46 protein-coding genes (2 of these 46 cut by a window edge) are annotated in these 57671 nt (G+C 64.4%); 26 read left to right on the forward strand and 20 right to left on the reverse strand.

Going from position 1 to position 57671, the window contains the following annotated elements:
* Positions 1–125: the 3' end of a DNA polymerase III subunit alpha gene (gene dnaE, locus RI444_RS07900; RefSeq protein WP_062096138.1), read on the forward strand. Its footprint begins 3433 nt before the window's first position; 125 of the gene's 3558 nt are visible here — the last part of the coding sequence; its start codon lies off the left edge, out of view; the stop codon is at positions 123–125.
* Positions 126–164: 39 nt separating this feature from the next.
* Here dnaE and RI444_RS07905 read toward each other — a convergent pair whose 3' ends face one another.
* Positions 165–623 carry a flavin reductase family protein gene (locus tag RI444_RS07905; protein WP_207605929.1) on the reverse strand — a complete coding sequence of 153 codons (459 nt, stop codon included), beginning with the start codon at positions 621–623 and terminating at the stop codon, positions 165–167.
* Positions 624–775: 152 nt separating this feature from the next.
* Between RI444_RS07905 and RI444_RS07910 the strand changes: the two genes are divergently transcribed.
* From RI444_RS07910 to nrdR, 3 genes are all read left to right on the forward strand, one after another.
* Positions 776–1324 carry a hypothetical protein gene (locus tag RI444_RS07910; RefSeq protein WP_242703104.1) on the forward strand — a complete coding sequence of 183 codons (549 nt, stop codon included), beginning with the start codon at positions 776–778 and terminating at the stop codon, positions 1322–1324.
* A gap of 5 nt (positions 1325–1329) precedes the next feature.
* The gene (gene hisD / locus RI444_RS07915) at positions 1330–2703 is read left to right on the forward strand and encodes a histidinol dehydrogenase (protein ID WP_207604859.1); all 1374 of its coding nucleotides are present in this window, start codon (positions 1330–1332) and stop codon (positions 2701–2703) included.
* Positions 2704–2865: 162 nt separating this feature from the next.
* Positions 2866–3372, forward strand: a complete 507-nt coding sequence (gene nrdR, locus RI444_RS07920; RefSeq protein WP_031216805.1) for a transcriptional regulator NrdR — start codon at positions 2866–2868, stop codon at positions 3370–3372.
* A gap of 54 nt (positions 3373–3426) precedes the next feature.
* Here the strand turns inward: nrdR and ppgK are convergent, their stop codons facing one another.
* A complete protein-coding gene (gene ppgK, locus RI444_RS07925; RefSeq protein WP_031216804.1) occupies positions 3427–4230 on the reverse strand; it encodes a polyphosphate--glucose phosphotransferase in 804 nt (267 codons plus the stop codon).
* Positions 4231–4302: 72 nt separating this feature from the next.
* Positions 4303–5181, reverse strand: coding sequence for a type I methionyl aminopeptidase (gene map / locus RI444_RS07930; RefSeq protein WP_021473348.1), 879 nt, complete (start codon positions 5179–5181; stop codon positions 4303–4305).
* Positions 5182–5288: 107 nt separating this feature from the next.
* Here map and RI444_RS07935 point away from each other — a divergent pair, with 107 nt between their 5' ends.
* Positions 5289–5453 carry a hypothetical protein gene (locus RI444_RS07935; protein ID WP_021473347.1) on the forward strand — a complete coding sequence of 55 codons (165 nt, stop codon included), beginning with the start codon at positions 5289–5291 and terminating at the stop codon, positions 5451–5453.
* Here RI444_RS07935 and panB read toward each other — a convergent pair.
* Positions 5450–6352, reverse strand: coding sequence for a 3-methyl-2-oxobutanoate hydroxymethyltransferase (gene panB / locus RI444_RS07940; protein WP_179014910.1), 903 nt, complete (start codon positions 6350–6352; stop codon positions 5450–5452). The genes RI444_RS07935 and panB overlap by 4 nt on opposite strands.
* Positions 6353–6538: 186 nt before the next feature.
* On the opposite strand from panB, the gene glnA (RI444_RS07945) reads away from it, so the two are divergent.
* From glnA (RI444_RS07945) to RI444_RS07960, 4 genes are all read left to right on the forward strand, one after another.
* Complete coding sequence (gene glnA / locus RI444_RS07945) at positions 6539–7879, forward strand: type I glutamate--ammonia ligase (RefSeq protein WP_021473345.1); 1341 nt, start codon at positions 6539–6541, stop codon at positions 7877–7879.
* 9 nt (positions 7880–7888) lie between these two features.
* Positions 7889–10900 carry a bifunctional [glutamine synthetase] adenylyltransferase/[glutamine synthetase]-adenylyl-L-tyrosine phosphorylase gene (locus tag RI444_RS07950; RefSeq protein ID WP_207604857.1) on the forward strand — a complete coding sequence of 1004 codons (3012 nt, stop codon included), beginning with the start codon at positions 7889–7891 and terminating at the stop codon, positions 10898–10900.
* Positions 10890–11426, forward strand: coding sequence for a GNAT family N-acetyltransferase (locus tag RI444_RS07955; protein ID WP_062096148.1), 537 nt, complete (start codon positions 10890–10892; stop codon positions 11424–11426). Before RI444_RS07950 ends, RI444_RS07955 begins: the two co-directional genes overlap by 11 nt.
* A 562-nt stretch (positions 11427–11988) precedes the next feature.
* Positions 11989–12342 (forward strand): hypothetical protein, encoded by a 354-nt coding sequence (locus RI444_RS07960; RefSeq protein WP_207604856.1) that lies wholly within the window; start codon positions 11989–11991, stop codon positions 12340–12342.
* A gap of 80 nt (positions 12343–12422) precedes the next feature.
* Here RI444_RS07960 and glnA (RI444_RS07965) read toward each other — a convergent pair whose 3' ends face one another.
* Positions 12423–13847, reverse strand: coding sequence for a type I glutamate--ammonia ligase (gene glnA, locus RI444_RS07965; RefSeq protein WP_021473341.1), 1425 nt, complete (start codon positions 13845–13847; stop codon positions 12423–12425).
* A 312-nt stretch (positions 13848–14159) separates the two neighbouring features.
* On the opposite strand from glnA (RI444_RS07965), the gene RI444_RS07970 reads away from it, so the two are divergent.
* Positions 14160–14597, forward strand: coding sequence for an RDD family protein (locus RI444_RS07970; RefSeq protein ID WP_021473340.1), 438 nt, complete (start codon positions 14160–14162; stop codon positions 14595–14597).
* Positions 14598–14726: 129 nt separating this feature from the next.
* Here RI444_RS07970 and RI444_RS07975 read toward each other — a convergent pair whose 3' ends face one another.
* From RI444_RS07975 to lipB, 3 genes are all read right to left on the reverse strand, one after another.
* Entirely contained in the window at positions 14727–15488 is a 762-nt protein-coding gene (locus RI444_RS07975) for a DUF4191 domain-containing protein (RefSeq protein WP_021473339.1), read from the reverse strand.
* A gap of 138 nt (positions 15489–15626) precedes the next feature.
* Positions 15627–16634 carry a lipoyl synthase gene (gene lipA / locus RI444_RS07980; RefSeq protein ID WP_071416578.1) on the reverse strand — a complete coding sequence of 336 codons (1008 nt, stop codon included), beginning with the start codon at positions 16632–16634 and terminating at the stop codon, positions 15627–15629.
* Positions 16631–17299 (reverse strand): lipoyl(octanoyl) transferase LipB, encoded by a 669-nt coding sequence (gene lipB / locus RI444_RS07985; RefSeq protein ID WP_207604855.1) that lies wholly within the window; start codon positions 17297–17299, stop codon positions 16631–16633. The genes lipA and lipB overlap by 4 nt, the downstream gene beginning before the upstream one ends.
* 246 nt (positions 17300–17545) lie before the next feature.
* Between lipB and RI444_RS07990 the strand changes: the two genes are divergently transcribed.
* Positions 17546–19072 (forward strand): serine/threonine protein kinase, encoded by a 1527-nt coding sequence (locus RI444_RS07990; protein ID WP_242703103.1) that lies wholly within the window; start codon positions 17546–17548, stop codon positions 19070–19072.
* A 44-nt stretch (positions 19073–19116) separates the two neighbouring features.
* Here RI444_RS07990 and RI444_RS07995 read toward each other — a convergent pair whose 3' ends face one another.
* The gene (locus RI444_RS07995) at positions 19117–20019 is read right to left on the reverse strand and encodes a TIGR01777 family oxidoreductase (protein WP_207604853.1); all 903 of its coding nucleotides are present in this window, start codon (positions 20017–20019) and stop codon (positions 19117–19119) included.
* An 85-nt stretch (positions 20020–20104) separates the two neighbouring features.
* Here RI444_RS07995 and RI444_RS08000 point away from each other — a divergent pair, with 85 nt between their 5' ends.
* Positions 20105–23653 carry a S41 family peptidase gene (locus RI444_RS08000; protein WP_207604852.1) on the forward strand — a complete coding sequence of 1183 codons (3549 nt, stop codon included), beginning with the start codon at positions 20105–20107 and terminating at the stop codon, positions 23651–23653.
* A gap of 116 nt (positions 23654–23769) precedes the next feature.
* Here the strand turns inward: RI444_RS08000 and RI444_RS08005 are convergent, their stop codons facing one another.
* From RI444_RS08005 to RI444_RS08025, 5 genes are all read right to left on the reverse strand, one after another.
* Positions 23770–24198, reverse strand: a complete 429-nt coding sequence (locus RI444_RS08005) for an OsmC family protein (protein WP_021473134.1) — start codon at positions 24196–24198, stop codon at positions 23770–23772.
* Positions 24199–24444: 246 nt separating this feature from the next.
* A complete protein-coding gene (locus RI444_RS08010) occupies positions 24445–24798 on the reverse strand; it encodes a hypothetical protein (protein WP_021473133.1) in 354 nt (117 codons plus the stop codon).
* A 151-nt stretch (positions 24799–24949) separates the two neighbouring features.
* On the reverse strand, positions 24950–26719 hold the full coding sequence (sucB, locus tag RI444_RS08015; protein WP_207604851.1) for a 2-oxoglutarate dehydrogenase, E2 component, dihydrolipoamide succinyltransferase: 1770 nt from the start codon (positions 26717–26719) through the stop codon (positions 24950–24952).
* 113 nt (positions 26720–26832) lie between these two features.
* Complete coding sequence (gene lpdA / locus RI444_RS08020) at positions 26833–28215, reverse strand: dihydrolipoyl dehydrogenase (RefSeq protein ID WP_021473131.1); 1383 nt, start codon at positions 28213–28215, stop codon at positions 26833–26835.
* A 294-nt stretch (positions 28216–28509) separates the two neighbouring features.
* Entirely contained in the window at positions 28510–30033 is a 1524-nt protein-coding gene (locus RI444_RS08025) for a leucyl aminopeptidase (protein ID WP_062096164.1), read from the reverse strand.
* A gap of 326 nt (positions 30034–30359) precedes the next feature.
* On the opposite strand from RI444_RS08025, the gene RI444_RS08030 reads away from it, so the two are divergent.
* The 4 genes from RI444_RS08030 (at position 30360) to RI444_RS08045 (ending at position 35663) form a co-directional block, all read left to right on the forward strand.
* Complete coding sequence (locus tag RI444_RS08030) at positions 30360–31298, forward strand: proteasome assembly chaperone family protein (RefSeq protein ID WP_021473129.1); 939 nt, start codon at positions 30360–30362, stop codon at positions 31296–31298.
* Between the two features lie 36 nt (positions 31299–31334).
* Entirely contained in the window at positions 31335–32681 is a 1347-nt protein-coding gene (locus RI444_RS08035; protein WP_069695722.1) for an MFS transporter, read from the forward strand.
* A gap of 84 nt (positions 32682–32765) precedes the next feature.
* Positions 32766–34085: a DUF4192 domain-containing protein gene (locus tag RI444_RS08040; RefSeq protein ID WP_316963883.1), complete on the forward strand. Its 1320-nt coding sequence runs from the start codon at positions 32766–32768 to the stop codon at positions 34083–34085.
* A gap of 267 nt (positions 34086–34352) precedes the next feature.
* Entirely contained in the window at positions 34353–35663 is a 1311-nt protein-coding gene (locus RI444_RS08045) for an RNA polymerase sigma factor (protein WP_021473126.1), read from the forward strand.
* Between the two features lie 329 nt (positions 35664–35992).
* Here RI444_RS08045 and RI444_RS08050 read toward each other — a convergent pair whose 3' ends face one another.
* Complete coding sequence (locus tag RI444_RS08050) at positions 35993–36214, reverse strand: hypothetical protein (RefSeq protein ID WP_021473125.1); 222 nt, start codon at positions 36212–36214, stop codon at positions 35993–35995.
* 254 nt (positions 36215–36468) lie between these two features.
* Here RI444_RS08050 and RI444_RS08055 point away from each other — a divergent pair, with 254 nt between their 5' ends.
* The gene (locus RI444_RS08055) at positions 36469–38577 is read left to right on the forward strand and encodes a type IIA DNA topoisomerase subunit B (RefSeq protein WP_021473124.1); all 2109 of its coding nucleotides are present in this window, start codon (positions 36469–36471) and stop codon (positions 38575–38577) included.
* 18 nt (positions 38578–38595) lie between these two features.
* Here RI444_RS08055 and RI444_RS08060 read toward each other — a convergent pair whose 3' ends face one another.
* Both RI444_RS08060 and RI444_RS08065 read right to left on the reverse strand, forming a co-directional pair.
* Positions 38596–39594, reverse strand: a complete 999-nt coding sequence (locus tag RI444_RS08060) for a M56 family metallopeptidase (protein WP_021473123.1) — start codon at positions 39592–39594, stop codon at positions 38596–38598.
* 11 nt (positions 39595–39605) lie between these two features.
* Positions 39606–39986 (reverse strand): BlaI/MecI/CopY family transcriptional regulator, encoded by a 381-nt coding sequence (locus tag RI444_RS08065; protein WP_069695720.1) that lies wholly within the window; start codon positions 39984–39986, stop codon positions 39606–39608.
* A 274-nt stretch (positions 39987–40260) separates the two neighbouring features.
* Here RI444_RS08065 and RI444_RS08070 point away from each other — a divergent pair, with 274 nt between their 5' ends.
* From RI444_RS08070 to RI444_RS08085, 4 genes are read left to right on the forward strand one after another with little or no spacing between them, the layout of a single operon-like run.
* Entirely contained in the window at positions 40261–41865 is a 1605-nt protein-coding gene (locus tag RI444_RS08070; RefSeq protein WP_207604850.1) for a cytochrome ubiquinol oxidase subunit I, read from the forward strand.
* A gap of 15 nt (positions 41866–41880) precedes the next feature.
* Positions 41881–42957 (forward strand): cytochrome d ubiquinol oxidase subunit II, encoded by a 1077-nt coding sequence (gene cydB / locus RI444_RS08075; RefSeq protein WP_179014777.1) that lies wholly within the window; start codon positions 41881–41883, stop codon positions 42955–42957.
* A 7-nt stretch (positions 42958–42964) separates the two neighbouring features.
* Complete coding sequence (gene cydD / locus RI444_RS08080) at positions 42965–46402, forward strand: thiol reductant ABC exporter subunit CydD (RefSeq protein WP_207604849.1); 3438 nt, start codon at positions 42965–42967, stop codon at positions 46400–46402.
* 9 nt (positions 46403–46411) lie between these two features.
* Entirely contained in the window at positions 46412–47452 is a 1041-nt protein-coding gene (locus tag RI444_RS08085; protein WP_207604848.1) for a GNAT family N-acetyltransferase, read from the forward strand.
* Positions 47453–47456: 4 nt separating this feature from the next.
* Here the strand turns inward: RI444_RS08085 and RI444_RS08090 are convergent, their stop codons facing one another.
* Positions 47457–47975, reverse strand: coding sequence for a DinB family protein (locus RI444_RS08090; RefSeq protein WP_179014780.1), 519 nt, complete (start codon positions 47973–47975; stop codon positions 47457–47459).
* 128 nt (positions 47976–48103) lie between these two features.
* Between RI444_RS08090 and RI444_RS08095 the strand changes: the two genes are divergently transcribed.
* Positions 48104–48487: a VOC family protein gene (locus RI444_RS08095; RefSeq protein WP_021473116.1), complete on the forward strand. Its 384-nt coding sequence runs from the start codon at positions 48104–48106 to the stop codon at positions 48485–48487.
* 59 nt (positions 48488–48546) lie between these two features.
* Here RI444_RS08095 and RI444_RS08100 read toward each other — a convergent pair whose 3' ends face one another.
* Entirely contained in the window at positions 48547–51066 is a 2520-nt protein-coding gene (locus RI444_RS08100) for a DNA topoisomerase (ATP-hydrolyzing) subunit A (RefSeq protein ID WP_062096176.1), read from the reverse strand.
* 54 nt (positions 51067–51120) lie between these two features.
* Here RI444_RS08100 and RI444_RS08105 point away from each other — a divergent pair, with 54 nt between their 5' ends.
* The 4 genes from RI444_RS08105 (at position 51121) to RI444_RS08120 (ending at position 56529) form a co-directional block, all read left to right on the forward strand.
* A complete protein-coding gene (locus RI444_RS08105) occupies positions 51121–53808 on the forward strand; it encodes a bifunctional GNAT family N-acetyltransferase/acetate--CoA ligase family protein (protein WP_207604847.1) in 2688 nt (895 codons plus the stop codon).
* A 90-nt stretch (positions 53809–53898) separates the two neighbouring features.
* Complete coding sequence (locus tag RI444_RS08110; protein WP_021473113.1) at positions 53899–54624, forward strand: DUF5998 family protein; 726 nt, start codon at positions 53899–53901, stop codon at positions 54622–54624.
* On the forward strand, positions 54621–55832 hold the full coding sequence (locus tag RI444_RS08115) for an alkaline phosphatase family protein (RefSeq protein WP_043427171.1): 1212 nt from the start codon (positions 54621–54623) through the stop codon (positions 55830–55832). Before RI444_RS08110 ends, RI444_RS08115 begins: the two co-directional genes overlap by 4 nt.
* Positions 55825–56529: a thymidine kinase gene (locus RI444_RS08120; RefSeq protein ID WP_021473111.1), complete on the forward strand. Its 705-nt coding sequence runs from the start codon at positions 55825–55827 to the stop codon at positions 56527–56529. Before RI444_RS08115 ends, RI444_RS08120 begins: the two co-directional genes overlap by 8 nt.
* A 9-nt stretch (positions 56530–56538) precedes the next feature.
* On the opposite strand, the gene sepH is transcribed toward RI444_RS08120, so the two are convergent.
* Positions 56539–57671, reverse strand: partial view of a septation protein SepH gene (gene sepH, locus RI444_RS08125; RefSeq protein ID WP_207604846.1) — the 3' portion only. Its footprint extends 235 nt past the window's final position; only the last 1133 of its 1368 coding nucleotides appear in the window; its start codon lies off the right edge, out of view; its stop codon occupies positions 56539–56541.

A 57671-nucleotide genomic window follows, 5' to 3' on the forward strand; every position in this document is an offset into this window, starting at 1 on the left:
TCAAACTGATGGGTGACACCAAAGTGGAAGTCATGGGCTTACCGGTGCATATGAGGGTGAACCCCAGCCCGTCGTTGTTCGGGGATCTCAAGGTGTTGCTGGGACCGGCCTGCCTGGACAATTGAGTCCTGCAGCGCCGGACAGCGCTAAAGCCCAGGCCAGTGCTAAATCTCGTAGTCCAGAGGCGCAGGCTTGCTGTAACTGCCGCTGTGGTAGAGCAGGGGAGTGCCGCCTTCGCCTACCTGTCCGTCGACCACTTCCACCACTACTACTGCGTTGTTCTCGAAGGACAGCCGCATCTGGATTTTTCCGACGAGCCAGCCTGTGACGTCCTTCAGAATGGGAACCTCGTAGGGGCCGGGTTCCCAGTGGTCGCCCTCGAAGCGGTCACGGGTACGGGCAAAGCGATCGGCGAGGGCCTGGTTCTCGAGACCCAGCATGTGGACCCCGATGTAGGTGGCGTTTGCCACTGCGGGCCATGAGCTGGAGCTTCGGGCCATGTTGAAAGTGAACCGCGGAGGCTCAGCTGACAGGGAGGCCACCGACGTCGCGGTGAAGCCGAACGGCTTTCCGTTCAAGTTGGCGGTGATGATCGCCACCCCGGCCGCATGGCGCCGGAACATTTCCCTGAAGGTCTGCTCGAAGCCGGGTACTGCATTTGCCACGGTGGTCTGTCTCCTGGGTCAGCGGGGTCTCTCCCTTCAGGGTATGCCTGGCAGCGCCGTCCATCCGCATTTGTGTTGAGCGGGGGTGAACGTTTGTTAATGTGAAGTCCATGACCGAGCCCACTCCGCCCCTCATTGCCGCAACCCGGGACACCGGCCCGTCCACCCCGCCCGTGCGCACGGACCGTTTCCGCAAGGACATCGCATGGGTGGCCGCTCCATTGGCGGCCGGAGTGATTGCCGGTTTCCTGTGGTGGTTGCTGGCCCCGGGAGGAGGAAACGTGCTGTCCGGAAATCCCGAACTGGCCAATCCTTCAAACCCTGACTCGTGGTTGCCGCGGGATCTGACCCTGGCTGCCCTCATGGTGCTGGCCGGTTGCATCATCGGCCTGACGTTGGACGGCAGGCTTGACGGACCGGGAGCCGGGAGGCGGTTCGGATTCGCCTTGGGCGGAGGAGCAGCAGGCGCTTTGGCCGCGTGGGGAGTCGGGCTCCTGACCGGGCTGCTGTGGGGTCCCGCGCCGGAGCCTGGATTGGGGCCGGAATACGGCTTCACGCTGCGATCCTATGCTGCGCTCTTGCTGTGGCCGGCCGCCACGGCCTTCGTGACGTTCGCCCTGGCGCTGTTCGGGGTTCTTTCCCGGAAGCCCGTAAAATAGCTCGGGTGAGCTCTCCTTCTGATTCCAATGCAACTGTCACCGCGTCTTTGGACTTCCGCAGCATCGATTTCCGCGGCCGACGGCTTTCGCTGGCGGAGCTGAAGTCCGCCTTGCCCCGTGCCAAGCATCAGACTATGGCAGACGCAGAACAGAAAGTGCTGGACATCATCGCCGATGTCCGCAGCCGCGGCTTCGGCGCCCTGGCAGACTTGGCAGCAAAGTTCGACGGCGTTGAGCAGTCCCACCCGCGCGTCCCGGCTGAAGAGATCGCCAACGCCTTGCGGCAGCTGGATCCCGGCGTGAGGGCTGCGCTGGAAGAATCCATCACCCGCGCCAAGCAGTTCGCCGAGCGGCAGAAGCCGGCAAATGTCGATGTGCAGCTGGCTGATGGTGCCGTGGTGAGCCAGAACTGGATTCCCGTGGGGCGGGTGGGTCTTTATGTGCCCGGCGGCCTCGCGCCCCTGGCGTCCTCGGTCATCATGAATGTTGTGCCCGCCGTGGCGGCCGGGGTTGATTCAATTGCTTTGGCTTCACCGCCCCAGAAGGATTTCGGGGGACTCCCGCACCCCACCATCCTTGCTGCTGCTGCGCTCCTCGGCATCGACGAGGTCTATGCCATCGGGGGCGCGCAGGCCATCGTGTCCTTCGCCTACGGAGTTCCGGGCGACGGCACCGAACTGCCGATTGAACCGGTGGATGTGGTGACAGGACCGGGCAATATCTTCGTGGCCACGGCCAAACGCCTGGTCAAGGGCGTCGTTGGCATCGACTCCGAAGCCGGCACCACCGAGATCGCGATCCTGGCAGACGCCACTGCCAAGCCCGCCCTGGTAGCTGCCGACCTGATCAGCCAAGCCGAACACGACCCCAAGGCCGCATCGGTCCTGGTGACCGAATCCGCGGAACTGGCCGGCGCCGTCGTGGATGAACTGAACCGGCAGGCCGCGGCCACCAAACACAGCGCCCGGGTCCGTGAGGCCCTTTCAGGCCCGCAGTCCGGTGTTGTCCTGGTGGATGACCTGGAACAGGGGATCGCGGTGTGCAATGCCTATGCGGCTGAGCACCTGGAAATCATGACCGCCGATGCTCCGGCGGTGGCGGGGCGGATCCGGAACGCCGGCGCGATCTTCGTGGGCGATTACAGCCCGGTCAGCCTGGGCGATTACTGCGCAGGATCCAACCACGTTCTTCCCACCAGCGGTACGGCTGCCTTCTCCTCCGGACTGAACGTCACTACCTTCCTCAGGGCAGTCCAAGTGATCAATTATGATCGTGCGGCCCTTGAGCAGGTCAGCGGGCACATCGTGAATCTGGCCGGCGCGGAGGACCTTCCCGGGCACGGGGAGGCGGTGCAAATTCGGTTCTCCGAAGGGGCCTGACCACTACATATACGGGCGGCCACCACTACATATAGTAATTACAAGCTTGTCATTAGCCTGTGGGCAACCGTAAAATGGTGCCGGAAGCGAAACTTCCGGCACCATTTTTTATCCGGCGGCTCTGCCGGAACAGCCAAGCCGGAACCATCAGGGAGGCCCAGCGTGTACTGTCCGTTCTGCCGGAATCCTGATTCGCGCGTCGTTGACAGCCGCATGGCCGATGACGGTTCGTCCATACGTCGTCGGCGCCAGTGCCCCGAGTGCGGCCGTCGCTTCACCACTGTGGAAACCACGAGCCTGTCGGTCATCAAACGCTCAGGGGTAGGGGAGCCGTTCAGCCGCATCAAGGTAATCAACGGCGTCCGCAAGGCTTGCCAGGGGCGCCCTGTGACGGAGGACGACCTCGCCATGCTCGCTCAGGAGGTCGAAGAGAACATCCGCTCCTCGGGTGCAGCCGAAATTGATGCCCACGAGGTCGGACTCGCCATTCTGGGCCCGTTGCGCAACCTCGATGAAGTGGCCTACCTGCGGTTCGCCAGTGTCTACCAGGCGTTCGAGTCGCTGGAAGACTTCGAATCAGCCATCGCGTTGCTGCGCCACGACGGCGGCGCGCACGCCAAGGCCGCAGGCCTCAAGGATGCCAAGAGCGCGGAAAAGAGCCAGCTATAAAAGCTTGATGGCGGCTGCGGAGGGGAAGCCGCAGCCGCCATCTTCATACCCGCACTATTTGGCGAGCTTGTGGTGCAGTGCGACTTCCAGTGCGGCACCCACGATGCCGGCGTCATTCTTCAGCTTTGCCGTGACGATCCTCGTGCGAAGGTCCAGGTGGGGGAAGTATTCGTCCGACCGCTTGGAGATTCCACCGCCGATGATGAACAGTTCGGGCGAGAAGAGGAACTCCACGTGCTGGAGGTAGCGGTTAAGCAGTACTCCGTATTCGTCCCAGCTCAGCCCGTCCCGTTCCCGGGCAACAGCTGAGGCCTTGGTTTCGGCGTCGAAGCCGTCCACCTCAAGGTGGCCCAACTCGGCGTTCGGCACCAACTGGCCGTTGAAGATGAACGCCGATCCGATACCCGTGCCCAACGTGATGACCAGGACCGTCCCGCCGACTCCTTCGCCCGCCCCGTAGCGGGCTTCCGCCAGACCGGCAGCATCGGCGTCATTGATGACCTCCACAGGGCGGCCCAGACGCTCAGTGAGCTGCTTGTCGATGTCGGTGTTGAGCCATGACTTGTCGACGTTAGCCGCGGAATGGACCACACCGTGCTGGATAATGCCGGGGAAGGTCACGCCCACCGGCGAATCCGGGGCGGGAGCATCAGGACGCTTGGAGAGTTCTTCGACGATTTCGGCAACTACCTCGGCGACCGCCTCCGGCGTAGCAGGCTGCGGGGTCGGCACGCGGAACCGGTCGCCGATCAGCTTGCCCTTCTTGAGGTCGACAATGCCGCCTTTGATTCCCGTTCCACCGATGTCGATTCCGATCAGCGGTGCGTGCTTGTAGGTATTCTCATCCTTTTTGGACAATTCAATTCCGATCATGGCAGGGGGGTTGGACATGCCGCAGCCACGAAAGCTGCGTGGACCTTCCGGAAGTTCTCAGGGAAGGGTAAGGATTTCCGCGCCGGTCTCTGTGACCAGCAGGGTGTGCTCGAACTGGGCTGTGCGTTTGCGGTCCTTGGTGACGACTGTCCAGTCGTCGGCCCACATGTCCCATTCGATGGTGCCGAGGGTCAGCATGGGTTCAATGGTGAAGACCATGCCGGGTTCGATCACGGTGTTGTAAGCGGGGGCTGCGTCATAGTGGGGGATGATGAGGCCCGTGTGGAATGCCTCGCCGACTCCATGCCCCGTGAAGTCCCTCACCACGCCGTAGCCGAAACGCTTTGCGTACGACTGGATGGCGCGGCCTATGACGTTGATTTCGCGGCCTGGAGCCACGGCCTTGATGGCCCGGTTGAGCGACTCCTGCGTACGCTCAACCAGGAGACGGGACTCTTCATCCACGTCGCCCACCAGGAAAGTGTAATTGGTGTCCCCATGGACGCCATCGATGTATGCGGTGATGTCTATATTGAGGATGTCGCCATCCTGGACCTCTGTGGAGTCCGGGATCCCATGGCAGATCACCTCATTCAGCGAGGAGCACAATGACTTGGGAAATCCGCGGTACCCCAGCGTTGAGGGATAGGCCTTGTGGTCCAGGAGGAATTCATGCCCTACCCGGTCCAGCTGGTCCGTGGTGACGCCGGGCTTGATGTGTTTCCCCACTTCGACGATAGCCTGCGCCGCGATCCTGGCTGCAACCCTGATTTTTTCGATGGTTTCCGCGGACTTGACCTCGGAGCCCGTGAATTTGGCCGGTGCTTTCTTGCCGACGTACTCGGGACGCGGAATCGACGCCGGTACGGGCAGTTCGGGGCTGACGGTTCCGGGAGTGAGCGTGCCGATGGGTGCGGTCAAAGCGGGAGAAGGCATAGATTGATCATATAAGGCACGCAAGAGGCGCAGGTAACAGAGGCCGGGGTCGTCGGCCAAGCCTGCCAAACGTTACGTGCCACCGGTCCGCAGATGGAGGAGGAAACGTGACGGAGTACTGGTACAACGTCAAGACGCACCAGATCGAAGAGGACGCGATGTCCGACTGGACCCAGTTGATCGGACCGTACAAGACGCGCGAAGAGGCCGAACACGCTTTGGAGAAGGTCCGGGAACGCAACGAAGCCTGGGACGCCCAGGACGACGACTAGAACGAGTGCTCAGGCCCGGGGAATTGCCCGGACCTGACGTCCTCTCCGTAGGCGGCGGCTGCTTCCGTGAGCGTTGACCGCAGGTCCGCGTACTGCTTGACGAATTTGGCCATCTTGCCGCCACGCAGCCCGGCCATGTCCTGCCAGACCAGAACCTGGCCCGTAGTCCTGTTGCCTGCGCCGATGCCCACGGTCGGTACGCGGAGGGCGGCGTCAACAGCGGCCGCGGTCTCGGCAGGGACCATTTCCATCAGCACGCTGAAGGCCCCTGCGTCCTGCAGGGCCACCGCATCATCGATCAGCCGCTGGGCGTCGTCGCCGCGGCCCTGGACGCGGTACCCTCCCAACGCGTGCTCGCTCTGGGGCGTGAATCCGATATGGGCCATCACCGGGATGCCAGCCTGGACCATCGCGCGGACGGTTTCGGCGTAGTAGGCGCTCCCTTCTATCTTGACCGCGTGGGCGAGGCCCTCCTTGAGGAACCGGACGCCTGATGCCACCGCTTGGGCCGGTGAGACCTCGTAGCTACCGAAGGGCAGATCGGCCACTACCAGGGCACGCTTGGCTGAGCGGCTGACGGCCCTGCACAACGGCAACAGTTCATCAACCGTCACGGGCAGGCTCGTTTCGTTGCCGAAGACGTTGTTGGACGCCGAATCGCCCACCAGCAGGACTTCGATTCCGGCCTGGTCAAAGATCTCGGCGCTGTATTGCTCATACGCGGTGAGCATAGCGAAGCGCCGACCTTCTTCCTTGGCCTGCTGCAAGTGGTGGATGCGGACTTTGGCTGCCGGTTTCTTTCCCGTGGGCGGCAGGTGCGCGGCATCGGCAGGCCCCGAACCATAGGGTGCGGGAACTTCGGCGGGCATGCTGGACTCGGGATGGTTGCTTGGGGCCATGTTTAGAGCCTAAGCCGTGCCGACAGCGGCTGCCAGCAGTGTGCCAAGCGTCACCATTTGTAAACGCTGTGTTACGCGGCGCTGCAGCATCGGCATTCGCACTGATTGCTTAGTAGAGTGAAGGCTGAACGCCGCGGCTCCTTCCTGTGGAAGGCGCTGCGTGGATACCGACCGGAAAGAGGCCCCATGGACCGCCAGCAAGAGTTCGTTCTGCGGACAATCGAAGAGCGTGACGTGCGCTTCGTACGCTTGTGGTTCACCGACGTCGTTGGTTCCCTGAAGTCTGTTGCGCTGGCACCTGCCGAGGTTGAAGGTGCCTTCGAAGAAGGCCTGGGGTTCGACGGTTCGGCGATTGAGGGCCTGGCCCGTGTCTTTGAGTCGGACATGCTGCTGCAGCCGGATCCCTCCACGTTCCAGATCCTGCCCTGGCGCGGAGAGACGGAACAGACCTCCCGGATGTTCTGCGACATCCTGACTCCCGACGGTGAACCGTCCGCAGCCGATCCTCGCAACGTCCTCAAGCGCACCCTTGCCAAAGCAGCCGACATGGGCTTCACCTGCTACACGCATCCCGAGATCGAGTTCTATCTCCTCAAGTCCCAGGAACTGGGTGCCAACGGCGCCCCGGTACCCGTTGACGAGGGCGGGTACTTCGACCACGTTCCCGGCGGCGTTGCCCAGGACTTCCGCCGGACCGCCGTGACGATGCTCGAGTCCGTGGGAATTTCCGTGGAATTCAGCCATCACGAGGGCGGCCCGGGCCAAAACGAAATCGACCTCCGTTACGCCGATGCCCTGCAAACCGCGGACAACATCATGACGTTCCGCACCGTGATCAAGGAAGTTGCCCTGCAGCAGGGAACGTACGCGACCTTCATGCCCAAGCCCTTCACGGACCACCCGGGCTCGGGCATGCACACCCACTTCTCGCTCTTCGAGGGCGATACCAACGCGTTCTTCGAAGCGGGCACCGAGTTCCAGCTTTCCAAGACGGCACGGCAATTCATTGCCGGCATCCTGAAGCACGCCCCGGAATTCACGGCAGTGACCAACCAGTTCGTGAACTCCTACAAGCGGCTCTGGGGCGGCGGCGAGGCGCCCAGCTACCTGAGCTGGGGCCACAACAACCGCTCTGCCCTGGTACGTGTTCCGTTGTACAAGCCGGGCAAGGGCCAGTCGGCGCGGATCGAATACCGCGGCATCGACTCCGCCACCAACCCGTACCTCGCCTACGCCGTGCTGCTTGGCGCGGGACTCAAGGGCATCGAGGAGGGCTACGATCTTCCCGCAGCCGCTGAGGACGATGTGTGGTCGTTGACGACGGCCGAACGCAAGGCCATGGGCCACGCTCCGTTGCCGGCCAGCCTGCATGACGCCATCCGCGCGATGGAGGAGTCCGAACTCGTGGCCCAGATCCTGGGCGAGCAGGTCTTCGAGCATTTCCTGCGGAACAAGCGTGCCGAGTGGCAGGACTACCGCCTCCAAGTCACTCCGTACGAGTTGCAGCGCAACCTCGGCATTCTCTAGGGAGGCGCTGTGAGCCTGGCGCGCCGGCTCATCTCGGCCGGCTTCAGTGACCTGGAAAAGGGCGAGCGGTTCCTTTCTGCCCCGGAGCTGGACGGCATCGAGCAGGAAGCACTGTTTGCCGGACTGTCGATGGCGGCGAGTCCGGATACTGCCCTGCAATCGTTGGTCCGCCTGATTGAGAAAAATCCCGGGCTCAAGGAGTTGGCGGCTGCGGATCCGGACACCAGCGAGCCGCTCTACCGGTTGCTGGGTGCCTCCGAAGCGCTTGGAGAATTCCTCCTGCGACGGCCCGAGCACTTGGACGTCTTCCAAGGGAAAGTCAGCCCGGAACCCCTCCAGGCTTCCAGCGAGCAACTGCGCGCAACACTGCTGCGTTCGGTCAAGGCGGAGCCCGGAGCGCATCGCCCCGTTGCAGGGCTGACAGGAGTTCCGGCGTACACGGCGCTGCGTACGGCCTACCGCCGGGGATTGGCTGAGCTGGCTATCAAGGATCTGTGTGCCGCCTCGCCGCAGGACTTCATGCCCATGGCCGGGGCTGAACTGGCGGACCTCGCCGGGGCTGCCGTTGAGGCCGCTTTGGCCGTGTCCCGGGCAGAGGCGGCCGGCCAGTTCGACGCCGCGGAAGTAGCCGACGTCGGGTTGTCAGTTATTGGCATGGGCAAGTGCGGCGCCCGGGAGCTCAACTACATTTCCGACGTCGACGTCATCTACGTGATCGAGTCGCAGGACCTTGACGACGCCCGCGCCTCGACCATCGGCACAGCGCTGGCATCAGGCATTTCCAGGGCGATTTCATCTCCGGCTCCCGAGCCGGGCCTCTGGGAAGTGGATGCGAACCTCCGCCCGGAAGGCAAGTCCGGTCCACTCGTGCGGACGTTGGAGTCACACCTGAGCTATTACGCCCGCTGGGCTGAAAGCTGGGAATTCCAGGCGCTGTTGAAGGCGAGGACCATCGCGGGGGACACGGACCTGGGCCAGCGCTATGAAAAAGCCGTCGAACCGCTGGTGTGGGCTTCGGCCGGCCGGGACGGTTTCGTGGAGTCCGTGCAGGCCATGCGGCGCCGGGTGACCGAGCACATTCCCGCCGCCGAGGAACACCGCCAGATCAAGCTTGGGCGGGGCGGACTCCGGGACGTTGAGTTCACCGTCCAGCTTCTGCAGTTGGTCCACGGCAGGTCCGACGAGTCCTTAAGGTGCCGGGACACGACGTCGGCCATCGCGGCACTCTCTGCCGGCGGCTACATTGGCCGCGCCGACGCCGCAGCGTTCGATAGCGCCTACCGCTACCTGCGCGTGCTCGAGCACCGCATCCAGCTTTTCCAACTCAGGCGCACCCACTTGATGCCGGAAGCCGAGGATGCGCAGCGGTTCCTGGCCAAAGCCGTCCTCGGGCCGTTCTCGCATGGGCGGCCCCACCCCGACCAGTTGATCGCCGCATGGCAGAAGACCAAGCGCTCGGTCCGTGAACTTCATGAGCGCATCTTCTACCGGCCGCTGCTCAACACCGCGGCGAAGCTCAGCACCGAGGACGCAAAACTTAGCCCGGAAGCAGCCGAGGGCAGACTCGCCGCGCTCGGGTATCTCGATCCCAAAGGTGCCATGCGGCACATCGAGGCGCTCACCGCCGGGGTCAGTCGGCGGGCAGCCCTGCAGCGCCAGCTGCTGCCCATCTTGTTGGGGTGGCTTGCCGACGGCGTGGATCCCGATGCCGGCCTGCTTGCGTTCCGCAGGGTCAGCGAAGCGTTGGGCACCACCCACTGGTATCTGGGACTCCTGCGGGATTCGCAGGCCGCCGCGGAGAGGCTGTGCCACGTCCTTGCCAATTCGCGCCTGATCTCGGATTTGCTGGAGGTGTCACCGGAGTCCGTTGCGTGGTTGGGCAGCGACAAGGATCTGGCGCCCGTACCGTTCTCCGCGCAGTGGCAGGAGATCAAGTCCAAGCTGTCCCGCCACCCGGACGCGGGCAGCGCCATGCGGCTGATCCGCCTCATCCGGCGCAGGGAGATCCTTCGCACCGCCATTGCGGACAGTTCGGGATTGCTGGACCAGGATGCCGTCGGGCTGGCGCTGGCAGAGGCGGACCGTGCGGCGGTGCTGGGGGCCCTGCATGTGGCCGAAAACGCCATCGAGGAGGACGGCCCGTTGAAGACCGACGTTCTGGTGGTGGCCATGGGGCGCCAGGGTGGTCGCGAAATCGGCTACGGATCGGACGCGGACGTCATCTACGTGCACCGGGCCCGCCCCGGATTCAGCGACGTCGAGGCACAGGAACAGGCGGCCGCCATCGTCGCAAGAATATCCAGCCTCCTGACGCAGCCGCTCAAGCCGGCAATCATGGCCGAGCGCGTTCTCCAAGTGGATGCCGACCTGCGTCCCGAGGGCAAGAACGGCGCCATGGTGCGCTCCTTGGACTCCTATGCCGAGTACTATCGCCGTTGGTCCTTGATCTGGGAGGCCCAGGCGTTGCTGCGCGCACGCCCCATGGCAGGCTCGGATGAGTTGGCTGCCGACTTCATGAGCTTGATCGATTCCATCCGGTACCCGGAGGAGTTATCGGACGCGGACGTGCGCGAAATCCGGCGTATCAAGGCCCGCGTGGAGTCAGAGCGCCTTCCCCGCGGCGCAGACCCGGCCCGGCACGTAAAGCTTGGCCGTGGCGGGTTGAGCGATGTGGAATGGCTGGTTCAGCTGCTCCAGTTGCAGCACGCCGGGAAGCATCCGGAACTGCGGACCACGTCCACGCTGGAAGCACTCGCCGCCGCTGAACAGCTGGGTTTCATTGACAAGAACGACGCCGGACTGTTGCGTCAGGCATGGCGGCTCGCCAGCCGGATCCGGTCGGCCAACGTCATTGTCACCGGACGCGCCTCCGACCTGCTGCCCTCCTCGCGGCGGGACCTTGAGGCCGTGGCCCGGTGGTGCGGTTACGAGCCCGGAGCGGCGGGCCGGTTCGAGGAGGACTACCTTCGCCTGAGCCGCAGGGCGCGCGGCGTTTTCGAGAAAAAGTTCTATGGCAACTAGCTCTGTATGGCTCATTCCCCTCAAACTCCTGGATGAGGACGCACGGGCCATCCAGTTGGCGGAAGTAGCGGGGCTGCGCATCCTCCCGGAGCAACAGGACTTCGTGGGGGATCCCCTGCGGATGATGCTCGTCGCCCTGGATGAGGGTTCGCGGTTCCCCTATGTCATCGAGTCTGCCGGAAAAGCTGTTGGGGTCCTGACCCTCCAGGCCGGAGCGGCCACTCTTGCCGGGTGGGAAGATGAGGATTCGGCCTGGCTGCTCAGGGGATTCCTCATAGACTCACGGTGCCAGGGCAAGGGGCTTGGCCGCCAAGCGGCGGCAGCGGCCCTGCTGGAGGCGCGCAGACTAACGCTGCGGCACCGTGGCGGGCAAACCGGCGTCGTACTCTCCGTCAACGAACGGAACCCGGCAGCGCAGGCGGCGTATGCCAGGGCCGGCTTTGTTGACTCCGGCCGCTACCTCGGGGGAGCTGCCGGACCGCAGAGGATCATGCACGCAGATTTCCTGAACGAGGGCAGGATATAACCGACGCCGGAAGCGGCTGTTCGGCGGCCCCGTTTTGCCCTATGCTTCATCCCGTGACGGTCAGACGAGACCCGGACGGAGCATGGTACTCCGACGCCCTGTGCTTCCGCTGCGCGCAGGCGGGGCCGCATTGGAAATCACGTCACGCCCTTGCCGGGGAGTATTCCTGCCGGCGTTGTTTTGCTACCTTCGCGGACGTGGAACCGGCGGGCAGCAAACACGCGGTCCTTGGACAGGGACTCGCAGTCCCGGAACCCGTGCAAGTCTTCGAAACCAAGTAGCGGCACCACCGATCCGCTGAAAAAACGAGTACACGCTACTCGTGCCACTGCTGGTGGCCGTTGGGCAGCATTAGGGCTATGACAGCCTACGTGATCGAATCATCAGCCCTGGTGCACCGCTGCCAATGCTGCGGCGAGGAAACGGACAAGGTGTTCTGCAGTGACTGTGCGGCCCCTGAAGAGCCGGGAAAGTCGCCAACCATCAAACACTGAGGTGCGGCAAATTCATAAGTCCCCTTATAGACTCATCGGGTAGATGTTCTCAAGGAAAGGGGAAGTACATGGATTACAACGCAAGCCCTTCAGAGCGGGCCGTGCGGGCGGGCGACCTCGATCGGCGCCACGTCGGTCAATCGGTGAGCTTCCAGCCGAATGACTTCACTGTGGTGTTCGGTACCATTGCCGGCATTGCCCGGACCGAGGCCTTGGTGTACTTGTCCCTGGCAGGGGTGTCCGGCGGCACCCATTTGAAGGATGAGTACGATCTCACGGTCGATCACGAGGTCTACCTGCAACTGGATCCGCTGAGCAGCGCAGAGAAGGGCTTCGCCGAAGCTGCGAAAGCCGTCAAGGAGAAGCTGGACGAGTTCGGCCGGAACATCCGTGACCGGGACCAGAACAGGGAATCCGAGTAGGTTCCGTTCGGATTCTTCCTGAAACAAACACAAAGGCCGCTCCCGGTGATCCGGGAGCGGCCTTCGTGTTTGCGTAGAGACTACACGCCGTAGTAGAGCTCGAACTCGTAGGGGTTCGGGCGCAGGGACAGCGGGCGGATCTCGTTCTCGTACTTGTACTCGATCCAGGTGTCGATCAGGTCCTGGGTGAAGACGCCGCCGGCCTGGAGGAACTCGTTGTCCTCACGGAGGGCTTCGAGTGCTTCTTCCAGGGAACCCGGAGCCTTGGGGATGTCCTTGGCTTCCTCGGCGGGGAGCTCGTAGAGGTCCTTGTCGATCGGAGCCGGGGGTTCGATTCGGTTGCGGATGCCGTCAATACCGGCCATCAGCTGGGCTGCGAACGCCAGGTACGGGTTGGAGGAGGGGTCCGGCGCGCGGAACTCGATGCGCTTGGCCTTCGGGTTGGAACCGGTGATCGGGATACGGATACCGGCGGAGCGGTTGCCCTGCGAGTAGACCATGTTGACCGGAGCTTCGAAGCCCTTGACCAGGCGGCGGTAGGAGTTGACGGTCGGGTTGGTGAAGGCAAGGACAGCCGAAGCGTGCTTCAGCAGGCCGCCGATGTACCAGCGGGCGGTGTCGGAGAGGCCTGCGTAGCCCTTCTCGTCGTAGAACAGCGGCTCGCCGTTGCTCCACAGGGACTGGTGGCAGTGCATGCCCGAACCGTTGTCACCGAAGACCGGCTTCGGCATGAAGGTTACCGACTTGCCCCAGGCATCAGCCGTGTTCTTGATGACGTACTTGAACTTCTGCAGGTCATCGGCAGCAGCAGTCAGCGTGGTGAACTTGTAGTTGATTTCAGCCTGGCCCGCCGAACCTACTTCGTGGTGCGAACGCTCAACTTCGAGGCCTGCCTTGTCCAGCTCAACGCACATGGCGTCACGGAGGTCAGCCTGCTTGTCGGTGGGGGAGACCGGGAAGTAGCCACCCTTGACGGGGGTCTTGTAACCGAGGTTGCCGCCCTCTTCCTTGCGGCCGGTGTTCCAGTGTGCTTCTTCGGAGTCGATCTTGTAGAAGCTGCCCTGCGGTGAGGACTCGTACTGGATGTTGTCGAAAACGAAGAACTCAGCCTCGGGTGCGAAGAACGCGGTGTCGGCGATGCCGGTGGAAGCCAGGTAGGCCTCAGCCTTCTCCGCCACGCCGCGGGGGTCGCGGTGGTAGGGGTCACCCGTGCGGGGGTTGACGATGGAGAAGTTCAAGGCCAGGGTCTTCTCGATGCGGAACGTGTCAACGAAGGCCGAGGTCACGTCCGGGATGAGCTGCATGTCGGATTCGGCGATGCCCTGGAAGCCGCGGATGGAGGAACCGTCGAAGAGCTGACCGTTCACGAAGAAGTCGAGGTCGACGCTCTTGGCCGGCACGTTGAAGTGCTGCTGGACACCGGGGAGGTCGGTGAAGCGGATATCGACGAATTTAACGTCTTCTTCTTTGATGAACTTGAGGACTTCGTCCGCAGTCTTGAACATCTATGCTCCTTATGCATATCAAGTAACAGGCCGGGAAGGCCGCGTGGTGCAGCCCGGGCCGGGGATCTGGAGACGCAGAAACTCCCCTTGCCTCGGTGGCTGGCAACTCCTATCACCTTAGGGAGACGGGATTTCCCGGGAATGTCAGTATTGTTTCCGGGAGGTTACAGAATCATCTGTTGTGTAAACGGTAGTCGGCTTGCGGGTGTCAGGTCCACCAGGTCCGCTGGCTGAACACGGCCAACGGATTCCACAGCGCCGTGCAGGTGCAGGCCGGCACCCCGGCGACGTTCGAACAGTTAAGCTTATGGGGTGGTTGATCGCAAAGACATAGGCTCCTGGCTCAGTGGACCGGACACATCCGGCATCTCCAAATATCCCGGTGAACGATTGGGGCTTCCTGAGTCCGGGCCAGGCTCCATCGCCCGGGCCGGACGGCGCATCCTGGGCATCGTGATCGACTGGACCATAGCGTTGGTCATCAGTAACTTCGCGTTCGGTGGCAACCAATGGGCCACCCTGGCCGTTTTCGCGGCAGAGCAGATACTCCTCATCGGTACCCTCGGATACAGCATTGGCCACAGAGTGGCCGGAATCCATGTTGTACGCCTCGGCGGGAAACCGGCCGGCCCTTTGGCCGCACTGGTCCGCACCGTGCTGCTGTGCCTGGTTATTCCCGCGGTGGTCTTCGATCCGGACCAGCGAGGTCTCCATGACAAAGCCATGAATACCATCCTGATCCGGATGTAGCCAGGCACTGATCCGGATGTAGCCAAACCCTGATCCGGATGTAGCCAAACCCTGCCCAACAAAAAGCCGCCCCGGCGCTTCGCGTGATGTGATCACTCGGAGCCGGGGCGGCTTTTTAGTTTCGGATCTTTAGCGGCCGCGTGCAGCCTTGCGGTCCGGACGGGCCTTGTAGGGATCAATGCCCTTGGGGATCGGAAGGCGGTTGCCCAGGGAGTTGATTCGCTTGGACACGGCGTTCACTTCCACCTTGGTCAGTTCCTTCTTCATCTTGCCCATGGTCTTGGCAATCTGGTTCAGCGGCACCTGGCCTTCGCCGCGGCCGGACTCAATCACGTGGACGCTGACGTTGGGGAGAATGCGGGTCAGGCGCTTGCGCTCTCCGTCCACCAGGGTCTTGACGCGATGGCTGGGTCCCTCGCTGACCAAGACAACTCCGGGACGACCGATGGCCATGAAGACGGCGTCCTGGGTGCGCGGGTTCACGGCAACAGGCTGGTCCTGAGTGATCCACCCGCGGCGAAGCGTGCCCAATGCGGCACCCGAGGCGCCCGGCTGGTTCTCGATCTGGGCGAAGGCTGCGCGCTCAGCCCTACGGGAAAGGATGAAGACCGCGGCCAGCAGTCCCAGCGGAATGCCGATAATGAGGCCGGTGACCCAGTTTTCCAGAAGGAAGCCGATAAGGAAGGCAACGGCTACCACGGCAAGGAACGCCAACACCATGATCCATACAACCTGTGGATCATTGCGCCGGGTCATCTTGAAGACTTCGGCGATCTGCTTCAGCTGGCTGGGCTTTTTGGCCTTGGCTTCTTTGGGCTTGCGCTGGAACAGGCCACGCTTGGGAGCGTCGGCCGAAGGGGTCGAGTTGCTGGAGTCAGGGGATTTCGCCATAGTGCCTTAATTCTACGTGATGCATGCACCAGCACCGGAACCTCCGGCACCGGTAAGTGTTCTTACAGGCGCCGGAGGCTCCGATGGTTTGGTTCGTCTTCTGTTTTGGGTGCTGTGTTTGGTTAGCCGCGGGCTGGTTTAGCCGTGGGCGGCGAGGATGGTAGAGGCTTCCTGGCGGGTGGTGCCGGAGGATTCGATGTGGGAAAGGGCTTCGGGGATGGCCCATCCTTTCTTCCGCATCGCGGTGGCCCAGAGGCGCCCGGCGCGGTAGGAGGAGCGGACCAGGGGCCCGGACATGACGCCGAGGAAGCCGATCTCTTCGGCCTCGTGCTGGAGGTCCACGAATTCCTGGGGCTTGACCCACCGGTCCACGGGCAGGTGCCGCTCGGAGGGGCGCAGGTACTGGGTGATGGTGATCAGGTCACACCCGGCATCGTGGAGGTCCCGGAGGGCTTCGGAGATTTCCTCGCGGGTCTCGCCCATGCCCAGGATCAGGTTGGACTTGGTCACCATGCCCAGATCCCGGCCTTGGGTGATCACGTCCAGGGAGCGCTCGTACCGGAACGCCGGACGGATCCGCTTGAAAATCCGGGGCACGGTCTCGACGTTGTGCGCGAACACCTCGGGCTTGGACTCGCAAATCGCGGCGATGTGTTCGGGTTTGCCGGAGAAGTCCGGGATCAGCAGTTCCACCCCGGTGCCGGGGTTCAGTTCGTGGATCTTCCGGACCGTTTCGGCGTACAGCCACACGCCCTCGTCCTCGAGGTCATCACGGGCCACGCCGGTCACGGTCGCGTAGCGCAGCTGCATCGACTGCACACTCCGGGCCACCTTTGTGGGTTCGAACCGGTCCAGCGGGGAGGGTTTGCCGGTATCGATCTGGCAGAAATCACAGCGCCGCGTGCATTCGGACCCGCCGATCAGGAACGTCGCTTCCTTATCTTCCCAGCACTCGAAAATGTTCGGGCACCCGGCCTCCTCACACACCGTGTGCAGGCCTTCCTTCTTCACCAGGTTCTTCAACCCAACAAACTCAGGGCCCATCTGGACCTTCGCCTTGATCCACTCAGGCTTACGCTCAACCGGGACCGCCGCGTTACGCTGCTCAACGCGCAGCAACTTACGGCCTTCAGGTGCCAGGGTCACTGGAGTGCTCCTTCTGGTGTTGCAACAAGTGCTTCTTCATGCTTGCGGAACTCTTCCACAAACCTGTCAACGATGTCCGCCGGATTGATGGTCCGGCCGGTTTCCAGCGACATGGTGGTGACGCTGGCGTCCGTGATTCCGCAAGCGATGATCTGTGCGTACGGGGTGAGATCGTTGCTGCAGTTGATGGCAACACCGTGCATGGTGACGCCATTCAGGACGCGGATGCCGATCGCTGCGATCTTCCGGTCCGGTCCTTTGTCATCCGCCAGGACCCAGACGCCGGCCCGGCCCTTGATCCGAACGGCCTTGATCCCGTAATCCTCCATGACCGCGATCATGATGGCTTCCAGGCGCTCAACGTAGTCGCGGATGCCTGCGCGGTTCTTGAGTTTGAGGATGGGGTAGGCGATGAGCTGTCCCGGTCCGTGCCAGGTCAGTTTGCCGCCCCGGTCCACTGGAACCACCGGGGTACCGTCGAAGGGGCGCTCATGGTCTTCGGTGAGTTTGCCGGCCGTGTAGACGGCTGCGTGCTCCAGAAGCAGGACGGTACTGGGTTTCTCGCCCGCAACAACCTTGTTGTGGATTTCGCGCTGCAGGTCCCAGCCCTGCATGTAGTCAACGAAATCAGGGGCAAGACCCAGCTGTGAGAACTCAAGAGTCATGACTTCAAGCTTAGACCCCGTGGAACGGTGCCCATGGTTTTGTGGTGAACCTCTCAGTCGCATCCGTGCGGCGTCGGGCGGATCGGGCGATGGCCTTGGAGCCTGTGGATAACTTCTGCAGGAAAACCCGGCGTGGGGTAGACCTTTGACATGGGTTCTCCGGATAAATCTCCTTCATCTCCGCCTGCCATTCCCGGCTATCGGGTCCACCGTTTCCTGGGTCGAGGTGCATCCTCCACAGTCTGGTTGGCTGAAAAGGACCACGGCCCGGGGCACGGGGCCGGCTCAAGGTTCGCCATCAAGTGCATCGCCGTCCCGGAGAAGGATGCCGGGAACGTACCCATGGTGGACGGCGCGTCCCGGGAGGTGGCAGTGATGTCATCGCTCCGGCACGGGCACTTGCTGAGGGTTCACGACGTCGTGCAGTTCAGTGGCAACGGTTCCGACGGCGTGGGACTCGTCCTCGACTACGCCGCCGGAGGCTCACTGGCCGCCCTCGTCGCGATACGCGGCAGCCTCGGCATCGGCGAGGCGGTGACCGTCCTGGTTCCGCTGGCGCATGCACTCTCCTATCTGCACGGTGAGGGCACTGTGCACGGTGATATCTCGCCCGGTAACGTCCTCTTCACCTCCCACGGCAAGCCCTTGCTGGCAGATCTGGGAACGGCAAGCCTTCTGGGAGAAGTCCAGGATCCCCACCCGGCGGGGACCGAAGGCTTCGCGGACAGTTTTTCCACTGGCCGGGCGGGCAGGAGGATCCTCCAACCTGCCCGCGATGTGTACTCATTGGCTGCGTTGGGTTGGTTTTGCCTCACCGGCCACGCTCCTGAGCCTGGCCCCGAACGGCCCCCGTTGCCGTTGTTGGTTCCGGGGGTTCCTTCCGGCCTTGCCGCGGCCCTCGAGGCCGGGCTTGATCCCGATCCGAGGGTCCGCCCCACTGCCAAAGAGTTCGGTACGGCCGTGCACCGAAGCGCGGCCGCGCATCCGGTGGATCTTGCCGGGGCGGTCCACCCGTCCGTCATTCCAGAGCTGTTGACCCGCCGGCGGGACGCGGATACACGACGACGGCGGCTCCCGTGGCGCCGCAAGCGGACCACGCCATTGGTTTGGGAAAGTGACGTAACCTCCTCCGGGAGGAACCTGCGTGCCGCTGGCCGCCGGTCCTCCGGCAAAGGCGTTCGGGGAGGCATCGTAAAGGCCGGAACGATCGGCGTAGCCGGTCTGGCGCTCCTTGCGGCCGGGGCCTACTTGTGGCCCAACGGATCCCCATCACAGCAGACCCCTGATGCCACCGCTGTTTCGACGGGGGAGCGGTCCGCTGTTCCAGTCGCCGGGACCACACCATTCAGCCATGACCTCCCGGCCGACCTCGCCCAAGCTCTCAAGGCGACCGAACCCGAGGCCGCCCTCCCGGCCCTGTCACGAGTGCGGGACCTTGCATTGCGCGAAGGACGCCCGGAGCTGCTGGCCCTGGTCAATGGTCCCGGCTCGCCGGCTGAGGCTGCAGATAAGGACTTATCCGGGCACCTCGCCTCGCAAGGCATCCGGCTGGGCGGCTTGTCCACCGAGGTGGCCAACGTTTCCCTGCGAAGCAAGGATGGAAACAGCGCCGAAGTGGAACTGACAGCAACCACCTCCGACTACGAAGAGAGGGACGCAGCGGGCCGGGTCATGCACCGGCAGCCGGCAGGCAAACCCCAGGACCTGCGGCTCGTCTTGAAACGGACGGAAGGGGCATGGCGCATCGTCGAAATCCTGGCTTCGGACCAGTGAGGGCTTCCGGCCGGTGAGTGGGTCGGGCTTTGAGGCTGTTGGACTTACCGGCCAGGCCGGCTCGTCAGCCAAGCCACTGCCTGACGCAGTTCGGGATGCTGCCACGTAAAGCCCGCCCCGGCCAGCTTGCCTGGATACATCGCTTGGTCTGCCATAACCAGCTCATCGGCAAGTCCGCCCAGGACAAGCCTGAGGGCCGGCCGGGGTACCCGCAGGAATGCCGGCCGGTGGAAGCCCTCGGCCAGCCGGGCAACGATTGTGTTGACGTCCGCGAGGCCCGGAGCGCAGAGGTTCACGGCGCCCTCAAGCTGCGAATCCACAAGGAACGCCAGCGCCGAGGCCTCGTCGGCCAAGGTGATCCACGGCCAGTACTGCCGGCCGTTGCCAAAGGGGCCGCCCAAGCCAACTTTGAGGAGTGGAAGCAACGGACCCAGCGCCCCGCCTTGGGTGCTCAGCACGACGCCGGTACGGGGAGTCACCACCCTGACACCGTCGGGAGCCGTCCTGGCCGCTTCCTCCCACTGCACGCACAATGGCGCCAACACTCCGACTTCGCCGGGGGCTGAGTCCTCATGAAGGACTTCCCGGCGGGACGCTCCGTAATACCCCGACGCCGACTGGCTGACGAAGGTGCGTGGCGGGGAACCGAGCCTGCCCATTGCCGCCGTCAGGGTCCGGGTAGGTTGGAGCCTGGAATCGTGCAGAACCCGGATCCTGTTCTTCGTCCAGGGACGGTCACCGATCCCCGCGCCGGAAAGGTTCACTACGGCGTCGGCACCGTCCAGGACCGCTTCGTCCAAAACACCTGCGGACGGATCCCAGGACCACTCCTTGTTGTTGGCCGCAGGCCTGCGCACCAACCGGATCACCTGATCCCCACGGGACTCCAGCAGCTTGGACAACGCGGTGCCAATCATTCCGGAAGCTCCGGACATCACGATTCTCATGACCCATCTCACCATGGGCCGGTGCATGCTGGAAACGCCGCTGAACAGCGGCGACGGTGTTTCACCTTCTGACTATGATCGAACAATGACCTCTTCCAGTTACCTCCGCTTTCCGCATGTGCACGGCGACCTTGTCACGTTCGTGGCCGAAGACGACATCTGGATTGCTCCCGTCACGGGCGGCCGCGCCTGGCGGGTCTCCTCCCAGCAGTTGCCGGCACGGAATCCCAGGTTCACTCCGGACGGCAAGCGACTCGTGTGGACAACGGTGGTGGGAACGGCGCCGGAAGTGGTGACTGCCGATATCAACGGTGCCGGTTACAAACAGTTGAGCTACTTCGGGCACAGCACTACCAAAGTCAAGGGGTTCAACCCATCGGGCCACATCGTGGTGACCAGCGCCTTCCAGAAGGCCGAAAGCCGGCACACCCACGCCTATAGCCTGCCGCTCGAAGGCGGCGCCGCCGTCGAACTTCCTTTCGGACCTGTGGAGGGTGTCGCATTCGGCCCGGAGGTTGGGGATGAGCGGCCGGTTGTCCTGGCGAGCGTCCTGTCCCGGGAACCTGCGTGGTGGAAGCGGTACCGGGGTGGTACGGCAGGGAAGTTGTGGATCGATGCTGACGGCAACGGTGAGTACGAGCGGTTGGTCCCGGAGCTCGACGGCAACCTTACCGACCCCCTGTGGATCAAGGACCGCATTGCCTTCCTCTCCGACCATGAGGGATACGGCAACCTGTATTCGGTCCGCCCGGACGGTTCCGATCTGCGCCGGCATACCGACCACGAGGACTTCTACGTCCGGCACGCAAGCACGGACGGTACAAGGGTGGTGTTTGAATCCGCGGGGGAGCTGTGGATCCTTCCGTCACTCGATTCCGAGGCTGTAGCCACCAAACTGGAGATCACGCTCGGGTCCGCTTCACCGGCTCGTCGCCCGGCCCCCTTGAAGGTGTCGGGCCACCTCGGTGACGTGGTTCCCAACATCAACGGAACCGCCAGCGCCGTTGAAACCCACGGCACGGTCCATTGGTTGCGCCATAAGGACGGCCCGTCGCGCGTGGTTGAAGCGACGCCCGGCGTGCGTGCGCGCCTCCCGCGTCCCCTGACGGACGGCAGGATTGCCTACGTAGCCGATCACGACGGCGTCGAAGCCCTCTACATCAAACGTATTGCCGCGCGCTTGGCCCCTCCCGCAAAGCCTGCGACGGCACAGGCCGTGACGGGCCAGTCCGCCGCGGAGCCGTCGCCGGAAGAAGCCAGCGAAGCGCCGGACGGAGTCCTCCCGAAGCCGGTGGCCGTATCCCGCGTTGTGGGTCGACCCGAATCAGCGGCGGGAGCCCCGCAGGAACCCAAGGCCGGAGACCCCGCGTCGGCAAGCGCGGGAACAGCGCAAGCGGACACCGGAGCTCCGTCACCGGACACGGCGGCTGCGGCGGCGGAGCCCACTGCTGCCCCCGGAGCGAAGCACCACGGCGAAGTCAGGGTGGAACTTCCGGCGCCTGCCAGGGTCAGCGCGCTGGAAGCAAGCCCCGATGGTCGCTGGTTGGCGATCGGAACTGCGTTCGGTGACGTGTTTGTGGCGGACGCGGCGTCCGGAGCCTTGTCCCGGCTGGTCAGCATCGGTGAAGGCAGCGTCGAACAGTTGGCCTGGTCGGCGGATTCGCAGTGGCTCGCCTGGTCCGAGCCGGTGACGTCGTTCGGGACCCGCAGCAAGCTGAGGATCGCCAAGCCCAGCGGGGATGCAACCGACATCATCGACGTCACTGACGGACGGTTCTGCGACGAATCGCCGCACTTCACTCCGGACGGCAAATTCCTTGCGTTCCTTTCCAACCGGAGCTTCGACCCCGTTTATGACGGACACTCCTTTGACCTGTCCTTCCCAAGCCCCATCAAGCCGTACCTCGCAGCGCTGGCTGCGGATACGCCGTCGCCGTTCGGGCCCTCCATCGACACCCTTGAAGACGATCCCGCCGACGCCGGGAAGAACGACGACGGCGACGCTCCCGTCGTGCGGGTGGATGCGGAGGGACTCGCCCACCGCGTCATTGCCGTGCCTGTGCCGCAAGGGAATTACTCCGCGTTGACGGCGGGCGGGGGATCCCTCCTCTGGCTGGACACGGAGTTGTCCGGCGTCACGGGAGAGGGCAAAGGAACGCTGCAGGACAAGAAGCCCGCTCCGGCACTGATCCGCTACGACCTTGCAAAGCGCCAGGAGACCACCTTGGTCAAGGCCGCCGACCGTTACCGGCTCAGCGGCGACAGGCAACGGATCGTCTACGTGCTGGACCAGCAGATGACGTCAGTTCCGGCTGATAAGAAAGTCGACGAAGAGTCCGGCGACCTGGTGAAGGTTGAACTCAACAGGATCCGCGTCATCCTGGACCCCGTCGCGGCGTGGGGCCAGGCCTTCGACGAGGCCTGGCGCCTCCAGCGGGACTTCTTCTGGGCACCGGACATGGCAGGCCAGGATTGGGAGTCCGTGCATCGGCGCTATCGCCCGATCGTGGAGCGGCTCGGTTCGCATGATGACCTGGTGGATCTTCTCTGGGAGATCCACGGGGAGTTGGGGACCTCGCACGCTTACGTCAAGCCGGCTGCTGTCAGTGAGCCGGGCCGGAACGGCCAGGGCCGGCTGGGAGCCGAGTTCCAGCTGGGAGAACACGGTTGGGAGATCACCGCCATCCTGGCCGGCGAATCCTCCGATCCCCTCGCCACCTCACCCCTGACACGTCCGGGAGCGGACGCGAAGGTGGGCGACGTGCTTCTGGCGATTGACGGCGTCGGGCTTTCTGCCGCCGTGACCCCGGCGATGCAGTTGGTCGGTGCGGCAGGCCGCACGGTGGAGCTGACCCTGGTGAATGGCCCGGGCCATGGCATCGCAGCAGGGGTCCAGCGGCGGGTTGCCGTGGTGCCCGTACGGGACGAGGAACGGCTGCGGTACCAGGACTGGGTGCGCGGCAACCGCCGCACTGTCCGCGAGGCGTCCGGAGGTAAGTTCGGCTATCTGCACGTTCCGGACATGATGGCCAACGGATGGGCGCAGCTGCACCGTGACTTGGATACCGAAACCGCCCTGGACGGGTTGATTGTTGACGTTCGGCGGAACCGTGGCGGCCATACCTCGCAGTTGGTGGCCGAGCTGATCGGCCGGAAAGTCACAGGCTGGAGCATGCCCCGGGGCGAAAAACCGCGGACCTATCCGCATCATGCACCCCGGGGGCCGGTGGTCATCCTGGCCGATGAGTTTGCCGGTTCCGACGGCGACATCATCACCCAGGTTTCGAAGCTGCGTGGCATCGGTCCCGTGATCGGCACCAGGACCTGGGGAGGGGTGGTCGGCATTGACAACCGCTTTGCCTTGGCTGACGGGACGGGCGTTACGCAGCCCCGGTACGCCACATGGTTCGGCGGAGGCATCGGCTGGGACGTGGAAAACCGCGGCGTGGAACCGGACATCGAGGTACTGTTCCCTCCGCACGCGTACGCAGCGGGCATTGATCCGCAGCTGGAGTACGGCATCGGCGCGCTCAAGGAAATGATCCAGGAGTTGCCTACGGACCGGCCTCCGCTCCGGGAGGGCTACAGGAGCGTCCGGCCAGGCGCGTTGCCGGCCCGCCCCCAGGCCCGCTAGGAATACGGGAAAGGCCCTGCACTTCTTCAAGTGCAGGGCCTTTCCCGTATTACCGGATGGTTTGTTCCGGAAAGGATTGTCCTCAAGCGGACAGTCCGTGGGGGAAACTTGCCGGCTTAGGCGGTGAGGGTGGCATCCAGGGTGATGTCGATGCTCGAGAGCGCGCCGGACACGGGGCAGCCGGTCTTGGCTTCCTCCGAGATGCGGCGGAACTCTTCTTCGGAGATGCCGGGGATACGGGCGCTCATGGTCAGGTGGCTGCCCGTGATGCCGGTACCCGGAACGAAGGTCACGTCCGCTTTGGTCTGGACTTCTTCCGGAGTGTAACCGGCTCCGGCCAAGGCGTGGCTGAATGCCATGGAGAAGCACGCAGAGTGGGCCGCTGCAATAAGTTCTTCGGGGCTGGTCTTGCCGCCGGCCTGTTCGGTGCGGGCCTTCCAGGTGACGTCGAACGTGCCGAGTCCCGAGCTGTCCAGCGTGGTGTTGCCGGAGCCCTCCATCAGGTTGCCGTTCCAGACGGTGTGTGCGGTGCGTACTGCTGCCATATCCACTCCTTGGGTAGTTGTGAGCCGGCACCCGCCTTCGCGGGTTGCCACCGTGTCCAATCCTATGGATTCGGGGGAGGACGTGCACGGACATTCCGCTGTCAGTGGATTGTGACCCCCGGCCAGCAGGCCGCCGGACAATATACAGCCGCCCTGCCATGGGCAGGACGGCTGTTGACCGGTGTCGGTGCTTGGCGCGACTGGGACGTGCAGTAGATGGTTCCGCAGTAGGTGGTTCCGGAACCCTTAGTTCCAGAGGGTGGCTAGAGCGATGTTGACCAGCGCCAGCCCGCCGACTCCGTGAGCCAGGCCGGTGGAGACAGGCTCGCCCTTCTTGACCTTGCGGGAGCCGATGACTGCCAGGACTGCCACCACAATCGCTATGGCGAACTTGATACCGAGCTTGACGTAGTTCGGGTCCTTGTCATCCATGAAGGGAATAAGGCCCATCATGGCGATGCCGGTGAGGAGCTGAAGGAACGCACCGTCCCGCTGGCGGGGATGCACAGTGGGCGTCTTCATGGTGGCGATCCAGTAGCCCACGATCATGGCGGCGCCGACGATGTGCAGGAACACCAGAATGCTGTACAGGATACTCATGAGCCAAGCTTAGCCAGTTTCTTCTACATCACGTAGCAGAAACGTGCTTGTCCAGGGGGCGTGGCGACCGGAACACGGAAGAGGGGCAGGTTTTCCGGGCCTACCCGGAGAACCTGCCCCTCTTCTTATCTATGGTGTGCTGTGACCGGGCTTAGAGGCCCAGGTCCGCTTCGAACGCACCTTCCTCAAGGCGGGCCTTGAGGGTCTGGAGGAAGCGGCCGGCGTCGGCGCCGTCCACCAGGCGGTGATCGTAGGTCAGCGACAGGTACATCATGGAGCGGATGGCGATCGAATCGTCGCCGTTCTCGTCAGCTACCACTACAGCGCGCTTGACGATCGCACCCGTTCCCAGGATGCCGACCTGCGGCTGGTTGATGATCGGAGTGTCGAACAGCGCGCCGACGGAACCGATGTTGGTGATGCTGAACGTGCCGCCTGACAGTTCATCCGGACCGATCTTGCCATCACGGGTGCGGCCTGCGACGTCGGCGATCTTGCTGGCAAGACCGGCGAGGTTCAGGTTGCCCGCGTCTGCGATGACAGGAACAAGGAGGCCCTTGTCGGTGTCCACGGCAATCGCGAGGTGCTCGGCGTTGTGGTAGGTGATTTCCTGCTTGGACTCGTCGTAGGCAGCGTTGAGCTTGGGGTGCTGCTTCAGGGCTTCGGCAACAGCCTTGGCGATGAACGGCAGGAACGTGAGCTTGACGCCGTTCTGGGCCTGGAAGTTGTTCTTGGCCTTGAGGCGAAGCTTGGCGATCTTGGTCATGTCCACTTCGTGCACCTGCGTCAGCTGCGTGGAGACCTCAAGCGACTCGCGCATGCGGCGGGCGATGACCTGACGGATGCGGGGTGCCTTCTCGGTGGTACCGCGCAGGGACGAAGCAACAACCGGAGCAGCAGCCTTGGGGGCGGGAGCAGGAGCAGCGGCCGGTGCCGGTGCTGCAGCAGCCTGCTTTGCTTCGGCAGCTGCGAGCACATCCTGCTTGCGGATGCGGCCGCCGACGCCGGTGCCGGAGACGGAGGCGATGTCTACGCCGTGCTGGTTTGCGAGCTTGCGCACCAACGGGGTGACGTAGCCGGACTCGGAGGAGCTGCCGGACTCGGACTGGGCTGCTGCAGGGGCAGAAGCAGCGGGTGCAGCTTCCTGGGCCGGAGCAGCCGGGGCAGCCGGTGCCTCCGGGGCCGGGGACGCTGCGGGAGCCGGAGCTTCCTCGGCAGCAGGAGCGGCGGGAGCCTCGGTTGCGGCAGGAGTTTCCGCAGCGGGTGCCGGAGCCGCAGCAGGTGCGGCTGCGCCTGAACCGATGACGGCCAGGACCGATCCGACCTCAGCTGTTTCGTCCTCGCTGACGCGGATTTCCTGCAAAGTTCCAGCTACGGGGGAAGGAATCTCGGTATCGACCTTGTCGGTGGAGACCTCCAGCAGGGGCTCATCAACTTCAACGGTGTCGCCAATGGCCTTCAGCCAGCGGGTAACGGTGCCTTCAGTGACGCTCTCGCCGAGGGCCGGGAGGGTGACCTCGTGGCCTTCGCCGCCGGCAGCGGGAGCTTCCTGGGCCGGTGCTTCCTGGGCCGGCTGCTCAGCCGGTGCTTCAGCGGCGGGAGCTTCCTGGGCCGGCTGCTCAGCCGGTGCTTCAGCAGCGGGAGCTTCCTGGGCAGGTGCCTCCCCGGTCGAGCCCGAACCGGAGCCATCGCCGATGCGGACCAAGGGGGCGCCGACTTCCGCGGTCTCGTCTTCAGCGACGAGGATTTCTTCGATAACGCCAGCGACCGGAGAAGGGATTTCGGTGTCTACTTTGTCGGTGGAAACCTCGAGCAACGGCTCGTCGATCTCTACCCGGTCACCAACCTGCTTGAGCCAGCGGGTGACGGTTCCTTCGGTGACACTCTCACCGAGGGCGGGCAAGTTAACGGATTCAGACATGTCGTCCCCGTTCTCCTTATTGATCTTTTGTGCGGATGAGTTCTGCTGGTCCGGAACGGGCGTGAGCGGCCAATGATGCCGCAGACGCCCGTTCCGTTTGTCTTGGTGGGGACTTAGCCGTGGAGCGGCTTGCCCGCGAGGGCAAGGTGGGCTTCGCCCAGGGCTTCGTTCTGCGTGGGGTGGGCGTGGACCAGCTGGGCCACGTCTTCCGGGTAGGCTTCCCAGTTCACAATGAGCTGGGCCTCTCCGATTTGTTCACCCATACGGGAACCGATCATGTGGACGCCCACAACGGGGCCGTCCTTCTGGCGGACGAGCTTGACGATGCCGCCGGTGCCCAGGATGGAGCTCTTGCCGTTACCGGCAAGGTTGTATTCCTGGGTCTGGACCTGGTCTTCGCCGAACTTTTCCTTGGCTGCCTTCTCCGTGTAACCAACGGTGGCAATCTCGGGCTCGCAGTAGGTGACCTTGGGGATGTTGATGTCTTCGACGATTGCGGGGTTCAAACCGGCGATCTCTTCGGCGACGAAGATGCCCTGCTGGTAGCCGCGGTGGGCGAGCTGCACGCCCGGGACGATGTCACCGACGGCGTAGATGTTGCCCACGCCGGTGTGGAGGCGCTCGTTGGTGATGACGAACCCACGGTCGATGGTGAGGCCGGCTTCCTCGTAGCCGAGGTTTGCTGTGACAGGGCCACGGCCGACGGCTACCAGGAGGAGGTCGGCTTCGAAGGTCTTGCCGTCAACCAAGGTGACCTTGACGCCGTTTTCGTCCTGCTCGACGCCCTGGAAGAAGATGCCGGTGCTGAACTTGATGCCGCGCTTCTTGAAAGCGCGCTCGAGGTTCTTCACGATCGTGGCGTCCTCGTTCGGCACGAGGGAGGGGAGGCCTTCGACGATGGTGACGTCCACGCCGAACGACTTCCAGACGGATGCGAACTCGACACCGATAACGCCGCCGCCGAGCACGATGGCGCTCTTGGGGATGTAGTCCATGGTGAGGGCCTGGTCCGAGGTGATGACCTTGCCGCCGATTTCCAGGCCGGGCAGTGAACGCGAGTAGGAGCCGGTGGCCAGCACGATGTTCTTGCCCTTGTAGGCGGTACCGTTCACCACGACGGTGTCGGTGCCCTGGAGCTTGCCTTCGCCTTCGATGACCGTGATGCCCTTGGACTTGATGAGTCCCTGGAGGCCCTTGAACTTACCGGCGATGATGCCGTCCTTGTAGGCGTTGACGGCCGGCATGTCGATGCCGTCAAGCGTCACGTTCACGCCGTACTTGGCGGAATCACGTGCATGGTCTGCCAGTTCGGCAGAGTGCAGGAGGGCCTTGGTGGGGATACAACCGTTGTGCAGGCAGGTTCCGCCGAGCTTTGCCTTTTCCACAAGGCCAACGGTGAACCCAAGCTGTACGGCCCGCAGGGCCGTGGCGTAGCCGCCGCTGCCGCCACCGAGTACCAGGATGTCGAATTCTTGCGCAGTTGCCTGATCGGCCACTAAAACGCTCCCTCGCGTGAATGATGACACGGGTGTGCGTGCCATCTGGTCTTTGGAACTTGTACTGCCGCGATTATGCCAGCACGTAAGTTCTCTTGCATTTGTGACTATCGAGTTCACCTTAGCGAACCACCTACCCATGCTCCACCCTCCGCGGGCGAATGTGGAGCGCTTGTGTCGAGACTCACGTTCGCGTGTGACACAGCGCTATCAGCCGCATGATTCCGGGCTTCCGCGGGCCGCCGGAGTGTTCCCGGCCGGCCCACGGAAGCTTTGGTGGAGCGGGTAGCGGATCTAGGCGGAGGCGGTCAGCAGGTCTTCCGCGTACGCCACGAGGGTCCGGACGGTGCATCCGGTTCCCTGCTTGGGGGTGTATCCGTACGGGCTGCCGTTGTTGAACGACGGCCCGGCGATGTCCACGTGGGCCCACGGGATCTGTTCACCGTTGCCGTTCTTGCCAACGAATTCGCGCAGGAAGACGGCTGCAGTCATCATGCCGCCATTGCGCTCTCCAATGTTTGCCAGGTCTGCCACCTGCGAGTCCAGGCTCGGGCGCAGTTCCTCGGGCAGCGGCATCGGCCAGACCAATTCACCGGCCCGGTCGGCTGCGGACTTCAGTGCCGAGGTGACCGAATCGGTCCCCATGACGCCGGCTGTGCGCAGGCCAAGTGCGATCAATTGCGCACCGGTCAGGGTGGCGACGTCGATGATCGCGTCGGGCTTCTCTTCGCTGGCCGCCACGATGCCGTCGGCCATGACCAGCCGGCCCTCGGCGTCGGTGTTCAGGACCTCCACGGTCTTCCCGCCGTAGACGGTCAGGACGTCCGCGGGCCGCTGCGCCGCACCGGAGGGCATGTTCTCCGCTATGCAGAGCCACGCGGTTGCCTTGATGGGCAGTCCAAGGGATGCGATGGCCAGGACGGCATTAAGTACGACGGCGGCACCGGCCATGTCGCTCTTCATGTCGCCCATGCCGAGGGCCGGCTTGATGGAGATACCGCCGGTATCGAAAGTGATGCCCTTGCCCACGAGTGCGATTTTGCGGGCAGCTTTGGCCGGGGCGTATTCAACCTTGACGAGGCGCGGCTGTCTGGTGGATCCCTTGCCAACGCCGAGGATGCCGCCGAATCCTTCCTTTTCCAGGCGCTTCTCGTCCCAGACCGTGACCTTGACGGGGAGGCCCTTGGAAAGTTCCTTCGCGGCTTCGGCGAATGATTCGGGGAAGAGGTGGCTGGGCGGCTGGTTGACCAGCGTGCGCGTGGCGTTGACGGCCCGGGCGAGGACGATCGCCCGGTCAAGGGCCGGTTGCGCTTCCTTTGCATCCACGGCTGTGAAGATCGAAACCTTGGCTACCGGCGCCTTCAAGCCGTCCTTGCTGGAGCGGTGCTCGGTGTAGGAGTAGGCACCCAAGGCTGCGCCTTCGGCCACGGCAGCGACGTCGGCGAGGGCCGTCGTCGGGAACGCCAACGTCACCGACGCCAGGCCCGCAAGCTGGCGGACCGCGGAGCCGGCTGCACGACGCAGTGCTTCGCCGGTGAAGCTGCCGTCTGCCTGCGGCTTGCCGAGCCCGGCGAGCACGAGGAGTTCCGAGCCCGTCTCCGGCAGGCCCGGAAGGCGGTGAACCTGGTCCGCTGCTCCCGTAATGCCCAGGACCTTCAAGGAACCCGCGATGGACTCGGCAGCCTTCGCGCTCAAGGGATTGGAGAGCAGCACGGGACCGTCTGCACCTTGCGCTACGCCTACCACGAGGGCGTCGCTGGGGGACTTCTTGAGGTCCTTGGCAATCACGCCGAGGATGATGTCAGTAGTCTTGACCACGAGGATGTTTCCTCACTTCTCTCTGCATTGCATGGCGGGACCGCATGTTTGGCGCCCTGCCCCGGTACGCGCCCGACGTCCTCTTGCGACGGCGGCCTTGGTCTAGGGCCAGCTTAACGAAAAGGATGCCGGCCCGTTTCGATCGTAGTCTCTTGCGGGCTGCGGACGGCAATTAAATGAGAGCTGCGGCACACGGGCAGGCAGGAATGCCAGCCCGACGTGCGGCGTTGTATGAATACGGACCATGGGGAATGGTCTTCGGCCGCCTTGGGGTCTCCCCTCACGGCCGGCCCCGTGAAACTTTGCCACAGCGAAAGGAACATGCCGTGTTTGAACGGATATCCGGCTCCCTCCTGGACCCCGAGGCGCTCTATGCCAGCAACATCGAGATCTTCCACAGCCCCGAACTGCGGGGCTTGAACCTGGTGATGGGATTCACCGGTTTCGCCGACGCCGGACAAGTAGTGCGGCAGATCAACGCGGAGTTGCTGGACCAGCTCGACGCCGAGGTGGTGGCAATGTTCGACGCCGACCAGCTCATTGACTACCGTTCGCGCCGCCCGCACATCAGCTTCGTTGAGGACCACCTGCAGGACTACCAGCCCCCGCAGCTTGGGCTGTACAAGCTTAAGGACGGGCTGGGCCAGCCTTTCCTCCTGCTCGCCGGTTTTGAGCCGGACCTGCAGTGGGAACGTTTCTCGCGTGCCGTCGTCGGAATCGTCGAGAAACTGGACGTCAACCTGGTCACGTGGATCCATTCCATTCCCATGCCGGTACCGCATACGCGGCCGGTAGGAGTTACCGTCCACGGAAACAGGCCCGAACTCATCGACGGCATCTCGAGCTGGAAACCTACAGTGGAAGTGCCTGCCGCGATCGGGCACATCCTGGAGCTCCGGCTCATAGAGGCCGGACGCAATGTTGCCGGCTACGTCATTCACGTTCCGCATTACCTTTCCGAGGCCGAATATCCGCAGGCCGCGGTGGCAGGGCTCGAATACCTTGGGGCTGCTGCCTCGCTCATGCTCCCCACCGACCGGCTGCGCGAGTCCGGGCGGGAAGTGGTCCGTCAGATCGCCGAACAAATAGAAGCTTCCCAGGAAGTGCAGGCGGTAGTCTCCAACCTCGAAGCCCGCTACGACGAAAAGTCCGAAGGCATGGTCCGCCGCTCGTTGCTGGCCGACGAGAATGACGAGCTGCCTAATGCCGAGGACCTCGGAGCAGCCGTGGAGGCCTACCTCGCACGCAAGGATGCGCCTCAATAAATCTGCTTTGATGCCTGTGGCGGGCATACTTAAAGGGTGAACTCTCCACGCGCCTGGCTCATTTGGACGATCGGCGTTTTCGCCTACTTGGTGGCCGTGGCGCAGCGGACATCTTTCGGGGTCGCGGGCCTTGAGGCCACTGAGCGGTTCCACGCCAGTGCCGCAGCTGTTTCCTTCTTCACGGTCCTCCAGCTGCTGGTCTACGCAGGACTGCAGATACCCGTTGGTGTGCTGGTGGACCGTTTCGGCTCACGCGTCATGGTGGCAGGCGGGGCCGTGTTGATGGGGTTGGGCCAGTTACAGTTGGCTTTCGCGGACAGTGTCCCCGGGGGAGTGCTGGGCAGGGTGCTGGTTGGCGCCGGTGACGCCATGACCTTCATCTCCGTCATCCGGCTTGTACCGTTGTGGTTCGCTCCCGCCCGGGTGCCCCTGGTGACCCAACTGACGGGGATGTGCGGCCAGTTGGGCCAACTCTTCAGCGTCGTCCCGTTCGCGTTGATGCTGCAATCCGCGGGTTGGACCCCGGCGTTCCTGTCCCTGGCGGGCCTGTCCGTCCTCGCCGTCGTCCTGGTCCTTGCCCTCCTGCGTGATGTCCCGCCGGGACATTCCCCGCAGAACGCGGCGCAGGGGCTCAAAGCGACCGGCATCTCCCTGTCGCGTGCCTGGAAGCAGCCGGGGACGCGGCTGGGCCTCTGGAGCCACTTCACCGTCCAATTCAGCGGCAACCTCTTTGCCATGACGTGGGGTTATCCGTTCCTTCTGTCCGCCCAAGGCCTGGACGGGGCAACAGTGTCGGGGCTCATGGCGCTGTTTGTTGCCACGGCGATCGTGTCCGGTCCCGGCGTAGGACGCTTTGTCTCCAGGCACCCGATGCGGCGTTCGGCGATGGTGCTGCTGATCGTCCTTGCCACCGCAATCGTGTGGGCCGCCGTATTGTCGCTGCCGGACCGGGCGCCGCTGTGGTTGCTGGTGGTGCTCGTCGTGGTGCTGGCGGTCGGCGGTCCGGGTTCCATGATCGGTTTTGATTTCGCCCGGACGTTCAACCCTTCGCACCGGATCGGGACGGCAACCGGCATCGTCAACGTTGGTGGCTTCATCGCGGCACTCGTAGCCATCTATCTGATCGGCCTGGTGCTGGACCTCTTGAATGGCTCCGGATTCTCCGGAGGCAACCTGTATGGTTTGGCACCGTTCCGGATAGCCCTCAGTGTGCAGTTCGTGCTGCTCGGATTTGGCACGCTGATGATCCTCACCACGCGACGCAAGGTGCGGGCGCAGATGGCGGCCCAGGGAGTGCATGTGCCACCGCTGTTGGTCACCCTGGCCAAGCAACGCCGGGAACGCATGGAGCGCAGGCGCGCTGCACGCCAGGAGCGCACCTAGCCGCACGCACCTGGCAGTCCGGCGTTTTCCACATAGCCACAACAGCCACTGTCCGGCGTTTCAGGTCAACACCAAGCTTGAGTCATGACCATCAAGCAAACACTCAGCATTCATCAACCCGAAGACGTCCTGGGCTATATCCCGCACCTGCTGGGCTATTGGCCCCGGGAGAGCCTGGTGGCAATCACGATGCAGGGAAAGGCCCTGGGAGCAACGCTGCGGGTCGACTTGCCGCCGGCGGACAACCCCCACGCCCAGGCCGATTTTGCCGCGTACGTGCGGAACCAGCTGCTGGCGGACGAACGCGCCGACGGCGTCCTGCTGGCGCTGTACTCGGCAGCAGGTTGGGATGACGGTTCAGTCCTGGACTGGACCATGCCCTTGCTGGGGATCCTGCAAGAGGCCCTGGCCCCGGTGGACTTGACCGTCCGTGACGCCTGGCTGATCGGTGACGACTATTGGCGCAGTGCATTCTGCACCGATCTCTCTTGCTGCCCGGTTCCCGGTCTCCCTTTGGAGCGCATCCACAACAGCAGGATCAGCGCTGAGATGGTGTACCGGGGAAGCACAGTGGGCGCCGCCCCGGACAGCACCGTGGATCCGCCCAAACTAGCCCTCCCCGGCAGGCCCGCCGTTGATGTCCTTGAAGCTGAGCAACGATTCGAGGACCAGCTGTTGGAGTCAGGGCGCAGTGAGTGCTGTTTTGATGCCGTACTCGATGCTTGGGCCCAGGTCCTTGAAAGATGTCCCCGGGCTGATGGGCTGGGTCCATCGGACATTGCCGGGGCCGTTTTCGGGGGACCGGCCGGATCTGAACTGATGGGGTTCCTCCGGGCGACACTCGCCGTTCCTGCCTGGCGGGACGCCGTTATTGTCATGGCAGCCGCGGACGTGGCCTCCGCGAAGGCCGGTGGACGTGCCTTCGATCTCTTCTCCGGTGATAACTCCAGCTCGCTTCCTTTCGACCCCCTGGCCCTGGGGCTTGCCATGCCACCGGCGGCCGCTGCGGGCGCCGCTTCAAACGGCCGCAGTCCCGAGGAGACCGGAGATACCTTGTTGGACGGGATGCCCGGGGTGCCTTCTTACGGCGGAGTCCTGCTCGGCGAGGAACCTGAAATACCCGACTGGCGCCTGCTGGACTCCTTGGGAAGGATCCTGTCCGCCCTTTCTTACGACGATGAGGAGGGTGGCCTCGCCGCGGCGGCACTCACGCTCCAGGGATGGGTCGCGTGGGCCAAAGGAAACGGGTCGTTGGCCCATGCCAGCCTGCTCCGTGCCGCTGCGGCGCATCCGGGCTATCGATTGGCTGACTTGCTGGACGATGTATTGAGGCAAGGCACCATCTGCGGCTGGGCGCGGCGGCCTGAGTCGGCATGGGGCACCTACAAAGCCTCGCGCAACTAGTCGCTCCGTACGGTGGCTGACGCTTTCGCTCTCCACAAAGGCGTACGATTCGCAAATCCGTGAGACAATGGATGCCGAGACCCGGTTGGGTCCGCGTTTGAATGCCCGTATTGCCCCCTTAATCAGGGAACAATACGGCGGCGCCGGCAGTTGTACCTAGAGACTCTGCAGGCGGCGATTGCGTTTGAAATTAATCGCGGACTTGACAGGGTCATAGTGGTGTTGCCCACATGGTGATTCCACAGACCGCCGCTAGAAAGGTTTTCTGTGACCCCGTCTTCCGTCGAGAAGGAACCCGCCGCCCAGGCCGAACTGTCCGCTGAGGAAAAGAAGGCGGCACCGGCCAAGCGTGCGGCGACACGCGCTGCCAGCAAAGCTTCAGAGGGTGACTCCGGCAAGCCGGCCCCCAAGAAGCGCGGGCCCAAGCCCGGTGGCAAGGCCGCGGCCGAGGCTGCCGGCAAGTCCCCGGATACCGAAGAGGACGCCGAAGAGTCGGTTGAGGACGAGGAATTCGACCCCTCGGCTGCTGAAGAAGTGGAAGTCGGCGACGACGACGTGGAAGAGGTCGCCTCTTCCAAGGACAAGCCTGCGCCCTCAGGCTCCGGATTTGTCTACTCCGACGCCGATGATGACGACGCCCCCGTCCAGCAGGTCATGTCAGCCGGTGCCACTGCGGACCCCGTCAAGGACTACCTCAAGCAGATCGGCAAGGTAGCGCTCCTCAACGCCGAGCAGGAAGTCGATCTCGCCCTGCGGATCGAAGCCGGCTTGTTTGCCGAAGAAAAGATCGCTGCCGACGACGGTTCCATGGACCCCAAGCTCAAGCGCGAACTTGAGTTCATCATCCACGATGGCAAGAGGGCCAAGAACCACCTGCTGGAGGCAAACCTCCGCCTTGTGGTCTCCTTGGCCAAGCGCTACACGGGCCGTGGCATGCTGTTCCTGGACCTCATCCAGGAAGGCAACCTTGGCCTCATCCGTGCAGTCGAGAAGTTCGACTACACCAAGGGCTTCAAGTTCTCCACGTACGCCACGTGGTGGATCCGCCAGGCCATTACCCGTGCCATGGCCGACCAAGCCCGTACCATCCGTATTCCGGTGCACATGGTCGAAGTCATCAACAAGCTCGCACGTGTCCAGCGTCAGATGTTGCAGGACCTCGGCCGCGAACCCACGCCGGAAGAGCTCGCCCTCGAACTGGACATGACTCCCGAGAAGGTTGTGGAAGTCCAGAAGTACGGTCGCGAGCCAATCTCCCTCCACACCCCGTTGGGCGAGGATGGAGACTCCGAGTTCGGTGACCTCATTGAGGACTCCGAAGCCGTGGTACCCGCGGATGCCGTGAGCTTCACCCTCTTGCAGGAACAGCTCCACTCCGTCCTTGACACGCTCTCCGAGCGTGAAGCAGGCGTGGTCGCCATGCGATTCGGGCTCACTGATGGCCAGCCGAAGACTTTAGACGAAATCGGCAAGGTCTACGGAGTGACGCGCGAACGCATCCGCCAGATCGAATCCAAGACGATGTCCAAGCTGCGGCACCCCTCCCGCTCGCAGGTCCTCAGGGACTACCTGGACTAAGTCCGTATGCACGGTGATCAGCCCGGCAGGAATTTCCTGCCGGGCTGATGTCGTTCCAGGCACTGCCTCATCGCATCGCTACCCGCCCCAGGCGCCCCTGCTACGGGTGCGGTCGGCGCGTAGGGGTGCGGTGTCGACGTGGAGTGGGTGCGGTTGGCGGGTAGGGGTGCGGTGTCGACGTGGAGTGGGTGCGGTTGGCGGGTAGGGGTGCGGTGCCGGCCCCGAGCCCTAGAACCGGGGAGTGCTTAACGAAGCAAGGCCCCTCCCGCCGGGAGGGGCCTTGCTCTTTCATCTGCTCAACTCATCTGCGCAACCAAGGCGTGGTGCCCTCAGTCGACCGGAACAGGTGCCTTCTCGTTGAGGCGCTCGGTCTCGTCATGCCAGTCGGAGGTCAGGGGCCGGAGCGTGGCCTCGACTGCGCGGGCGTGGTGGCCGCAGAAAAGCAGCTCACCGCCGGAGGACTCGAGTACAACGCGGACATATGCTTGAGCCCCGCAACGATCGCATCGGTCAGCTGCGTTTAGCGTGCGGTCTGCAACTGCTGTTGTCATGTCGGCCTCCTTAGTAGTTCTGTACATCCATATAACCAGCATTCGAGGCAGAACCATGGCAAGGATGGGTCACTTTCGCTGTCCGCGTATCACATGTGCGTAACGTAACTTTGCCCTCGACGCCCGTTCGGGTGTGGCGGGCGGGTCCGGCAGCCGCGCGCGACTAACCTAGTATGGGCAGTGTTTGCCTTGACCACGTTGGCTTACGGCTGCTGGAAACACCCTGAGCTATACCCCGAAGGAGCACACCGCGAGTGGCACCGAGTTCTGAATACAACGCCCGGCATCTTTCCGTCCTGGAAGGGCTGGAAGCGGTCCGCAAGCGTCCGGGTATGTACATCGGTTCCACTGACTCCCGGGGACTCATGCACTGCCTCTGGGAAATCATCGACAACGCGGTGGATGAGGCACTGGCCGGGTTTGGCCACGACATCAAGGTGATCCTGCACGCGGACAACTCCGTGGAGATCCACGACGACGGCCGCGGCATTCCGGTGGACGTTGAACCGAAGACGGGCCTGACCGGCGTCGAGGTCGTGTTTACCAAACTGCACGCCGGCGGTAAGTTCGGCGGCGGTTCCTACACGGCCTCGGGCGGCCTCCATGGCGTAGGCGCTTCCGTTGTCAACGCACTCTCGAGCCGCCTCGACGTGCAAGTGGACCGCGGCAGCAAGACGTACCAGATGTCCTTCAGGCGCGGTGAGCCGGGACGCTTCCAGGACTCCGGCAGCAAGGCCGGTCCCGACTCGCCGTTCGAACCGTTTGTCGAAGGATCCGTCCTTGATGTCGTCGGCAAGGCCAAACGAGGGGTGACCGGAACCCGCGTGCGTTATTGGGCGGACCGCCAGATCTTCACTCCGGACGCGAAGTTCTCCTACGACGACCTCGTGGCGCGCGCGCGGCAGACCTCCTTCCTGGTGCCGGGCCTGCGGATTACCGTCCGGGATGAACGCAAGCTGGCAGGAACACCCGGTGAGAACGGCGTGCACGAGGAGGTCTTCCACCACGACGGCGGTATCTCCGAGTTCGTTGAATTCCTCGCCTCGGACTCCGGGGTAACGGACGTCTGGCGTTTGCACGGATCCGGCAAGTTCAAGGAAACCGTTCCGGTCCTGGACGAGAACGGCCACAGCAAGATCGCCGAAGTCGAGCGCGATTGCGAGGTGGACATCGCCCTGCGCTGGGGGATCGGCTACGAGACCACTGTCCGCAGCTTCGTCAACATCATCGCAACGCCCAAGGGCGGGACGCACCAGGCCGGATTCGAGGCTGCCCTGCTGAAAACCTTCCGCAAGACCGTGGAAGCGAACGCAAGGAAGCTCAAGGCAGGCAATGACAAGATCGAAAAGGACGATGTCCTTGCCGGACTGACTGCCGTGCTGACGGTGAGGTTGGCCGAGCCCCAATTCGAGGGCCAGACCAAGGAAATCCTGGGCACCTCGGCAGTCCGCGCGATCGTCGCCAAGGTGGTCGAGAAGGAAATCTCCGCGAAGCTCGGCTCGGCCAACCGCAATGACAAGGCGCAGTCTGCTTTGCTGCTGGAAAAGATCGTCAGCGAGATGAAGTCGCGCATTTCGGCCCGCGTCCACAAGGAGACGCAGCGGCGAAAGAATGCGCTGGAGACGTCGTCGATGCCCACCAAGCTCGCCGATTGCAGGACCGACGATGTTGCCCGTTCCGAACTCTTCATCGTGGAAGGCGACTCCGCGCTGGGCACCGCGAAGCTGGCACGCTCCTCCGATTTCCAGGCCCTGTTGCCGATCCGCGGAAAGATCCTGAACGTCCAGAAAGCCTCCGTGGGAGACATGCTGTCCAACGCCGAGTGTGCTGCCTTGATCCAGGTGGTGGGCGCGGGCTCGGGGCGCAGCTTCGACCTGGACGCTGCCCGCTACGGCAAGGTGATCCTCATGACCGACGCTGACGTCGACGGCGCCCACATCCGTACCCTGCTGCTGACGCTATTCTTCCGCTACATGAGGCCGATGGTTGAAGCCGGCAGGGTCTTCGCCGCGGTTCCGCCGCTTCACCGCGTGGAGGTCATCAACCCCGGCCAGAAGGCCAACGAGATGATCTATACCTACTCCGAGGCGGAGCTCCATGTGCTGTTGTCCAAGCTCGCCAAGGAAGGGAAACGCTACAAAGAGCCCATCCAGCGTTACAAGGGCCTCGGTGAGATGGATGCCCAGCAGTTGGCTGAGACCACCATGGATCCGAGGCACCGTACCCTCCGCAAAGTGGGCATCGAAAGCGCCCAGCGGGCCGAGGAAGTGTTCGACCTCCTGATGGGATCGGACGTGGCGCCGCGCAAGGAGTTCATCATCGCCGGTGCTGCCACGCTGGACCGCGAGCGGATCGACGCGTAGGGAGCCGGGTCGGCGGAGCTAGCCGAGTAGTCCGGGGACGATCAGCAGGGCTGTCGGGACGGCCAGGAGAAGCGCGGACGCCACCAGGACGAGGCTTCGCAGTGCTTTGCTGAGGGGAGGCTCCGGTGAGAGGAGGCGGCTGACGCGTGACGCCGTCGTGCGTGGCGAGTCCGCTCCACCGGTGGCACTGACCCGGCCGCCCTCGAGGATGGCACTTCCGGTGTGGAGTGCGGAGGCATTGAGGGCGGACCCTGGAGCCGGAGCGGTTGAGCCGCTGGAGACGATGGCGATGGCCTTGATGAGGGTGCTTTTGCTTTCGGTCCTCAGGGCGACGTCGTCGGCGAGCATCTCGATCAGGGAGTTCACTGCTGTTTGGGCGAGCTTGGTGGTGGGGAACCAAGGAAGCGCCTGGCGCCAGGCGGCGAACGCCCACAGCAACAGGTCATGGCGCTGGGAAAGATGGGCCTTCTCGTGAATGACCACGGCCCGGAGTTCGTCCGGTTCCAAGGCCGCCATCAGCCCGTCGGAAAGTACCGTGACCGAGCGGGCTCCGCCGGGAAGGCAGTACGCGACGGGGGAGTCGTGGTTGATGACCATGGTCGCTGACCCGTCGGACGACGGTGAGGCAAGGAGTGCCAGGAGTTCCCGGTGGCGCCGGCGCTGCCGTTCGATCTTGTAATAGGTCAGCAACAGGGTGAAGACCAAATGGGCAGTAAGCAGCGCAGCTGCGGACAAAGCGAACAGATGCCAAAATCCCAGCGCCGTGGTGGGCTCGTCGTTCAGGACCATCCCGGCGAGGCTTTTGAGCCCGGCGAGGAGGTTGTTGCCGATGGGTTCCAGGCCGTAGACCAGCATTGCGCCGATCATGGACAGGCCACCTGCCAGGGCGATGGCCTGCCACAGCACCATGGCCGTGAAAGGCGAGCGTGCCGGCCAGTGCGCCCGCGACAGCAGGACGGGCACAGGCCACGCCAGTATCAATGCCAGGACCGCCAGGAAGTATGAGGTCCAGAACATAGTGGCTAAGTTTAGCCGAGCATCTTGCGCAGGGCAGCAGCTTCGCTTTCCGAGACGGAACCGATGAAGCGGGCGAGGACGGCTTCGCGGTCCGGTGCCGAACCGAGAACCTCGTGCATCAGCTCCGCGGTGTGGTCGGCACGGCTGGACACGGCCTGGTAGCGGTGCGGGCGGGTGCCGCGTTCGCGCTCCACGAGGCCCTTCTTTTCCAGGCGGGAGAGAACGGTCAGCACGGTGGTGACCGCCAGGTCCTTGCCTTGGTGGCCTGCCGAACCGTCGCCGGCTTCGGAGTCCGTGGCAAGCAAATCACGCAGTGTGTTCGCGGTAGCCGCCTCTTGGCCCGCCCAGAGCAGGTCCATTACTGCCCGTTCCAGTTCCCCAAGACTCGCCATGTGTACGTCCCTACCTTCCGCGCCCCGCTCATCTTTCGACAGGGAGCGATGATCCAACATTCCACGATAAATTTACCGCTTTTCAGTCTTTCATTCTACGCGAAGTAGAACTATCGGCGTGCCACCGTGCCGACCCGGCCCCTTGCAGGTGTGTAACGCCACTTGAACAATTGGACTGAGGCGCCCCCAGTTGTTCTACACTTTGTAGAAGTTAGTTTTCTACGAGACGTAGAACTATGCAGGCCCCGGAAGGGCCGCCGTACGAAGGACAGCCATGGAAGCTTTGGAAATTGCACGCTGGCAATTCGGAATCACCACCGTCTATCACTTCATGATGGTGCCCCTCACCATCGGGCTCGGGCTGGTGGTGGCCATCATTCAGACACTCTGGTACCGCACGGGGAAGCCGGAGTACCTCCGGATGACCAAGTTCTGGGGCAAGCTGTTCCTGATCAACTTCATCATGGGCGTGGCCACAGGAATTGTTCAGGAATTCCAGTTCGGCATGGCGTGGAGCGAGTACAGCAGGTTCGTAGGAGACGTATTCGGCGCACCTTTGGCGCTTGAAGCCCTGCTTGCCTTCTTCGTCGAATCCACCTTCCTGGGCCTGTGGATCTTCGGATGGAAGCAGCTCAAGCGTGGCGTACACCTGGCCTGCTTGTGGATCGCGGTGATCGGTTCAGTGTTCTCGGCCTACTTCATCATCGTGGCCAACTCGTGGATGCAGCACCCGGTTGGCGTGGAAATGGTGGACGGGCGTCCCGTCATGACCGACGCGTGGGCCGTCTTCACCAACAACACCGCGCTGGTAGCGGTCCCGCACACGCTCTTTGGCGCACTAGGCGTAGCCGGCGCGTTCCTGCTGGGCATTGCCTGGTACCACCTCTGGCGCCGCCGCCATGACGGCATCGACGTCGTCCGCGCGGACGGCACCGTGGTTCCCGGAGAGGCCGCCATCGCCGGCCGCGACAAGACCGACTACACGGTATGGATGCGTTCGCTCCGCATCGGCGCCGTGGTGGCCATGGTGTCCTTCGCGGGTACCGCGATCACCGGTGACCTGCAGGGAAAACTGATGTTTGAGCAGCAGCCCATGAAGATGGCGGCCGCGGAGGCTGCCTGCCACGACGGAACCGGTTTTTCGGTGCTGAGCGTTGGCAACCTTGGTGCCAGCAACTGCGATGACATTGTTGCCGTCATTGAAGTTCCAGGCATCCTGTCCTTCCTGGCCAAGGGCGATTTCACCACCGAAGTCAAAGGCGTCAACAGCCTCCTTGGCGAGTACAAGGAGAAGTACGGAACGCACCTCCCGGACAACCCCCTTTACGGCGAGCGGGCCGGCCAGGAAATCCAGTACGTACCGGTCATGGAAGTGACCTACTGGGGCTTCCGCATGATGATCGGCTTTGGTGGTATTGCCGCACTGGCTGCCCTCCTTGCCCTGTGGGTGACCCGCAAGGGCGTGGTGCCCGAATCCAAGTGGCTCATGCGCCTGGCGGTCTTCGGGATCCTGGCACCCTTCGGGGCGAACGCCGCCGGATGGATCTTCACCGAGATGGGACGCCAACCCTTCGTCGTGGCGCCCAACCCGGACATGAACGGGATCGACCAAGTGTTCATGTTCACCGCAGCGGCCGTTTCGCCCGGTGTCACAGCCGGCGAACTGATGACGTCCCTGGTGGTCCTGACTGCCATCTACGCCGTCCTGCTGGTGGTCGAGGTCAAGCTGCTCGTGAAGTACGTCCGGGGCGGCGTCGCCTCCGCCATGCCGGAGCTCACGCACGCGGCAAAGACAAAGGACAACGATCCGGACTCCGGCAAGGGCGATGGCGGCTCCGGCCCGGACACGTCCGACGACGTCCTGGCATTCGCCTACTAGAACGGGAGACCTGACATGGAACTGTTGCCCACCATCTGGTTCGTGGCCATCGCGGTCCTGTGGACCGGATACCTCTTCCTCGAGGGATTCGACCTTGGCGTCGGCATGCTCATGAAGCTCTTCGCCCGCAACAACACCGATCGCCGCGTCCTGCTCAACACGATCGGGCCGGTCTGGGACGGGAACGAGGTCTGGCTGCTCACGGCGGCGGGCGCTACGTTCGCGGCTTTCCCCCTCTGGTACGCCTCTCTGTTCTCCACGCTCTATGTACCGCTCCTCCTAGTGCTGGTGGCGTTGATCTTCCGCGCCGTGGCCTTCGAATACCGTGGGAAGGTGGATACGGAGAAGTGGCGCAATAACTGGGACTGGGCAATAGCCATAGGATCCTTCGTTGCAGCCTTCGGCATCGGCGCCGCCCTGGCGTTGACCACCACCGGCCTGCCGATCGATGCCAACGGCGACAGGAGCGGCGGGCCGCTGTCCTGGTTCAGCTGGCACGCCCTGCTGGGCGGATTCGGGGTAGTCGCTTTTGCGCTCGTCCACGCCCTGGCGTTCCTGGCGTTGAAGACCGACGGCGATGTGCGGCACCGTGCCCGCAGCTGGTTTGTGCGGTTGCTTCCGTTAGCGGTCCTGCCCATGCTGGGCTGGATGGTGGCTGTGCAGTTCCTCAGCGGGAAGCCGTGGACGTGGGTCCTCGTCGCAGCGGCTGCGGTCGCCGTCGGAATCGCGTGGCGTGCGGCGAACGCCGGCTCGGAGGGCATGGCGTTCGGGGCAACAGGTGCGTTCGTTCTCTGCGCCACGGCGTCGATCTTCGGGGCAGCCTTCCCGGTGGTCATCCCGTCCACGATCGACCCCGCTTTCGATCTGACCATTTCCAACGCTTCGTCCTCGGACTACACCCTGGGGCTGATGAGCATCGTCGCGGCCTTCGGACTGCCGCTGGTGATCGCCTACCAGGCGTGGACCTATTGGGTCTTCCGCCGCAGGGTCAGTGCCGCCCACATCCCTGAAGCCCACGGTTTCCTTCCGGCCATCGCCTCAAAGGTGCTTGCCGGAGACAAGGGACCCGAGTCCCCGCGGAGCGGGGCGTAGGAAGCCAATGAAACCCGCTTTTCCCTCCGGCCAGGCAACCCGGTCAGCCCTGTATGGCATAGGACTGCTTGCTGCCCTCAAAGCCCTCGCGTTGGTCCTCATGGCCCAGGCTGTGGCCGGGATGCTGGCCGGCATCGCCGGCGGCGGTGCCGACTGGAGGAGTGGCCTGGCTCTGGGGGCGGCGGGCACGGTGCTCCGGTCGCTCGCCGTGTGGGGCCAAGGTATCGCCTCGCGCCGGGCGGCGCTGGGAGTCAAAGAGGAACTGCGGGCGCAGCTGATCGATCGGGCACTGTCCGACGGCGGGTCCACCACGGGCAGCCTCAACGACGGCGGCCTGGCCATCCTGGCGACCAGGGGACTGGACGCCTTGGACAACTACTACACGCAGTACCTGCCCGCCTTGGTGAACTGCGCAGCCATACCCCTGCTGGTGGGCACCAGGATCCTCTTCGCGGACTGGGTCAGCGCAGTGGTCATCGTCCTGACCGTCCCCCTGGTTCCGCTGTTCATGGTCCTCATCGGCCGGCACACCGAGGACCATGTCAAGGACGCCCAAAGCACGCTCCGCAGATTGTCCGGGCACATCCTCGAACTCGCCAAGGGACTGCCGGTCCTGGTTGGCCTGGGCCGGGCAAGCGAGCAACGCGCAGCACTGGAAGAAATCTCCGAACAGTACCGCAACCGGACCATGGTGACGCTGCGGACGGCGTTCCTCTCCGCGCTCGCCCTTGAACTCATCGCAACCATTTCCGTTGCCGTGGTAGCCGTCTTCATCGGCGTACGCCTGGTGGGCGGGGACATGGCCCTCGAAGCAGGCCTCCTTGCCCTGATCCTGGCCCCCGACTGCTACCTGCCCCTCCGGGAACTGGGAACAGCGCACCACGCCAGCGACGACGGCCGTGAGGCGTTGCAAACGACCACCGAAGTCCTGTCCGCGCCCCGGTCCACACGAATTTCCGATGCCCCCGCCCACAGCGCGGCACCCGGTGAGGTTGTGGTCAGAGACCTCTCCGTCCGTTTCGCGGGACGGAACGTTGCCGCCGTCGGGCCCTTGTCCTTCACCGCCCCTGCACGGATGGTGACCGCCCTGGACGGTCCCAGCGGTGCTGGAAAGAGCACCGTGCTGGGCGTGCTCGCGGGACTGGTGGGGGATGGGGCCACAGCCAGCGTGGAGGGCACAGTGGCCGGGGCAGGTCCCGACGACGTCGCCCTGGTGCCACAGCATCCGGTGATCGCCTGCGATTCCGTGCAGGAGGAAATCGAACTGTACCTGGGCGCGAGCGACGATGACGACGCCGTCGCCCGGATCCTCGAAGCAGTGGCCGCCGGCCATCTGGCGGCCAAGCATCCCGCCGAACTCAGCCCCGGTGAGTTGCGGCGCGTCGCGCTGGCGCGCGGACTGGCCCGGCTCCGGTCCGGCGCTTCCATCCTGCTGCTGGACGAGCCAACGGCCCACCTTGACCCCCTGACCGCTTCGGTGGTGCGCACCACCATAGAGTCCTTGCGCGGGTCAGCGACTGTGATCCTTGTTGCCCACGACGCAGCAACCAAGGCAGTTGCAGACACCACGGTGCATCTGGGGCCGTCCGGGCAAACCGGCGGTGAGCGTGGGACGGAGAACATCGGCGCCGCCGCACCTGCCGGTGGCTTGCCGGTTGCCCCGGCGGAGCTTCTGCGGCCGGCCATCGACGACGCCCCCGCCCGCCCGGCTCTCGGCGCGGGTGGTTCCGGACGATTCGCCGCAACCACAGCGCTCGCAGCCGTCCTGAGGCCGGTCGGCTGGAAGTTCACCGCCGCGGCCGCGGTGGGGGTCCTCGCCGCGCTCTTCGCCGTGGCCCTCTCCGGCCTCTCCGGTTGGCTGATCATCCGGGCCAGCCAACAGCCCCCCATCCTCCACCTGCTGGGCGCCATTGTGGGAGTGCGGTTCTTCGGCATCGGCAGGGCCGTCCTTCGCTATTGCGAACGTTTGCTGACCCACGACGCAATCTTCGCAGCCATGACGACCCTGCGGGGTTCTCTCTGGGGAACGCTGTCCCGCCGGGCACTTGCCCTCCGCCGCCTGCTGCAGGGAGGCAACGTACTGGGCGCCATCGTCGACGACGTCGACACGCTGCGGGACCTCCTGCCCCGCGTGGTCCTCCCGCCACTGACCGCAATCGGAGTCGGCGCGGCCGCCGTCATTGCAACCTCCATAGTGCTTCCGGGTGCGCTGCCGGCCACCATCCTTGCCGTGCTCTGCGGCCTGTTGGCAGCCCCGGCACTGTCCCTTCTGGCTGACAGGAACGCCGCAAAAGCCGAGCAGAGGCTGCGGTCACAAGTGCTTGGTGGCGTGGCCGCCGCCCTTGACGCCCGTGCCGACCTGACGGCCAACCGGGTAGCCGGACCGCTGCTCAAGGTTCTCCGCGACAAGGACCGGGCCGCCACCACAGCAGCGCAGCGATCCGCTTGGGCCGAGGGGCTGGGGCAGGCGGTCACCGTCCTTGGATGCTCCCTTGCCGCGCTGTGGACCGGCACCCTTGCCGCCGGAACAACAGTCCCGCCCGAACTTGTGGCAGTGATCGTCCTGATGCAGTTGGCGCTTGTTGAGCCCTACACCGGGGTGGTGACGGCTGTCCGGCAGGCCCCGGCACTTGCAGCCGTCCTTCAACGGGTCAGTGCCGCGGGGGCACTCGACGCCGCGGGAGGACTCGACAAGGAGCCGGAGGCCGGTACGGAACCGCGCCCAGTAGTAGGGAAAGCGCACGACGACGGCAGCGCGGTCGCGCCCGCCCTGCTTCCTCACGCCGGACTCCTGTTGGACGGCATTGCCGCCCGTTGGCCCGACGGGCCCACGGTCTTCTCCAACGTCTCGGCCGAGGCCAGGCCCGGACGGTGGCTTGCGGTCACCGGACCGTCGGGTTCGGGCAAATCCACGCTCCTGTCCGTGCTCCTCGGCTTCCTCCCTGTCACGGAAGGCACTGTCCGGTTGTCCGGGACCGTCGCATGGTGCCCCCAAGAGGCACATCTCTTCGACTCCACCATCCGCGGCAACCTCATGCTCGGCAGGCCCGCCGCCAACAAACCCGGCGAAGCGGAAATGTACAGGGCGCTGGCGGATGTTGGCCTGGATGCGCTCGTGGAGACCCTTCCCGGGAAACTCGATACGCGGATCGGGCCAGGTGGCGTGTTCCTCAGCGGCGGCGAACGGCAGCGGCTCGCCATGGCCCGGACACTCCTGACCGGTGCCAGGATCCTCCTGCTCGATGAGCCGACGGCCCACCTGGACGCCGGGTCCGCGGAAACCATGATGACTGCCCTGCGCCGGGGTTTGAAGGACATCACCGTGGTTCTGGTGACCCATAACCCGGCCGACATCGATCCGGCCGACGCCCGCCTTGACCTGCCGGATCGGCAGACCGTCAGTGAAAGCGCGGCGGAACTGGTGGGACACCCGACTGGTCAGTAGCCTGTTTCCATGCCCGAGGAGACCTTGCCCCAGACCGTCCCCAACCAACAGCTTGCCGCCGATGCCTTTCCGGACCCCGCCGCGACCGGGCTGCGCTGGGAGCCTGCTTCCGCCGCGCATCTGGAGACGTGGGCCGCGCTCATCGCCCGGACGGCCGCCGTCGAGCATCCCTCCTGGTTCGAAGAGCCCGGCGACCTGGTCCACATCCTGGAGTCCACCACCAACGAGGCCAGGATCCATACCTTGATCGGCCTCGACACCGAGGGCGTGGCAAGGGCATATGGCCGCATCACCAAAAACCCGGAAGGTGACAAGGCAGCCGGTATGGGCTGCGTTGACCCGGAGTGGCAGCGCCGCGGAATCGGCACGGCCGTGATCGCCTGGCAGGAGGCGCAAACGCGGAAACGCTTTGACCGGGACAAGGCTGCCGGGCACGCCACTGGCCGCCCCCGGCTGCGGATCCGGACTGAGGAACAGCACAGCCATCAGGCGCGGCTCCTGGAGAGCCTGGGATACGGCACCGTCCGCTGGTTCAATGAGATGCACAGACCCCTGTCGCACCCCCTGCCCGACGTCCCCGTGCCCCCGGGCTTCGAGTTCAAGGTACTGGAACCGGCCCTCTTTGAGTCCGTCCGCCTGGCCCACAACGAGGCATTCCAGGACCACTGGGGGAGTGAGCCACGGGACAAGGAGTCGTGGCATTTCACCATGCACGAGCCCACGGCACGGCATGACTGGAGCGGAGTGATCCTGGACGCCGCCACGGGCGAGGTGGCAGCCTACCAGTTGGCCAGTTACGACCCCGACGCCGCAAAGGACCGCGGCTTCAAGGAGGGGTACACGGAACTCCTGGGCGTGCGGCGTGCCTACCGCGGCAAGGGCCTGGCCCAGGCCTTGTTGGCTGAAGCCATGCGCCGCTTCACCGAGGCGGGAATGGACGTAGCCTCCCTGGACGTCGACTCCGCCAATCCGACGGGCGCGCTCGCCTTGTACACAGGGATGGGCTATGCCCCGGTGAACCGCAGCATGACGTGGGAAAAGCAGTTGTAGGTTCCTAGCCGTCCACGTCGTGAAGGTGATGGACGACGTCGTGCAGGAAGTATTGGGAGAACGTCAGCACCGTGAACACGGAACCGTTGCTCCGGGTTCCGGTTCGTTGCCATTCGTCCTGGGTGACCCGGGCGAATGCCTCCGCCGCCTGTTCCCCTTCCGAAACGAGTTCATCCGAAACCTGCGCGGGGTCGGCTGAGGCGTAGTCGCCGTCGAGGGCCGCTTGATCCTGGTCCCAATTGTCGAACGCCGCGCCATCCTGGTTGAGCATGAGGTCAAGGCGATGGCTAAAGAGGCTGAAAACGTCCCGCACATGGCAGGCGTATTCCACCGGGGACCAGGTGTGATCGTCGGGACGGACCATGGCGTCGCCGCGCCGGAGGACGGCACGCCAGCGGGGGAGCATGTTCAGGAGGCTCCCCGGGACGGTGGCAGGGGTGACCGTGGAGGGATCGAAGCCGCACTCGCGGCAGGGCTTTGACGTTACCCAGGTCCAGTCTTTTTCATCCGGAATGATCGGCATGCCGACAGTCTATTCGGCTTCCCCGCTCCGGGTGTTTCAGTGCGGAAAATTTCAAGGCCATGGCCGATTGCTTCGTGTGGCCGCAGGAGTAGAGTTCGTTCCGGGGGGAGAGCCGGAAAGAGAAAACCATGCTCAAGGATCAACAAGTTGCTGCCGTTCTCCCGGCACAGGATCTGAACCGGGCCCGCGCGTTCTACAGCGAGAAACTCGGTCTTGACCCCGACAACCCGGAGGCGGAGGACAACCTTCAGTACACGTGCGGCGGCGGAACCGGCTTCCTTGTTTATCAAACACCGAACGCCGGAACGGCCAAGAACACGCAAATAGGCTGGATGGTCAGCGACGTGGCGGCCACAGTGGCCGAGTTGCGTGATAAAGGAGTGGTCTTCGAAGACTACGATTTCCCGGGACTGAAAACGGAAAACGGCATAGCCACCATGCCCGACGGCAGCGCCGCGGCCTGGTTCCTGGACAGCGAGGGGAACATCCTTAGCATCAACCAAACCGGCTAGCCGGAAATGACTGTGGGGCCGGCGATGTGCCGGCCCCACAGTCATGCATCCTTCGGGCCCTAGTGGGCGGCGTCCCCTGATTCAGCCCCGGCCATGCTCGGCCCGATTGCTTCCACCGGCTGGGACAGCGGAACTCCCGAACCGTCCCGGCGTCCGTGCTCCACCGGCAAGGCCCTGGCTACGCCTGCCGCCGAGGAAGCCTTCGCCGGACCATGCCCGGCCCACGCAAGCAGCAGGGTGTCCTCGCCCTTGAGGAACCGGTGCGCGCGGACGCCACCAGTGGCCCGGCCCTTCACCGGGTATTCCTCAAAAGCCGTCACCTTGGCGGTCCCCGGCGCGGTTCCCGGCAGGGCGCCGTTGGTGCCGGCAATGGTCACCACGACGGCGGCAGGATCGCCGGCGCGGACCGCGCCGAAGTGGATGACCTCGTCCCCGGCGGCAAGCTTGATGCCTGCCATGCCACCGGCAGTCCTGCCCTGCGGCCGGACGTTGGCGGCACTGAAGCGCAGGAGCTGGGCCTGCTTGGTGATGAAGACGAGGTCGGTGTCGTCCTCCGGCGCGGGCTCGACGGCGAGGACGGCATCTTTGTCCTTGAGGGAAATGATGTCCCAGTCTTCCCGGTTCAACGGGTAATCGGGCTGGACGCGCTTGACCACGCCTTGCACCGTGCCGATGGCCAGGACCGCATCCAGCGGGACGAACGCCACGAGCGTCTCGCCCTTGAGCAGGGTAATGAATTCCTTGGCCGGTACGCCCCCGGCGAGGTTGGGCAGCCCGTTGACAGGCGGCAGGACGGGCATGTCCATTACCTGGAGGCGCAGCATGCGGCCAAGGGACGTGACGGCACCGATTTCACCGCGGGCGGTGGTCTTGACCACTGAGCGGAACACATCGTGCTTGGTGCGCGGACCAGCCTCGGCCAGGGGTTCCTGGTTGGAGGTCCGGGCGATCTGTCCGGAGACACTGAGCAGCGCCCAGCAGGGATCATCCGGAATCTCCAGGGGCAGTGCTGCTGCCTTGCCCTTGGGGCCGGGCGCAGCCATCGACGCCGCGACCGTAGGGGAGACCGCCTCGGATTCCAGGAGCACAGTCCTGCGGGGTGTCCCGTACTTCTCGGCAACGTCGGCCAGCTCTCCCGAGACGAGCTCACGCAAGAGCTGGTCTGAACCAAGAATGGCTTCCAGTGCCTCGATTTCCCGGCGCAGCTCCTCCTGTTCCTTTTCGAGCTCGATCCGTGAGTACTTGGTCAGCTGCCGCAGGCGCAGTTCAAGGATGTAGTTGGCTTGGATTTCCGTGAGGTCGTAAATGGACATCAAACGGTCCCGCGCGGCCGCGGCTTCGTCCGAAGAACGGATGACCTGGATGACTTCGTCGATGTCCACGATCGCAATGAGCAAGCCCTCCACCAAGTGGAGGCGGTCCTTTTTCTTGCCGAGCCGGAAACTGGTCCGGCGCCGCACGACGTCCAGTCGATGGTCCACGTAGACCTGGAGGAGCTGCACCAACCCCAGCGTCTGGGGCTGTCCATCCACGAGGGTGACGTTGTTGATGCCGAACGAGTCTTCCATGGGCGAGTAGCGGTAGAGCTGCTGCAGCACGGCGTTGGGGTTGAAGCCGTTCTTCAACTCGATGACCAGGCGGAGCCCGTGGTTACGGTCGGTCAGGTCCACCACGTCACTGATGCCGGTCAGCTTCTTGGCATTGACGGCATCCTTGATCCGCTCGATCACCTTCTCCGGGCCCACCATGTAGGGGAGCTCCGTCACCACCAGGCCCGTGCGGCGGGCCGTGAGTTGCTCCACTTCCACCTTGGCCCGCGTCTTGAAGGAACCGCGGCCGGTGGCGTACGCATCACGGATGCCGTCCAGGCCAACAATGCGGCCGCCTGTGGGAAGGTCCGGGCCGGGAATGAACCGCATGATGTCATCGAGGGTGGCATCGGGATTGGCAATCAGGTGGCGGGCAGCCGCGATCACTTCCACCAGGTTGTGCGGGGCCATGTTGGTGGCCATGCCCACCGCAATGCCCGTGGTGCCGTTCACCAGCAGGTTGGGGAAGGCCGCCGGAAGAACTTCCGGCTGCGTCAGCTGGTTGTCGTAGTTGGGAACGAAATCCACCACGTTCTCGTCGAGGTGGTCGGTCATGGTCAGGGCCGCAGCCGCGAGCCGGGCTTCCGTGTAGCGGGGAGCCGCCGGGCCGTCGTCGAGCGAGCCAAAGTTGCCGTGGCCGTCGATCAGGGGGAGCCGGAGCGAGAAGTCCTGCGCCATGCGCACCATGGCGTCGTAGATGGCCGCGTCGCCGTGCGGGTGCAGCTTGCCCATGACTTCACCCACCACGCGTGCGCTCTTGACGTGGCCGCGGTCGGGGCGGAGGCCCATGTCGGCCATCATGTAGAGGATGCGCCGCTGTACGGGCTTGAGTCCGTCGCGGGCGTCGGGAAGGGCCCGCGAGTAGATGACCGAGTAGGCGTACTCCAGGAAGGAGCCCTCCATCTCGGAAGTGACGTCAATGTCGACGATCGTCTCGGTGAAATCGCCGAGCGGCTCGCCTTTGCGTGCGGAAGTTTGGCTGCGGGCCATGGGGCAGGTGGATCCTTAAACGTGTACTGCGGATGTTTTAGCTAGGCTAAGCCTATGGTGGATCAGCCCGGGGCCGGCATTTATCCGGAATATTGGGAGGCCGATGTCGTCCTGCGCGACGGCGGAACCGCCCACCTTCGTCCGATTCGACCCGAGGACGCGGATGCACTGCAGGCATTCCACGCCGGCCAGTCGCAGGCCTCCATCTATATGAGGTTCTTCTCCTTCAAGCCCAAGCTGTCCGGCAAGGAAGTCCGGCGGTTCACCGAAGTCGACCACGTCAATCGTGTGGCATTCGTCATCACCATCGGCGGAGAAATCATGGGCGTGGGCCGCTACGACCGGCTCGATGATCCCGCTGAAGCGGAGGTGGCCTTCAATATCTCGGATAAGCACCAAGGCCGGGGAATTGGATCCATCCTCCTGGAGCACCTTGCCGTGGCTGCGCGGGAGAACGGCATCCGGCGGTTCACGGCCGAGGTCCTCCCGGAAAACCGGAAGATGCTCATGGTCTTCGCCGACGCCGGGTACGACCTCACGCGGCAGTTCGACGATGGCGTGGTCAGCGTCGAATTCAACATCGATCCGACCGAAAAATCCCGGGCCGTCATGGAGTCCCGTGAGCACCGCGCGGAGGCGCGCAGCGTACGCGACTTGCTGGCGCCGTCGTCGGTGGCCGTCATCGGTGCCAGCCGCAAGTGGGGAACAGTCGGCTACCAACTGCTGGAGCACATCATCGAGGGCGGCTTCAAGGGCCCGGTTTATGCGGTGAACCCGGAAGCATTCGAACTGGCGGGCATGCTGTCATTCGGCAAGCTGTCCGAGATTCCCGATCCGGTGCAGCTGGCCATCATCGCCGTGCCCTACGAGGAAGTGCCCGCAGTGGTGGCGGACTGCGCTGCCGCCGGCGTCAAAGGGCTCGTCGTGGCCACGGCAGGCTTCGCCGACGACGGCGAACGGGGCCTCGCGCGGCAACACGAGCTGGTCCGGCAGGCCAGGGCGAACGGCATGCGCGTGGTCGGCCCGGAATCCCTCGGAATGCTCAACACGAACCCGGATGTTTCCCTCAACGCGTCCATGGCGCCGTCCATGCCGCCAAGGGGCGGGTTGGGCCTGTTCACGCAGTCGGCCGCAGTCGGGGTGGCCGTGTACGCGGCGGCGAGCCGCAGGCGGCTCGGAATATCCTCCTTCCTTTCCGCGGGGAACCGCGCCGACGTCTCCGGCAATGACGCCATGCAGTACTGGGAAGACGATCCCGATACCTCCGCCGTCGGCTTGTACCTCGAGTCAATCGGCAATCCGCGCAAGTTTTCCCGGCTGGCCCGTCGGTTGTCCCGCAGCAAGCCGGTGATCGTCGCCAAGTCGGACGTCACCGGACTCCGCCTCCCGCCGGGTCATGAGGTGCGTACTACGCAGGCGCCCTCGGCCGCGTTGGATGCCATGATGCGCCAGGCAGGCGTCATCCGGGTGGACACGATCGAACAGTTGATGGACATTGCCCAAGTGGTCTCCACGCAGCCCCTTCCCAACGGTCCCGGAGTGGCGGTCTTTTCCAATTCGGTCGCCTTGGCCACCGTGGTGGCCGATACCGCCGTTCCGGCCGGACTGGACATTGTCCGGACGGTGACGGACGTGGATCTCGACGCCGGAATGTCCGTTGCGCTGCCGGCTTTCCGGGAGCGGGTGCGGGAGGTCCTGGCGGACGACCACGTCAATGCGCTGGTGGCCGCGCTGCTGCCTGCGCGGGGATTGACGGTGGAAGCATTGGCCGGTGTCCTGGCGGAGTGCGCCGAAGAGGCAGGCAAGCCTGTGGTCGCGGCGTTCTCCGGAATCCTTGACGCCTCCATCCATGTGGAAGGCTTGGTGGGCGGGCCCGGCAAGCCCCGGCTCCCTTGCTACTCCAATTCGGGCTCGGCTGTGGCAGCGCTGGCAGCCATCGTCGAATATGCCCAGTGGGTGGGCAGGGACCATGGCCTGTTCGCCGAGCCCGAAGGGTGCGATGCCGATGGGACCCAGGAAACACTGGCCGCGATGCTGTCAGGGGTCACAGGCGAAAAGCTGAGGAAGCTCGACGCCGGTGCTGCCGCAACGTTGCTTTCCGGCTACGGCATCAACGTTGTGCCCACGTTCGGGTTTGGCACGCCGGAGGAGGCCGTGGCAGCAGCCGAATCGATCGGCTGGCCCGTGGTCCTCAAGACGACCGATCCGGCGCTAAGGCACAGGCTGGACCTCGGCGGCGTCCGGTTGGACATTCAGGACGCTGCCTCGCTCCGCCAGAACATCGACCAGATGCACCGGGCTTTGAAGCCCTACGGATCGCCGTCCCTGGAACTACAGGCCATGGCGCCGGTCGGCCAGGCGTGCACCTTCCGGGCCATGGAAGATCCCTTGCTTGGTCCGGTGCTGTCTTTCGGATTGGCCGGTGATGCGGTGAACCTCCTGGAAGACTGGGCCCACCGGGTGCCCCCGTTGTCCGCCGCCGACCTCCATGACATCATCCGGTCCCCGCGGGCCTCCCGGAAACTCTTCGGCTACCAAGGCCTGCCGCCCGTGGACGTGGGCGCGCTGGAAGACATCGCCGCCCGCCTGGCCAAGCTGAAGGACGACCATCCCGGGATCGCGTTGGTTGAGCTCAACCCGGTACTTGCAGGCCCAACAGGTGCCACCATCCTCGGTGCCGATGTGTGGATCGCCAACGCGGCCCAACGCACTGACAGTGCCCGCCGGGCGATGCGGGGCTGACTGCTGCTTGATGCGCGGGTAGACGCGCGGGCCCAGGGGGGGTGGGGACAACGGTTAGGAAGTCCTTAGGCGATCTGTGAAAATAAGGGAATGAGCACCCAGTCCCCGACGCCTCAGTCCCGTCCGTCCAACACCGGCCACCATTCCGGGCATAACCACAGCTCACAGGGACAAAGCCTGGACCAGGCGCTGCAGCAGGCGGGCTTCTACCCCCGCCTTGTGGCCGACGTCGTGAACGACGCCCTGGATGGCAGGGACTGCCTGTCACACCTGGTGCACCTGGAAACCCATTTCGACCGTGCCGAGGTCAGGCGCCACATCACCGTTCTGGTGCTCACCGAGGACATGCTGGTCATCACCCATGTGGACGACCAGCAGCTGGACGAAGCCGGTGAGCAGATTGTTGCGCAGATTTCCACGGAGTCCGTGCCCGTGGCGCAAATCCGGTCCGTGGTGCTGAGCTACATCTACGCCCAGCCGCAGGACTACAAACCGTCGGACCCCGTGCGGGAACTGACCGTGTCCATCGCCTGGTCCGGCGGACAGCGATTGGACATGGGGCCGGCCAGTTGCGGTGATCCGCAGTGCGAAGCGGACCACGGCTACACGGGCACCATCGCCCAGGAGGACATTGTCTTGCGCATCAGTGCAGAGGCCGACGGGCTCCAGGCAGTCCAGGACGCGAAAGTTTTCGCGAGGGCTTTGCGCGCTGTCAATACAGGCCAGCAAACACCGGTTCCGCACGCCGGCATCCCCGCTCCGCGGCCACGCTCAGGTGTCTTCAGCAACCGGCTTAGCCGCGGGCACCAGCGTTGAGCGTGGCTGCCCAACCCGATCCCCTTGCGGCGCCCGATCTTCCCTCACCGCCCCTTTTCGGCAGTAAATCCATAGCGGAAGTCTTCACCAGCGCGGCGGCAAGCCTGGGCCTACCGGGGTTCAGCAACCACCTCAAGCTTCCCGCGGCGGACCGTGTTTGCGTGGTCCTGGCGGACGGCTTGGGCCGCGGGCTCCTGAAACAGAAGGCTTCACACACGCCCTTCCTCCGCTCAGTCGTGGCGGCCGGCCAAGGGAGCGTCCCAACCTGGATTGACGCGGCCTTTCCCAGCACCACGGCAGCATCGCTCGCCAGCCTGGGCACAGGCAGGCCGGCCGGCCACCACGGCATGGTGGGGTACGACGTCCTGGACCCGGCACAGGACAAGGTTGTCAATTTGCTGGGCAACTGGGATGCCCTGGTTGATCCCGCTGTTTGGCAGCCGCACCGCACGGTCTTTGAGCAAGTGGCCAACGAGGTCGACGTCGTTACCGTGAGCCTGCCCCAGTTTGGCAATTCACCCATGACCCAGGCCGCTTTGCGGGGCAGCCGCTTCGTCGGCGGGACCACCTTGCATGCACGCACCGCATCCGCAGGCGAGGCGATGGCCGGCAGCCCCCGGTCCCTGATGTACTTCTACGTCAATGAACTGGACAAGGCAGGCCACCGCTACGGCTGCCAGTCCGCACGGTGGGAGCATCAGCTCGAAGAACTCGACGCCACCGTGAAGCGGCTGTCGGCGTCCCTGCCGGCCGGTACCACCATTGTGGTCACGGGAGACCACGGGATGCTTGATGTCCCGGAGTCGCAGCGCCTGGACTATTCGGCAGAGCCCGCGCTGGTGGCAGGTGTCCGGCACACAGCCGGCGAACCCCGCATGGTCCATCTGTACCTCGAACCGGACGCCGGGAACACCGTAAAGGAAGAGCTCATCGCTGCTTGGCGGAAGCGCTTCGGGGAGCGCGTATGGGTCTTCACCCGCGAGCAGGCCATAGCGGCCGGGCTTTTCGGCGAGGTCCAGGCCCAGGTTGCTCCCCGGATCGGTGATGTCATGATCGCGGCCCGGGACACCCTCGCTCTTTACGATGCCCGGCGCGTGCGCCCTGCCGCCATGGAAGTCGTGGGCCAGCATGGTTCCCTGACCAAAGCCGAAAGGGAAGTCCCGTTCCTTTGCTTTACGGCGACGGGCAGAAAAGGCGCCCGTGGCTGAGCTGGTTTTCTTCTCCGGAACGATGGACTGCGGAAAATCCACGCTCGCCCTGCAAATGGATTACAACCACCGGGCCAGGGGCAGGGGAGGGGTGAGGTTCAGCTGCAATGACCGCGCCGGTGACTCCACCATCTCCAGCAGGCTCGGCCTGCAGACGGATGCCGTTGAAGTGCACGGCAGCACAGACTTCTGGGACGAGGTAGTAATCCGCAGAACCAGCGGGCTCCGCGTCGACTACCTCATCTGTGATGAAGCCCAGTTCTATGCCCCCGCGCAAGTGGAGCAATTGGCGCGCCTCGTGGACGAGATGGACGTGGACGTCTTCGCGTTCGGCATCACCGCCGATTTCCGGACCAAGCTGTTTCCCGGGTCCCAGCGGCTGATCGAGCTTGCCGACAGGGTCCAGGTCCTGCAGGTAGAGGCTCTCTGCTGGTGCGGCCGCCGTGCTACCCAGAACGCCAGGACAGTCAACGGCATCATGGTGGTGGAAGGCGAACAGGTGATGGTAGGTGACGTCGCTTCCAGCGGGAGCGACGTGGAACCCGCTGGCCTGGTGGGGTACGAGACCCTGTGCCGGCGGCACTACATGCGGAGGGTTACGGCCCATGGTGCCAACCTCATGGCCGGCTCGGACCAGACGTTGCCGTTCGACGTCGACGCGTGCCTGTGGCCCGGCGCGGGCGACATACGGGCTTAGTCGCCACGCTTAGTCGCCGCGGGCACCAAACACGATCTCGTCCCAGCTGGGGATGCTGGAGCGCTTGGGGCGTGAAGGCTGCCGTTCCACGGGTGCGTCGCCGCCTTTTGCTCCAGGGCGTTCCTTCGCCTCGGTGTCCTGGTGCTCTGTTGCCGTGTGCACGCGTGAGGTCCGGCTTTCCGCAGAGGCCGATCCACCCAACAGCTCATCCAGGCCGGGGCGCTTCACCGTAGCAGCAGGCTTGACACTGTCCTTGGCTTCCTCTTCAGGGTGCGGCTCGCTTGGGGCCTTGCGACCCTCCAAAGGGGCCACAGGACGAAGGGGGCCGGCAACCACGGTGATTTCGCGGGTTTCCGTACTGACGCCGTCGTGCAGCCGGAGGGAATCGTCGGCGTCGTCCGCGTCCGAATGCCGCGGCGCAAGGCTGAGCCTGCTCAACATTGACTGGCGGCTGTCCTTGCGCGCAGGGGGAGACTCGGCAGGGATTTCGACGGCGGGGTCCTGGCCGGTTTCCTCGGCTGACCCGTCGTCCTCGGGCCTCGGGTGGGCCGCTGGCACGTTGCTGAGCAACACGGCCAGGGCGTCGTCCGCGTCCTCGTCCACGCCCAGGCGTTGCCCCCGGCGGGAGCGCAACATTTCCAGGAGGTTGTCCGAATCCTTGGCCGCGGCGCGGCCGGCAGCCTGGGCATCGGCTTCGAAGTCGAACGGACGGTCCGAAACCGCCGTCAGGCGACGGGCCGGGACGGGGCCATCAAGGGGCTCGAGTTCGCTGAGCTGCTGCGCCCACCGGTTGGCGTTCTGCAGTGCCTTCCGTTGCGGACTGAAAGTCCACATGGCCGGCGGTTCCTCCCCGATGCTTCCGGCCGCGGCCGGTACGGCCTCGAAACGCGCGACGACGGTCCACGAACCGTCTGCCCGGCGCCAGGAATCCCATTCAACGGTGGAGGGGTCTATGCCGTGTGCCGACAGCCGGTGCCCGACCATCTCTTCAAGGGTGGCGGGGTTGTCCCCGAATGCAGTGCGGTAAGCGTCGTGGCCGGGTACCGGGGAAGCCACTTCAACCTTGCGGGCTTGCTGGGCCACGTAGTCACGCTCAGCGAGGACAGGGCCTTCGTACCGCTGGACGTTGGCCAGGGGGAGGC

Origin of the sequence: Paenarthrobacter sp. AT5 (genome assembly GCF_032764245.1) — a bacterium.
GTDB classification, from domain to species: domain Bacteria; phylum Actinomycetota; class Actinomycetes; order Actinomycetales; family Micrococcaceae; genus Arthrobacter; species Arthrobacter ureafaciens.

What these genes read in the sequence shown, in the direction of transcription:
- RI444_RS08110 (WP_021473113.1), top strand. Translation starts at nt 53,899, where the DNA reads ATGAGCACCCAGTCCCCGACGCCTCAGTCCCGTCCGTCCAACACCGGC.
- RI444_RS08095 (WP_021473116.1), top strand. Translation starts at nt 48,104, where the DNA reads ATGCTCAAGGATCAACAAGTTGCTGCCGTTCTCCCGGCACAGGATCTG.
- RI444_RS07975 (WP_021473339.1), bottom strand. Translation starts at nt 15,488, where the DNA reads ATGGCGAAATCCCCTGACTCCAGCAACTCGACCCCTTCGGCCGACGCT.
- RI444_RS07995 (WP_207604853.1), bottom strand. Translation starts at nt 20,019, where the DNA reads ATGAGAATCGTGATGTCCGGAGCTTCCGGAATGATTGGCACCGCGTTG.
- RI444_RS07960 (WP_207604856.1), top strand. Translation starts at nt 11,989, where the DNA reads ATGGATTACAACGCAAGCCCTTCAGAGCGGGCCGTGCGGGCGGGCGAC.
- RI444_RS08065 (WP_069695720.1), bottom strand. Translation starts at nt 39,986, where the DNA reads ATGGCGAGTCTTGGGGAACTGGAACGGGCAGTAATGGACCTGCTCTGG.
- glnA (WP_021473345.1), top strand. Translation starts at nt 6,539, where the DNA reads ATGGACCGCCAGCAAGAGTTCGTTCTGCGGACAATCGAAGAGCGTGAC.
- RI444_RS07910 (WP_242703104.1), top strand. Translation starts at nt 776, where the DNA reads ATGACCGAGCCCACTCCGCCCCTCATTGCCGCAACCCGGGACACCGGC.
- glnA (WP_021473341.1), bottom strand. Translation starts at nt 13,847, where the DNA reads ATGTTCAAGACTGCGGACGAAGTCCTCAAGTTCATCAAAGAAGAAGAC.
- RI444_RS08060 (WP_021473123.1), bottom strand. Translation starts at nt 39,594, where the DNA reads ATGTTCTGGACCTCATACTTCCTGGCGGTCCTGGCATTGATACTGGCG.
- lipB (WP_207604855.1), bottom strand. Translation starts at nt 17,299, where the DNA reads ATGACTCTTGAGTTCTCACAGCTGGGTCTTGCCCCTGATTTCGTTGAC.
- RI444_RS07905 (WP_207605929.1), bottom strand. Translation starts at nt 623, where the DNA reads ATGTTCCGGCGCCATGCGGCCGGGGTGGCGATCATCACCGCCAACTTG.
- sucB (WP_207604851.1), bottom strand. Translation starts at nt 26,719, where the DNA reads ATGTCTGAATCCGTTAACTTGCCCGCCCTCGGTGAGAGTGTCACCGAA.
- RI444_RS08010 (WP_021473133.1), bottom strand. Translation starts at nt 24,798, where the DNA reads ATGAGTATCCTGTACAGCATTCTGGTGTTCCTGCACATCGTCGGCGCC.
- RI444_RS07955 (WP_062096148.1), top strand. Translation starts at nt 10,890, where the DNA reads ATGGCAACTAGCTCTGTATGGCTCATTCCCCTCAAACTCCTGGATGAG.
- cydD (WP_207604849.1), top strand. Translation starts at nt 42,965, where the DNA reads ATGAAACCCGCTTTTCCCTCCGGCCAGGCAACCCGGTCAGCCCTGTAT.
- RI444_RS08040 (WP_316963883.1), top strand. Translation starts at nt 32,766, where the DNA reads ATGACCATCAAGCAAACACTCAGCATTCATCAACCCGAAGACGTCCTG.
- map (WP_021473348.1), bottom strand. Translation starts at nt 5,181, where the DNA reads ATGCCTTCTCCCGCTTTGACCGCACCCATCGGCACGCTCACTCCCGGA.
- RI444_RS08105 (WP_207604847.1), top strand. Translation starts at nt 51,121, where the DNA reads ATGGTGGATCAGCCCGGGGCCGGCATTTATCCGGAATATTGGGAGGCC.
- RI444_RS08070 (WP_207604850.1), top strand. Translation starts at nt 40,261, where the DNA reads ATGGAAGCTTTGGAAATTGCACGCTGGCAATTCGGAATCACCACCGTC.
- panB (WP_179014910.1), bottom strand. Translation starts at nt 6,352, where the DNA reads ATGGCCCCAAGCAACCATCCCGAGTCCAGCATGCCCGCCGAAGTTCCC.
- RI444_RS08050 (WP_021473125.1), bottom strand. Translation starts at nt 36,214, where the DNA reads ATGACAACAGCAGTTGCAGACCGCACGCTAAACGCAGCTGACCGATGC.
- RI444_RS08085 (WP_207604848.1), top strand. Translation starts at nt 46,412, where the DNA reads ATGCCCGAGGAGACCTTGCCCCAGACCGTCCCCAACCAACAGCTTGCC.
- RI444_RS08005 (WP_021473134.1), bottom strand. Translation starts at nt 24,198, where the DNA reads ATGGCAGCAGTACGCACCGCACACACCGTCTGGAACGGCAACCTGATG.
- RI444_RS08000 (WP_207604852.1), top strand. Translation starts at nt 20,105, where the DNA reads ATGACCTCTTCCAGTTACCTCCGCTTTCCGCATGTGCACGGCGACCTT.
- RI444_RS08100 (WP_062096176.1), bottom strand. Translation starts at nt 51,066, where the DNA reads ATGGCCCGCAGCCAAACTTCCGCACGCAAAGGCGAGCCGCTCGGCGAT.
- RI444_RS08090 (WP_179014780.1), bottom strand. Translation starts at nt 47,975, where the DNA reads ATGCCGATCATTCCGGATGAAAAAGACTGGACCTGGGTAACGTCAAAG.
- cydB (WP_179014777.1), top strand. Translation starts at nt 41,881, where the DNA reads ATGGAACTGTTGCCCACCATCTGGTTCGTGGCCATCGCGGTCCTGTGG.